Below are 43170 nucleotides of genomic sequence, written 5' to 3'. Positions count from 1 at the left end.
CATGACCCGCTCAGCATAATCCAAGGTGGGTCACTTCTCGATGGAAACCCCGGGTCAGTTCTGGGTGGAAATCAACAGGCCGATGTCTCGCGGTATGTCGATGACATGGCCCGTATCGACCGCCAGGAAGAGGGTGAAGCCCGGGCTGACAAGGTCGCCCATCTCGCCCGCCGCTACGGTCGCATCCGGCAGGAGATTGCCCGGCTGAAGGCAATGGAACAGGCCCTGACCGATACGCCCGACGGGCAGATCTCGCTGACGGATCCCGATGCCCGCGCCATGGCGACCAGCGCCCGGCACAGCGGCATGGTCGGTTACAAAGTCCAGACCGCGGTCGATACCGAGACGCATCTTCGACCGCGACCAACCAGCAGCCGATAACCCCTGTCGGCCAGTTTCCACACAGCCTCGGCCCTGACCTGCCTTTAGCACCCGAACTGGCCGCTGCGGTGCGGCTCCACTAGACCGGCCGTTCGTCCACCTTGCAGCATTATCCTAGGGTGAAGGTCGGCAGAGCGGACCTTATCTGCCCTCCGTGCTCGCCGCACTTCAATCCCGGCAGCGACACGTAGGGCGGGAAGCCGACGTTCGCTGCGTATTGGACGAGCGGCCGCTAAGTACATGACCGGACTTTGCCCCGCTTGGTGCGCGCCCCGGAACCCGCCATTATTACAAAACGCAGCGATTGATCCCCTAGAGCCCCTAGCTGCTTCTCATCTTGAACGCAGGGGTGACCAAGGACAGCCGGTTCGGACGTTCGCGCAGGCCGCAGCGCGTGTGATCGTTCGCCCTATACTGCAAATCAAGCGACGCTCGGCCTGATGCCTATAATCTACATCGAGTGGTTCTTGGCCGAAAATTTCACTGAGAGCTTTGAAATCAAAGAAGTAAACGTGCGACGTTTCTTGCGAGCAGACACGATATCTAAGAATGCTATGTGAGGCGTGAATGGGATTTATGAGTACTAGGCTGTGGCGGGAGGCCTTTGAGGTCCAACCTGGCGAACGAGATGAGGATGCGCGCAATCTCCTCAAGCAGCAACTGCTTAGCATGCGGGATAAGGTGGCTCAGCTCGTAGCCCACATCCCCGCTGACTGCAAAGGCCTCACAGTGCACGATGTCACCCATCTTGACGCACTCTGGGAGGCAGCGGACCTAATTTCTGGAGATAATTGGAAACTGAATCCAGCCGAAGCATTTGTATTCGGCGCTGCAGCGCTCGTGCACGATGCAGGTTTGACCACTCTTTCCTACGCGAATGGAAGAGCCGGATTGCGAGAGACGCTCTTATGGAAAGATGCGGCCTCAGGGCAAAGAGATGGTGAAAATGAAGACCATATACTTTTCGAGGTACTGCGCAATCTACATGCAGAGCAGGCGTCAACGCTTTGCCGTAGAGAGTGGGCGTCGCCTATATCAGGTACTATCTATCTTATTGAGGATAGCGAACTTCGACAATCGTTCGGTGAGGTTATTGGCCGGGTGGCGCACAGCCATCATTGGAGCGCATCTCGCGTTCAAGCAGACCTTCAGCAGCAAATCGGAGGCAGCCACAAGCTTCCACCTGACTGGACTTTAAACGAACGCAAACTGGCTTGCCTAATTAGGTGTGCAGATGCCGCCCAAGTTGACCGGACACGCGCACCGCTGATGACATATGCTGCCCTCGGACCTACAGGGTACTCTGATCTACATTGGAAGGCTCAAGCTAAGTTAAATCGCCTCACCCGCACCAAAGATGCAATTAATTTCACCTCGTCATCTCCATTCTCAATTCAAGAGGCCGATTCCTGGTGGATAGCCTATGATCTAGCTCTTGTTCTCGACGCAGAGCTAAAAGCATCGAATGCTATCCTTGGGGATATGGGAGAGCAGTTGTTCACGGCTGGACGAGTATCTGGCGTAACAACACCTGCGGACTTTTCGGAGCGAGTTAGAACCGACCATTGGCGACCTATTGACGCTAGCGTCCGAATATCTAACCCTCTGCTGATTGCGAAAACGCTAGGAGGCCGAAATCTTTACGGCATGGTTAAGGACGTCCCCTTTCGGGAATTAATACAAAACTCCGTCGACGCCATCCGAGCGAAGCGAGCAATTGTCGGTCAAAGCAGGGAGCTTGGGAAGGTCTCAATAACGATCGACCATTATGAGTCAGATGAGGAGCTCGCGCTCATTCAGATTGACGATGATGGGATCGGAATGAGCGAGAATGTGATAAGCACCGCTTTAGTGGATTTTGGTAAATCATTTTGGAACTCAGATCTCCTCAAAGAGGAATTTCCTGGCCTGAAGTCTAAGAAAGTTAAGGTTATAGGGAAATTTGGCATCGGGTTTTTCTCTGTCTTCGAGATGACCGAAAGGGTTAAAGTTGCCTCTAGGCGCTATGATCAGGGCCTTGAAGACATAAATGTCCTCGACTTTCGCGGTTTGGCAAGTCGTCCCCTCCTTATGAGAGGATCACGGGATGAGCTGCCCTACGGGATTAATACTAGAGTGACGTTAATCGTAGCCAAGTCAGCCGTGGATGACTTCAAGGATGATGAAGATGAGCCACATATTGGTTATTATCGCCCCACGAGACGCCGAAGAACTCATTCGGATCGCATGCAACTCTGGCGAAGGCTGCGTTATATGTGCGCCTTCCTAGATGTTTCTGTGTCTTTTAAAGATAATCGAAATGGGAGTGAATTCTCGCACTCCCCAAATCTATACAGTTCGAACGTGAAGGAACTTACTAGAGACTTAGAAATTTCTGAGCATGAGGCTACTCTTGGATACTTCGATCTAACAGCTTCACTGAAGCCAATTAAGGGGCCTGATGGAGATGCATACGGGATTGCTGCGCTGGATATAATAAGCATAATTCACGAAGAGTCTCCGAGCTTTGGGGTGGTATCTGTGGGTGGTATTATTTCATCAGAAAGCGCTCACACTCTTGAATCTCAATCCCAAGCAAGAATTCCATACATAGGTGTAGCGGAAGCGAGAACAGAGCGGGCCGCGCGAGACCAATCAACTATCATTGCGACGTACGAAGCAATAGATGCTTGGCTGGAAGATCAGTTCGCGATGATTGATACTTCAAAGTTGAAAAACTCCGACCAAATGCAACTTGCTTCATTTTATTACCAGGTGCTTGGTAAGTGCTCTGGGCTTCCATTCACTTTACATCAAGGAGAACCGAAGAGCATTTCAGATATACTCCCACATATAGAGCGCCTGACTTCCGTTTACCTTCCGGTATCGTTTAGGTACGATACTTACATAGAAGTTTTGGGCTACTCAGCACTGACAGCAGAGTTTTTCGAAGCTCAAACGGTAGATAAATTTTTCGTTACGGCTAGGGGCTCCAGACGTATATTCGACAACGAAGACGATTCAAAGCGGGTTAAAAATACTGGCTCCGGAGAGATATCTTTCGATAGGCTCTACAAAGTTTGGCCGGCAGGTCGTTCGATGCTTGAATTACTCTCCAGGAAATGGGGCAGCAAAATCGAATGCAGGTTTTCGCAAGAACCAATATTCTCAACCACAATTCCGAGTCTCTCTGGCAAGCGATGGGTATTGATTTTAAGTCGAGGAACTGGGTCGTAGTTTTTTTGAGCTTCGCGCAATCAATCGTCTGTCTGCATCGTCAAAGGCGGTTCAGAGGCGCTGTATGAGCATTGCGGGCCTCGACAAAGAAATAAACGGCTGAACATCTGATCGTCTTTTGTTGGTGCACGCACCTGTCCAACGAGATCAGGTAGCCTGATCGACCTTTTCCCGCGCCGCCCTGTCTAGTCAGGGCGGCGCGACGACCGTCAACTAACCGGCGCGTCTTTGCCGTTCGTGACAAGAGCAGCAAAGCTCCGCACTCCGCCCCTAGTGTCGATCGAGTGAGTTCCGGCCTTGGTTCTCGCTTGAATGTCCGCTTCCGCAGTGCGGCTGGAGTGCCTTCGCGACCGCGGCGAACGACCGCACCCCGCCCTTCGAGGCAGGTCAGTTCGCCTTCCTGCGCCGGACGTGAGCGGTGTCTACGGGCCGGTTGAAGCCATCACTCTGTTCCCAGAGCCGCGACGCTCAGCGTCTTCTTGGGTAGCGTTGTGTCAACTGGCCCAGGAAGCCCCCGCGAGGCGTCACTCAGGTCTGATCTCGCGCTGGTGGCGGCCAAGGAGGGCGACCAGTCTTCGGCCAGAAATTACCTTCTGACGCTTGAGGTGGATAAGGCCTCGTTCGACCGGGTCGAGGTCAACGCCTTCTCCACAGACGCGCGCAATGGTGTCGGCGTAGACATCGGTTGCCGTGATGGGCACCTGACAATTTCTCCGACGCTGATATCGGTTCAGGATCGTAGCGACAGTTTGCGTCTGCATCATAGTCTTCGTCAGAGCTTCCACCGTTTCAAAGCAACCTTGTGTTCAGGGTCTCACCATCGCGAGCGCCGCTGCGCCATGCCCAGGAGCGCATAGCGACGGCACGACGGCCCTCCGCGACGTCATTTCACGAACCGCACATCCCCTTCATACGCGAAAGGCGCCGGAGCGTCTGCTCCAGCACCTCTATCAACGCCCTTCAGAGAGCAGTCCAAAGACACGAGGCGATACGTTTCGCCCTTGACACCCCTTGCGCAGACTTATGCTTCCGTTTGCGCATTCATCTGCTTTCTCTGACTCTTTGACCCCTCAGCTCCTCAGCCGCACTTCGAGTGACCGCAGCTCGAGCAGGTCATGCAGCCTTCGACCATCATCATCGAGAACTGGCCGCAGGACGGGCAGGCCTTGCCTCGGGGTGCATCGAGGCCCACGACCTTCGCCGTCGGGTCGGCCTTCAGCCCCTTGCCCTCGCCCTCGAGGAAGCCGGTGGCGACGAGGTGCTTCTCGATCACCCCGCCGATCGCCGCGAGGATCGAGGGGATGTACTTGCCCTGCACCCAGGCGCCGCCACGCGGATCAAAGACCGCCTTGAGCTCCTCAACCACGAAGGAGACGTCGCCGCCGCGGCGGAAGACCGCCGAGATCATCCGCGTCAGCGCCACGGTCCAGGCGTAGTGTTCCATGTTCTTGGAATTGATGAAGACCTCGAACGGACGGCGGTGACCCCCGACGATGATATCGTTGATCGTGAGGTAGATGGCGTGCTCGCTGTCGGGCCACTTGAGCTTGTAGGTGTGCCCCTCGAGCGACTGCGGCCGGTCGAGCGGCTCGGACATATAGACCACCTCGGCGCCGCCACCTTCGCTCTCGGTGACCACGGCGGGCGTCTCTGCCGGGGTCTTCTCGGTCTTTTCCGAGACCGACAGGACCGAGCCGGTCACGTCGTTCGGGCGGTAGGTGGTGCAGCCCTTGCAGCCGGTCTCGTAGGCTTCCATGTAGACGTCCTTGAAGCCCTCGAAGGAAATGTCCTCCGGGCAGTTGATCGTCTTGGAAATCGAGCTGTCGATCCATTTCTGCGCCGCCGCCTGCATGCGCACATGCTCGAGCGGGGCCAGGGTCTGCGCGTTGACGAAATAGTCCGGCAGCTCGGCATCGCCGAACTTGTCGCGCCACATCTGCACGGCGTAATCGACCACCTCTTCCTCGGTGCGGGTGCCGTCTTTCTGCAGCACCTTGCGGGTGTAGGCATAGGCAAACACCGGCTCGATGCCCGAGGACACGTTGCCCGCGTAGAGCGAGATGGTGCCGGTGGGCGCGATCGAGGTCAGCAGCGCGTTGCGGATGCCATGGGTGCGGATCACCTCGCGCACGTCGTCATCCATCTGCAGCATGTTGCCCGAGGCAAGGAACTTTTCGGCGTCGAAGAGCGGGAAGGCGCCCTTTTCCTTGGCCAGTTCGACCGAAGCCAGATACGACGCACGCGCGATGCGCTTCAGCCAGCTCTCCGTCTGCGCGGCGGCCTCTTCCGTGCCGTAGCGCAGCCCCATCATCAGCAGCGCGTCGGCAAGCCCGGTGACGCCAAGGCCGATGCGGCGCTTGTTGCGGGCTTCCTCGGCCTGCTGCGGCAGCGGGAAGTTCGAGGCGTCGACGACGTTGTCCATCATCCGCACCGCCAGCGCGACCAGCTCGTCGAGCTTGGACTCGGGGATCTCCGCGCCGGGTTCAAAAGGCGTGTCCACCAGCCGCGCAAGGTTGATCGAGCCCAGCAGGCAGGCGCCATAGGGCGGCAGCGGCTGCTCGCCGCAGGGGTTGGTTGCGGCGATCTGCTCGATGTAGCTGAGGTTGTTCGCCTTGTTGATGCGATCGATGAAGATCACCCCCGGCTCGGCATAATCGTAGGTGGCCTTCATGATCTTGTTCCACAGGTCGCGCGCCTTGACCGTGTGGTAGACCTTGCCGTCGAACTGCAGGTCCCACGATCCGTCCGCCTTCACCGCTTCCATGAACGGGTCAGTGACCAGCACGGAAAGGTTGAACATGCGCAGCCGCGCGCTGTCGGCCTTGGCCGAGATGAACTGCTCCACGTCCGGGTGGTCGCAGCGCATGGTCGCCATCATAGCACCGCGCCGCGAGCCCGCCGACATGATCGTGCGGCACATTGCGTCCCAGACATCCATGAACGACAGCGGACCCGAGGCATCGGCGGCAACCCCCGCCACATGCGCGCCCTTGGGACGGATGGTCGAGAAGTCATAACCGATCCCCCCGCCCTGCTGCATGGTCAGCGCGGCCTCCTTGAGCATGTCGAAGATGCCGGACATGCTGTCGGGAATGGTGCCCATGACAAAGCAGTTGAACAAGGTGACCGAGCGCGCGGTGCCGGCGCCGGCGGTGATCCGGCCGGCGGGCAGGTACTGGAAGTCCTCGAGCGCGCCGTAGAACTTCTCTTCCCAGGCGTCCGCATCCGTCTCGACCGACGCGAGCGCGCGCGCGATGCGGCGCCAGCTGTCCTCGACGCTCTGGTCGATCGGGGTGCCGTCCGCCTCCTTGAAGCGGTATTTCATGTCCCAGATCTGTTCGGCGATGGGGGCGGCAAAGCGAGTCATGGCAGCAGACTTCCTTGTTGGCTCGTCAATTCGAGGGCGCGGCAGCAGCGCAGCGCAGCGGGTGGCAGGGCGGTGTGCCTACTCGCGACCGCCGCCCGATGCAAGAACGCGCGGTACGTAAGGGTACACGTTTTTCCGCGATCAGCCTACCACTGCTTGAAGCCGCTGTCGCAAAGACTACAATATCTGTCTCATCCTGTTGAGGACTCTGTGGAGCATTCCGTGGATAAGTTCACCCATCTGATCAAGCTCAGCGTCGGCACCGAAAGCGTCAAGACGCTGGCCGCCTGGCAATCTGGACGCGCTGCGCAGACCGCCGACCGCCTGCCCTGCCACATCACCCGCATGTGGCCGAAGCGCGAGGCAGAATTGCTCAACGGCGGCTCGATCTACTGGGTTTTCAAGGGGCTGATCCAATGCCGCCAGCGCGTGCTGCGGCTCGACGAGGTCACCGGACACGACGGCACGCGGCATTGCGCGCTGGTGCTCGACCCCGAGATTCACCGCGTCGCCACCAGCCCGCGCCGCCCCTTCCAGGGCTGGCGCTATCTCGATCCCAAGGACGCACCGCCCGATCTTTCGGCCGCCCGCGAGGACGATGACGAGCTGCCGCCCGAAATGGCTGGCGCCCTGGCCGAGATCGGCGTTCTCTAGCCTCCGCACCCCCTCCCCGCTCAGCCGCGCAGCCGCAGCGCGTACCACAGGTACGCGGGCACCTCCCGCAGCCCCACCTTCACCCGGTTTGCCGAAAGCGGCACGCGGGGCGAGTCGCTGCTGAGCGGCCCCAGCGCCGCCAGCCCCAGCCGCCGCGCCGCCAGCCGGGCGCGGGGCGCGTGGAACCCGTCGGTGACGATCACCACGCTTCCCGCCCCAACCTCCCGCAGCAGCGGCAGCGAGAACCGAAGGTTCTCCTCGGTGCTGGTTGAGCGCTCTTCCAACATCAGCACCGCCTCCGGCACGCCGGCCTCGCGGCAGAGCCGGGCGATCACCGCCGCCTCCGAGGGGGCGTGCCGCCCGACACCGCCCGAGGCGAGGATCGCAGACACCTCCCCCGACCGCCAGAGCCCCGCCGCATGAAGCGCCCGGCGCTCCAACGTCGGCGAGGCGCGCCCTCCGGCCCAGACCGCCGCGCCCAGCACCAGCGCCACCCGTTCCCCGCGCATTGCCCGCCCCTATTCTCTTCCCAAATTCGCAAATCCGGCGACGCCGCTCGCCTGCGCCGCCCGAAGCGAAGCACGCCCCGCGCCAAAAGAAAACGCCGCCGGGACATCCCGGCGGCGTTCCTCTCACCCGGCGATGCGGATCAGTTCGGGATCTCGGCGGTCAGCCCTTCGACGTAGAAGTCCATGCCAGCCAGCGTGCCGTCGTCGGCCACTTCGCCCTCGGCGAGCCAGGCCGAGCCGTCCTGCTTGTTGATCGGTCCGGTGAACGGATGGTAAGCGCCCGAGGAGATGTCGTCCTTCATCTTCAGCACGGTGGCCTTCACGTCCTCCGGCACCGGGCCGGTGATCTCGCCGATGCCGACCATGCCGTCACCGATGCCCTGCCAGACGTTCTGGCTCTCCCATGTGCCATCGATGATCGCCTGGACGCGGTCGATGTAATAGGGCGCCCATTCGTCGATGATCGAGCTGAGGCGCGGCTCGGGCGCATAGTCGTACATGTCGCCCGCCTGGCCGAAGCCGAAGCCGCCGGCCTTTTCCAGCACCGACAGCGGCGCGGTGCTATCGGTATGCGCCAGCACCACGTCGACGCCCTGGTCGAGCAGCGCCTGGGTCGCGTCAGCTTCCTTGGCCGGGTCGAACCATGTCGACAGCCAGACCACCGACATCTCGACGTCGGGGTTGGCCTTCTTGGCGTGCAGGTAGGACGAGTTGATGCCCCGGATCACTTCCGGGATCGGGAAGGAGCCGATGTAGCCGATCTTGTTCGACTTGGTCATCGCGCCGGCAAGGTAGCCGGTGATCGCGCGGCCCTCGTAGAAGCGCGCCGAATAGGCCGAGACGTTGTCGGCGGTCTTGTAGCCGGTCGCGTGCTCGAACTTCACGTCCGGGAACTTCGCCGCGACGTTGATCGTCGGGTCCATGTAGCCAAAGGAGGTCGTGAAGATCAGATCGGCGCCCGAGAGCGCCATCTGGGTCAGCACGCGCTCGGCGTCGGCCCCCTCGGGCACGCTCTCCTGCTCGATCATCTCGATGGAGTCGCCGAAGTGCTCCTTCATCTTCACCGCGGCCTCGTGATGGTGCTGCGACCAGCCGCCGTCGTTCACCGGGCCGACATAGACGAAGCCGATCTTCGGCACGTCCTGCGCGAAGGCCGGCGCGGCGGCAAGGGCGAGGCCGACGGCGGCCGAGGCGAGAAGCGTTCTGCGTTTCATTGTGGTTGGACTCCCTGTCTTCAACATTGTCCGGGTCCCCGGATTGGGTCTATGCCCCGCTCAGGCGGAGGCGTGGAAAGAGCGGCCCAGCGATCCGGGCGCGCCATGCACCCCGCGGGCCGAGATGATCACCAGCACGAGGATGGTGATCAGGTAAGGCGACATCGACAGCAGCTCGACGGGCACCTTGGCCCCCGCCGCCTGCAGGTTCAGCTGCAGCACGGTGACGCCGCCGAAGAGATAGGCGCCGATCAGCACGCCAAACGCGCGCCAGCTGGCGAAGACGACGATGGCCAGCGCGATCCAGCCCGCCCCCGCGGTCATCCCCTCGGTCCATTGCGGCACCCGCACGAGGCTGACGTATGCCCCGCCGAGCCCGGCGCAGGCCCCGCCAAAGAAGATCGCCGCCATACGCACCCGCACCACCTTGTAACCGAGCGCGTGCGCGCTCTCGTGGTCCTCGCCCACCGCCCGCAGGATCAGCCCGGCGCGGGTATACTTGAGAAAGCCCCAGACAGCCGCGACCAGCAGGAGGCTCACGTAGACCATGAAGTCATGGCGGAAGAACATCGGGCCGATCCCCGGGATCTCGGCGAGCCCGGGGATCCACAGCTTGCCCATGCCCGGTGCGCGCACGCCCTCGAAGCCCGCCCCGACCAGCGCCGACAGCCCCAGGCCCACCAGCGTCAGGCCAAGCCCCGTCGCCACCTGGTTCGACAGCAGCACCTGAGTCAGAAAGCCGAAACTCAGCGAGAGCACCGCCGATGCGAGCGCCGCCGCCAGGAACCCGACAACCGGCGAGCCGGTGCTCACCGCAGCCGCGAAGCCGACCACCGCGCCGGTGATCATCATGCCCTCGACCCCGAGGTTCAGCACCCCGGCCTTTTCCACCACCATCTCGCCGATGGCCGCCAGCAGGATCGGCGTCGCCGAGACCATGATCGAGGCGACAAGAAGTACGGGATCCATCAGGCCAGCTCCCTCTTGGCAAAGCGGATGCGGTAATTGGTGAAGACGTCGGTGGCCAGCAGGAAGAACAGCAGCATCCCCTGGAACAGCTGGATCGACGCCCCCGGCAGGCCGAGCATCAGCTGCGCCAACTCGCCGCCGATATAGGTCAGCGCCATCAGAAGCCCCGCCAGCAGGATGCCCACCGGGTGCAGCCGCCCGAGAAAGGCGACGATGATCGCGGTGAAGCCATACCCTGAGTTGAAGTCGATGGTGATCTGCCCCGCCGGGCCGGTGACCTCGAAGAGCCCCGCCATGCCCGCCAGCGCGCCCGAGATGCCAAGACAGAGAAAGACGATCCGCGCCGGGCTCACCCCCGAGAAACGCGCCGCCCGCGGCGCCTCGCCGGTGAGCCGGATGTTGAAGCCCTGGATGTGCCGCGCCATCAGCACGTAGGCACCGATCACCGCGATGAAGGCCGCGACCACGCCCCAATGCATGCCGGTGCCGGCGATCAGCTCGTCATTGTGGACCGCCGGCCATTGCTTGAAGTTGCGCGAGCCGGGAAAGCCCATGCCTTCGGGGCTGCGCAGCCAGCTCGCCGAGGCCGAGGCGAGGATGTTCTCGGCCACATAGACCAGCATCAGCGACACGAGGATCTCGTTGGTCCCGAGCTTGGTCTTGAGCACCGCCGGGATCATCGCCCAGGCCCAGCCACCAAGCGCGCCCGCGACCACCATCAGCGGGAAAAGCAGCACGCTTTCGGACGGATAGAAGGCCAGCCCCACGGCCGCGCCGGTCACGGCGCCCATGATGTACTGCCCCTCGGCGCCGATGTTCCAGATCCCCGCCTTGAAGCCGATCGAGAGGCCAATGGCGATGAGGATCAGCGGCCCCGCCTTCACCAGCAGCTGCGGCCGCGAGTAGCCGGCGAACTGCGGGTGGAACAGCGGGTCCCAGAAGATCGTGCGGATCGCCTCCAGCGGCGGCTTGCCGAGCAGCGCGAACATGATGCCGCCCACCACCATGGTCAGCACCACGGCCAGAAGCGGCGTCACGATGGTCCAGAGCCGCGACGGCTGCGGACGTTTCTCGAGGCGGATCATTGCGGGCCTCCCACCGGCGCCGCGCAGCTTGCACCGACGCACCGTGCGTATTTGAAAAGAGACGAAGCGCTGGTGAGGAAGAGGCCTACGGGCTTCTTCTCTTCACAAGTGCGCAATTCCGTCGCCAGCCAGGCGGCGCAGCGCCGGGGGTCAGCCATCGACATGGGCCACCTCCATATCATGCGCCCCGCCCATCATCAGGCCGATCTTCTCGATGTCGAGCTCGGCGACGGCGCGGGCGGGCGAGAGCCGCCCCTCGTTGAGCGCCGCGAAGCGGTCCGAGATCTCCATCAACTCGTCGAGATCCTGGCTGATGACGATGATCGCCGCGCCCTTGGCGGCCAGATCGAGCAGCGCCTGGCGGATCGCGGCGGCGGCAGCGGCGTCGACGCCCCAGGTCGGCTGGTTGACGATGAAGACGTCGGGGTTTTGCAGGATTTCCCGCCCGACGACGAACTTCTGCAGGTTGCCGCCCGAAAGCGCCCGCGCCGCGGTGCCCGGCCCGGGGGTGCGCACGTCGAAGCGCTCGATGACCTTCTCGGCGAAGCTCTTTGACTTGCCCCAGTCGATGAAGCCGCCCTGCACCAGCCCCTCGCGGCGCGCGCCAGTCAGCACGGCGTTCTCGGTCAGGCTCATGTTGGGCGCCGCGGCATGGCCGAGCCGTTCCTCGGGCCCCGACAGCAGACCGGCGTCGCGGCGCGCGACAGGGCCGAGGCGGCTCACGTCCTGCCCCTTGAAGAAGACCGTGCCCGCCGGCGCCAGCCGCTCGCCGGAAAGCGCCATCAAGAGCTCGTCCTGGCCGTTGCCGGCAACCCCGCCGATGCCCAGCACCTCACCGGCGCGAACCTCGAGCGAGACCTCGCGCAGCGGCGTGCCGAAGGCGCCCGGCGCGGGCAGCGAAAGCCCCTCGGTGCGCAGCAGCACCTCGCCCTTCTCGCCCGCCCGTGCCTCGGGGGCGTTGAAGCTCGAGCCGACCATCAGCTCGGCCATCTGCCGGGCGGTGACTTCGCGCGGGGTGCAGGTGCCGACGTTCTTGCCGAGCCGCAGGATCGTCGCCTCGTCGCAAAGCGCGCGGATCTCCTCGAGCTTGTGCGAGATGTACAGGATCGAGGTGCCCTCGGCGCGCAGCTTGTTCAGCGTCTGGAAGAGGATCTCCACCTCCTGCGGGGTCAGAACCGAGGTCGGCTCGTCCATGATCAGCAGGCGCGGGTTCTGCAGCAGACAGCGGATGATCTCGACGCGCTGGCGCTCGCCCGCCGAGAGCGTGCCGACGGTGCGCGTGGGATCGAGCGGCAGCCCATAGGTTTCCGAGACCTCGCGGATCTGCCGCGCAAGGTCGCGCGGCTTCGGCGGGTTCTCCATGCCGAGCGCCACGTTCTCGGCCACGTCCAGCGCCTCGAAGAGCGAGAAGTGCTGGAACACCATGGCCACGCCCGAACGGCGCGCGTCTGACGGCTTGCCGGGCGCATAGACCGCGCCATCGAGCACCATCTCGCCCGCGTCGGGCTTCACCAGCCCGAAGATCATCTTCACCAGCGTCGATTTGCCTGCGCCGTTCTCGCCGAGCAGCGCATGGATCTCGCCCTTGCCGATGTCGAAGGAGACATCGTCATTGGCCACGACGCCGGGGTAGGCCTTGGTCAGGCCCCGGATGCTGAGGAGTGTAGCCACGCCGTCCCGTCCCCTTTTTTCTGCCCCAATAGCTGTCCGGCCACGCCGATGGCAATCGCCTGCGGGTGACGCCCGTATGTTTTTTGACCAATAGGACAAGAAATGCGAGCTATTTGGGCATCTGCATGACCCAACGTCCTGAGCCGACTGCGGAAACGCGCCCATTTGGTCTCCGACCCGATCAGCCCGGCGAAGGCAAACCCATGGGTCAGCAGCGCATGGCAGAGCGCGAGGTCGATCTCGTGGCTGTAGGTGAGGATGAGATGCTCGGCCTCTTGCGGCGCATGGCGCACCGCGCGTGCCGGATCGGCGGCGGGCAGCAGGGTGACGCCCATCGGCACCGCCTCGGGGAAGCGCTCGAGGGCGGTGTCGATCCAGGTGATCGCCAGCTCTGGGAGTGGCGCCATGACCTGTACCATGGCCCGGCCGACATGGCCCGCGCCCCAGATCCAAAGCTGCCGGGCGGGCCGCGCCAACGGCTCGACCATCCAGCCCTGCACAAGCTGCGGCTCGGGCGCGCGACCCTGCGCGCGGGCGCGATCGATCAGCCGTTGCACCGCGAGCGGGCGCTCGCCCTGCCCGCGCGCAACGATCTCCTGCCCCTCCAGCGCCGCGACGCCAGCGGCGTCGAACACCTCGGTCCAGAGCACCACGGCACCGCCGCAGCATTGACCCAGCCCCGGCCCCAGCGGATGGCGGGTGAGCCCCGGGCCGCGCAGCGCCTGCTCCGCAGCCATGAGTTCCAGCGCGCCGCCGCCGATGGTGCCGCTCTGGCGCAGCTTGTCGGCCTCGTCCCAGACCAGCATGGCGCAACCGACCTCGCGCGGGGCCGAGCCCGAGACCTCGGCGATCACCACGCGGGCGACACGCCCATGCGCGGCGACAGCAGCCTTCAGCCCGGCAAGGTCAAACCCCATGGCGCAGCCTCCGTACTGCGGCCAGCAGGTTCTCCGGCGTCGCCGGGGCGATCAGGTCGGGATAGTCGTCGCCGCAGGAGGCCACCGCGTCCGACAGCGCGAGGAAGGCCGAGATGCCCAGCATGAAGGGCGGCTCGCCGACGGCCTTGGAGCGATAGATGGTCTCCTCGAGGTTGCGACCGTCCCAGAGCGCGACGTTGAACACCTCGGGCCGGTCCGAGCAGGCGGGGATCTTGTAGGTCGAGGGCGCATGGGTGCGCAGCGCGCCCTTGTCGTCCCAGACCAGTTCCTCGGTGGTCAGCCAGCCCGCGCCCTGCACGTAGCCGCCCTCGATCTGCCCGATGTCCAGCGCCGGGTTCAGCGAGGCCCCGCAGTCGTGCAGGATGTCGGCGCGCAGGATGCGGTTCTCGCCGGTCAGCGTGTCGAGCACCACCTCGGTCACCGCCACGCCATAGGCGAAGTAAAAGAACGGCCGCCCCTGCCCCCGGATGCGGTCCCAGTCGACCTTGGGCGTCTTGTAATAGCCCGTCGACGACAGCGACACGCGCCCCTGGTAGCAGAGCACCGCCGCCTCCTCGAAGGCAATGTCGGTGCCGCCGACATGCACCCTGCCGCCCTCGAAGCGGACGTTCCCGGGCAGGTCCTGGTGCAGCTCGGCCAAATGCGCGGCCATGCGGTCGCGGATCGTGTCACAGGCCGCCTTCACCGCCATGCCGTTGAGGTCCGAGCCCGAAGAGGCCGCCGTCGCCGAGGTGTTGGGCACCTTGCCGGTGTCGGTGGCGGTGATCTTCACCATCTCGAGCGGCACGCCGAAGCGCGCGGCGGCCACCTGCGCCACCTTCTGGAAGAGGCCCTGCCCCATCTCGGTACCGCCATGGTTGAGCTGGATCGAACCGTCCTGGTAGACGTGCACCAGCGCCCCGGCCTGGTTGAGATGGGTCAGCGTGAAGGAGATGCCGAACTTCACCGGCGAGATGGCAAGCCCTTTCTTGAGCGCCGGGTTCCTCTCGTTCCACGCATCCACCGCCTTGCGCCGCGCCGCGTAGTCGCTGGTCTCTGCCAGCTTCGCGGTCATCGCGCCGAGGATGAAATCCTCGACCGGCTGGCCATAGTGGGTCATCTGCGGTGCGTCCGGGACAGGCGGCGCCGAGGGCGCGGCCGGCGCGTCGCCTGCGCCGGCGAGCGCCCCGCGCGAGGCAAGATCGTCGCTGTCGTCATGCGCCAGCGGCTCTGTCCCCGCGGGGACACCCTTGGCCGACGTCCCCGCGGGGACGCTCTCCTCTGCCGTCCCCGCGGGGACAGTTTCCGCTGCCGCCCCTGCGGGGGCGAGGTCGGCATAATAGTTGCGGCGGCGCAGCTCCAGCGGGTCGATCTTCAAGTGGTGGGCAACGTGATCGATCACCCGTTCGATGCCGAAGAGCCCCTGCGGACCGCCGAAGCCGCGGTAGGCGGTGGCGCTTTGCATGTTGGTCTTCAGCCGGTGGCTCTCGACCCGCAGCGACGGGATGTCATAGGCGTTGTCGGCATGCAGCATGGCGCGGTCGGCCACGGCGAGCGAAAGGTCCTGTGCCCAACCGCAGCGTGTGTACTGTCGGAAGTCTACCGCCTGCAGGCGACCCGTCTCGTCGAAGCCGACGGTGTAGTCGATCCGGAAGTCGTGCCGCTTGCCGGTGATCATCATGTCGTCGTCGCGGTCGTAGCGCATTTTCGCCGGACGCCCGGTTTCCGACGCCGCGACGGCGCAGGCAATGGCCAGCGCATTGCCCTGGCTCTCCTTGCCGCCGAAGCCGCCGCCCATGCGCCGGGTCTCGACCCGCACGGCATGCATCGGCAGGTGCAGCGCATGGGCGACCTTGTGCTGGATCTCGGTGGGGTGCTGGGTGGAGCTGGCGACCACCAGATCACCGTTCTCCTGCGGCATCACCAGCGCCGCCTGCCCCTCGAGGTAGAAATGCTCCTGCCCGCCCATTTCGAGCGAGCCTTCAAGCGTGATCGGCGCGGCTTTCAGCGCTTCGGCAGCATCGCCCTTTTCCCATATGCGCGGGCCCTCCTCGAAGCGACTGTCCGCCGCCAGCGCTTGCTCGATGGTGAGGATCGGCTCGTGCTGCTCGTAGGTGATCCTAGCCAGCCGCGCCGCCTTGCGCGCGGCGAGGTGGCTGGTTGCGGCAACGAGGAAGATCTGCTGCCCGAGGTAGTGGATGGTCCCGTCCGAAAGCAGCGGTTCGTCGTGCAGCGAGGCCGAGCAGTCGCAGTCCGAGGGCAGGTCCTTGGCCTCCCAGACCTTCACCACGCCAGGGGCGGCGCGGACGGCGCCGAGGTCGATCTCGGTGATCCTGCCCGCCGCAATGGTCGAGAGGCCAAAGGCGAGATGCAGGCAGTCCGCCGGCACCGGGATGTCGTCGATGTAGCGGGCCTTGCCCGAGACATGCAGCGGGGCCGCGTCATGCGGCAGCGGTTTGGAGACGCTCATGCCCGCACCCCGCGCACATCGGTGGCCACGCCGAGATCGGCGATCAGGTAGCGGATCAGCATGTTGCGCGCGGCCTCCAGCCGGTAGCCGGCGCTGGCGCGCATGTCGCTCATCGGTTGATAGTCCGCGTCGAACTCCCTCGACGCCGCCATCACCGTGTCCTCGGTCCAGGGCTTGCCGATCAGCGCCTGCTCAACATGGGGCGCGCGCTTGGGTGTTCCGGCCATGCCGCCAAAGGCGATGCGGGCCTCGGCCACCCTGTCGCTCTCGACCTCGATCCAGAAGGCGCCGCAGGCGGCCGAGATGTCCTGATCGAAGCGCTTGGAGAGCTTGTAAACCCGGAGCCGGTCCGCCTTGCGCGGGATCGTCACCGCCTCGACGAACTCGCCGGGCTGGCGGTCCTGCTTGCCGTAGTCGAGGAAGAAGTCCTCGATCGGCATGTCGCGCCGCGTGCCTCCCTTGCGCAGGTGTAGCGTCGCGCCGAGCGCGATGAGCGCGGGCGGGTTGTCCCCGATGGGCGAGCCATTGGCGATATTACCGCCGATCGTCGCCGCCGCACGCACCTGCGCCGAGCCGTAGCGGCGCAGCATTTCGGCATAGCTGGGATAGTGGTCCTTCATCAGCGTGAGGACGCGGTCCATGGTGACCCCCGCGCCGATGCGGATCGCCTCCTGCGAGACGTCAATCTGCTGCAGGTCGGCGCAGCGATGGAGGAAGATCACCTTGTCCAGCTCGCGCAGTTGCTTGGTGACCCAGAGGCCGACGTCGGTGGCGCCCGCGACCAGCGTGGCGTCGGGGGTGGCCTCGTAAAGGCGCGCCAGCGCGTCGGCGGTTTCGGGCGCGGTCTCGGGAGCCGCCGCCAGAGGGGCGCTGTCCGCCAGCAGATTTCCTTCGGCGCTCATCCACTCGGGCACGGGCGCGCTTGCCGCGGCCTCGGCGGCGCGGACGATGGGCGCGTAGCCGGTGCAGCGGCAGAGGTTGCCCGCCAGCGCGTCGTCATGGCCGGTGTCGCCATTGAGATGCGCCGTGGCCATCGACACCACGAATCCGGGCGTGCAGAAGCCGCATTGCGAGCCGTGGTGATCGACCATTGCCTGCTGCACCGGGTGCGCCGTGCCGTCGGGGCCGGCGATGCCCTCGACCGTGCGCAGCGCCTTGCCTTGCAGCTGCGGCAGGAAGAGGATGCAGGCGTTGACCGCCCGGCTGCCGCGCGCATCGGTGACCATCACCGTGCAGGCGCCGCAGTCGCCCTCGTTGCAGCCCTCCTTGGTGCCCCGAAGCCCGCGCTCCTCGCGCAGCCAGTCGAGCGCCGTGCGCGTGGGAGACACGTCGCGCAGCACCACGCTTTCCCCGTTCAGAAGAAAGGAGATGTCCATTTTGATGACCCGCCGCCTTACCATTGATCATATCCCCGGTGCGCGCCCTCGATGCGGCGTAGAAGGCGCGCGGATTCTTGTCTCTTTGCCCTAACGCTAGGCGGCGGCTTTCCGGCTTGGCAAGAAAAATCTGCCCGTTTGGCAGGCAGACGCCACGACAGAGGCGCAAATTTGCGCATGACCGCGCGGGGTTGCCGCCCTGCGGCGATCAGCCCCCGGCAAGGAACTCCGCCAGCATCCGGCTCGCCGGGGCGTGGTTGAGGATGGTGTTGTGATCCCCCTCCTCGAAGACCTCGAGCCGCGCGCCGGGCATCGCCTCTGCCAGCGCACAAGCACCCGCGACGGGGGCCGCGTAGTCGTGCCGCGCGTGGACCACCAGCGTCTCGCCGCGCCGGGCCATGGCTGGCGGCCGCCAGTCGGTTCCGGGATCATAGGGTGCGCAGAGCCGCGCCACCCCCGCTTCGAACTGCCCTAGCGCCGCGCCCTCCAGTCCGTATTGCATACCGCCCAGCCGGATCAGCGCCGGCAGATCGACCGGTGTCGAGATCAGGGCGGCACGCGGGCAGGCGAGCCCCTCGCCCAGCGCGAAGAGCAGGCTGCGCGCGCCGACGCAATGGGCCCCGACGGCATCATAGGGACCGTGCTCGTCGAGGCAGAGGCGGATCGCGGGAACGATATCGGCAAGGCTGCAGAGCGTGCGGGCCGGGTGCAGGTGGCCCGGCAGGATCAGCAGGTCCACCGCTGCCCCGGCCCGGCGCAAGTCGCGCACCAGCCGGGAGAATTGCCGAACGTGACCGTCGTGACCGGGCACGAGCAACACGCGCGGTGCCCCGGCGCGCGGGGCCGCGTGCCGCAACAGGGCAGCCTCGGCGCCGAGCGGGACCAGTTCCGCCCCGTGGCGCGCGACATGGGCCGTGTCGAGATGCGAGGCGGGGCTGAGGTAGCGACGCGCAAGCAGCCGGCCGGTCAGCCTCGGTGCCAGCGCTGCGGCAAGATGCAGGGCCCGGCGACGGGTCGATAGGGCGCCCCGGGGCGCGAGACGCTCCTGTGCCCCGCCCGTATACCCTTCGCTCCGCCGTTCCATGCCGATCTTTCGCTCACTCGTACCGCGCTCCCGCCTTCAGGATTGCGCCATCAACGGCGCCGCGACAATTCACTTTCTCCGGGAATTTGCCTTGCTTTCTAAATGAGGTAAGCCTGCATCACCCTGGGCGCGCGCGCCGCCACGCGGGGGCTTTCGCCGCCCGCCGCCGCGCAATACTCTAAGCGCCATGAGCGATCCCCGATTCATCCACCTCCGCGTCCATACCGAATATTCCCTGCTCGAAGGCGCCGTGCGGCTGAAGAAGCTGCCCGGGCTCTGCGAGGCCATGGAGATGCCCGCCGTGGCGGTGACGGACACCAACAACCTCTTTGCCGCGCTGGAGTTCTCTGTGACCGCCAGCGGCGCGGGCGTGCAGCCGATCATCGGCTGCCAGGTCGATCTGCTCTACTTCGAGCCGGTGCCGGGAGAAAAGCCGAAGGCCCCCGCCCCCATCGTGCTCCTGGCGCAGAACGAGCAGGGCTACGAGAACCTGATGAAGCTCAACTCCTGCCTCTACCTGCGTGGTGACGGGCAGGAGCCGCATGTGACGCTGGACGATCTGCAGACCTATGGCGAAGGGCTGATCTGCCTTTCGGGCGGTCCCGACGGCCCCATCGGGCGGCACCTGCGCGAGAACCGCCGCGCCGCGGCGCAGACCCTGCTGACCCGATTGCACCAGATCTACGAGGACCGGCTCTACGTCGAGCTGCAGCGCCATCCCGGCGAGAACGGCCTGCCCCCCGAGGAGCGCATCGCCGAGCAGGGCCATGTGGAGATGGCCTACGAGATGGGCCTGCCGCTGGTCGCCACCAACGATGTCTATTTCCCCAAGGCCGAGATGTACGAGGCGCATGACGCGCTGATCTGCATCAGCGAAGGCGCCTATGTCGACCAGCAGGAACCGCGCCGCCGGCTGACCGCGCAGCACTACCTCAAGAGCCCGCAGGAGATGGCGACGCTCTTTGCCGACCTGCCCGAGGCGCTCGAGAACACCGTCGAGATCGCCCGGCGCTGCGCCTTCATGGCCTATCGCCGCGATCCGATCCTGCCGAAGTTCGCCGACGACGAGGTTGAGGAACTGCGGCGTCAGGCCAACGAGGGGCTTCAGGCACGGCTCGCGGTGATCCCGCACGCGGTCTCGGTCGAGGAGTACCAGAAGCGGCTCGACTTCGAGCTTGGCATCATCGAGGGCATGGGCTTTCCCGGCTACTTCCTGATCGTTGCCGACTTCATCAAGTGGTCCAAGGACAACGACATCCCCATCGGTCCGGGCCGGGGCTCGGGCGCGGGCAGCCTCGTCGCCTATGCGCTGACCATCACCGACCTCGACCCTTTGCGCTACTCGCTGCTGTTCGAGCGCTTCCTCAACCCCGAGCGTGTGTCGATGCCCGACTTCGACATCGACTTCTGCATGGACCGGCGCGAAGAGACGATCCGCTACGTGCAGGAGAAGTACGGACGCGACAAGGTCGGCCAGATCATCACCTTCGGCGCGTTGCTCTCGAAGGCCGCCGTGCGCGACGTGGGCCGGGTGCTGCAGATGCCCTACGGCCAGGTCGACCGGCTGTCGAAGATGATCCCCGTGGAGGGGGTCAAGCCCGTCTCCATCGAGAAGGCGCTGCAGGACGAGCCGCGGCTGCGCGAGGAGGCGCGCAACGAGGAGGTGGTGGACCGGCTGCTGACCTACGGCCAGCAGGTCGAGGGGCTGCTCAGGAACGCCTCGACCCACGCCGCGGGCGTGGTGATCGGCGACCGGCCGCTCGACCAGCTGGTGCCGCTCTACCAGGACCCGCGCTCGGATATGCCCGCCACCCAGTTCAACATGAAGTGGGTCGAGCAGGCGGGGCTGGTGAAATTCGACTTCCTCGGCCTGAAGACGCTGACCGTCATCCAGAACGCGGTGAACCTGATCCTGAAGTCGGGCCGCCCGATCCATGTCGCCGCCGATGGCACCGAGCTCTACGCCCCTCCCGAGGGCGCCGAGAACCAGATGAACCTCATCCCGCTGGATGACGAAAAGACCTACGAGCTCTATTCCGCCGCCAAGACGGTGGCGGTGTTCCAGGTGGAAAGCTCGGGCATGATGGATGCCCTGAAGCGGATGAAACCGACCTGCATCGAGGACATCGTGGCGCTGGTGGCGCTCTATCGTCCCGGCCCGATGGAGAACATCCCGGTCTATTGCGAGGTCAAGAACGGCCTGCGCGAGATCACCTCGGTGCACCCGCTGATCGATCATATCCTCGAGGAGACGCAGGGCATCATCGTCTACCAGGAACAGGTGATGCAGATCGCGCAGGAGATGGCGGGCTACTCGCTCGGCGGCGCCGACCTGCTGCGCCGCGCCATGGGCAAGAAGATCAAGGAGGCGATGGACGCCGAGCGTCCGAAGTTCGAGAAGGGCGCGGCCGAGAACGGCGTCGACAAGAAGAAGGCCTCGGAGGTCTTCGACCTTCTGGAGAAATTCGCCAACTACGGCTTCAACAAGTCGCACGCGGCGGCCTATGCGGTGGTGTCCTACCAGACCGCCTGGCTGAAGGCGAACCACCCGGTGGAGTTCATGGCTGGTGTCATGAACTGCGATATCCACCTGACGGACAAGCTCGCGGTCTATTTCGACGAGATGAAGAACGGGCTGAAGCTGCCCTACGTGCCGCCCTGCATCAACCGCTCGCAGGCGAGCTTTGACGTGGTCAATGGCGAGCTGGTCTACGCTCTGGGGGCATTGAAGAACGTCGGACTGGATGCCATGCGGCTGGTGGTCGAGGGACGGGGCGACACGCCCTTCACCACGCTCTTCGACGTGGCCCGCCGGGTCGATCTCAAGCGCGTCGGCAAGCGCCCGATGGAGATGATGGCCCGCGCGGGTGTCTTCGACCAGCTCGACAAGAACCGCCGCCGGGTGTTCGACAGCCTCGACGCGCTGGTCGCCTATTCCGCCGCGATCCACGAGCAGAAGGCCTCGGCGCAGGTCTCGCTCTTCGGCGAGGCCGGGGACGATCTGCCTGAGCCGCGGCTTTCGCCTGTGCCCGACTGGCTGCCCGCCGAGCGGCTGTCGGAAGAGTTCAAGGCGATCGGCTTCTACCTCTCGGGCCACCCGCTCGACGACTACATGCCGGCGCTGAAGCGGCGCGACGTGATGACGCTTGAAGAGGCGACGAACAAGGCGCGGGGCGGTCCGTGCATCGCGAAACTCGCGGGCGTCGTCGCCGGGCGGCAGGAGCGCAAGTCGGCCAAGGGCAACCGTTTCGCCTTTGCCCAGCTTTCCGATCCCACCGGCGCTTATGAGGTCACGCTCTTCTCCGAGACGCTGGAGAAAAGCCGCGAGTTCCTCGAGACCGGCTCGAAGGTGGTGATCACCGTCGAGGCCACCATGGAGAGCGACCAGCTCAAGCTGCTGGCACGCTCGGTGGGGCCGGTCGAGCAGGTGGTCGCGGGCGCGGGCGCCACGGGGCTGAAGATCTGGATCGAGGGGGCGAGCGCGATCAACCAGATCGCCTCGGTGCTGTCGCGTGCCGCCGAGCAGATGCCCAAGGCCGGGCGCGGCCCGGTGCGGCTCTGCCTTGCCGACCACGGGCTGCCGGGCGAGGTCGAGATGGACCTGCAGCAGGACTTCCCGGTGACGCCGGAGATCAAGGGCGCGGTGAAATCGCTGGGCGGGGTGCTGGCGGTCGAGGACTTCTGAGCGGTCCGCCGCCGGTTTTCCAAGCCTCGACAAGGGCTTGTGGATCCGTGCTCGAAAAAGGGTTACACGAAGGTTGAACATTCTGGCCCGCGCGCTGGTTCGCGCAGGCCACCACTGCCGACGGTCCCTTTTCTGGAGAGCCCTCGTGGCACCCACCGCCCCGCCCCTCCGCGCTTTGGCGCAGATCCTCCCGGCCCTGGTCGCGACGCTGGCCCTGGCCGCCTGCGAAACACCGGGCGAAGTGCCGCGGCTGTCGGAGGTCGAGCTGGATGAGAGCGCCGGTCAGAGCGCCGCCCTGCCCTCCGAGGCCGAGCTCTCGGATGAGGGAGGATTGCGCGCCGCCCCCGAGACCCCCGTGCCGCGAACAGCGCCGCCGCAGGGCGGGCTGCTGGGCTGGCTCGGAGGGCAGGCCGCGGCGGCCAAAGGCACGGGTCCTGACGCGCGGCAGGTCCCCTTCGGCACCGCCCTGCCCCATGGCGAGATCGCCCGGGTCTGCGGCGTTCCCGAGAGGCGGCTGGGCGTGCCGGTGGCGCAATATCCCGAGACCCGGCGCGGCTACGTTCTCTATGACAGCCGCCCCGGCACGACAGCGCCGCGCGCGCTCTACATCACCGGCTTCGACGATGGCTGCGCCCGGCAGGTGACCGGGGCTCTGGCGCTCTTCGGCGATCCCGAGCTGCATGAGCAGCTGCGCTACGGGCTGGCGGGGGGCAGCCTGCCGAAGGGGCCGGTGGACGGGGCCTACGAGACGGTGAAGGCCGAGGTTTGCGGCGTCGCTCCGGGCCGTCCCTGCGGCCGGGCGATGCGGAGGCTTGCGCGGGACACCGCCTTTGTCAGCGTCTACCCGGCCTTCGGCAGCGCATCCTACGTGAACCTGCTGCTGCACGACGGGCAGGTCGTCGCGCTCGAGCAGCACTGACGCGCGGCGAAACTCTCAGTAATGCGGCGGGCGCTCGTCGCCGAGGACCACCCCGCCGCCGCCGTCGCTCTCGCGCGCGGCCTCGCGCTCCATCAGCAACTGAACGCGGTACTGGAGCAGGGCGATGTCCTTGTCCTGCCGGGCAACGGTCTCGGACAGATCGTCCACCGCGCGCTGCAGATGCGCGATGCGTTCCTGCAGGTCTTCTAGCTGCTGCGGCATGCGGGGCTCCTTCCCTCGCGGCGAGGGGTTGGGGGACGTCTGCCCCGCAGATAGGCGGCGCGGCGCGGCTTGTCCATGGGGCCGAGGTCGGGACTCTGCCCCCCCCCCGCCCCGACGCTGCCTGCGTGTCCCCCGGGACAAATCCCCGTTGACGCGAGGTCACGCCGCGCGGCGGCAAGCGCCGGTTTCCAGCGCGGGCCAGAGACTTTGCGCCGCGGAGCGCATGCCGAGGAGCGTGAGCTCCGACGCGGAGGGGCGCAGGGCGAAAGATGGTCGTGCCGGTTTCGGGGATCGCCTTGCCGGTCAGTTCCGCCATTACCGCGAGCGCGGTGACTTTGGCGGTCTTGTTCTGATCCGCCGCCATGCCGAGGGTCGCCCAGCATCTCAGGGGCTCGACCGGGCGCATGTTCTCCTTGTGCGCCAGCGCGACGTCCTTGCAAAACCCCTCTGGCGCGCCCGTCCCGCCTACACCCCCCGGAGACAATCGCTGGGCCGCGGCCCAATATGCCTCCGATGCCAAGGCCTTTGCTTGCTCCTTGGTGGTCAAGCGGCTATGGGATGCGCGCAATCTGGACAGCCGGAGCGAGGCCATGGCCAAGGAAAAGAAAGCCCCCCGCCCCCGGGCACAAACGCCCAAGGGGTTCCGCGACTATTTCGGCACAGAAGTGACCGAGCGTGCGCATATGCTGCATACCATCGCCGGGGTCTACCATCGCTACGGCTTCGAGGCGCTGGAAAGCTCCGCCGTGGAGACCGTCGAGGCGCTTGGCAAGTTCCTTCCGGACGTGGACCGTCCGAACGAAGGTGTCTTTGCTTGGGAAGACGATGACGACGGCTGGGTGGCGCTGCGCTACGACCTGACCGCGCCGCTGGCGCGGGTCTATGCCCAGCACCGCAACGACCTGCCGACCCCCTATCGGCGCTACGCCATGGGGCCGGTCTGGCGCAACGAAAAGCCCGGCCCGGGCCGCTTCCGCCAGTTCTACCAGTGCGATGCGGATACCGTGGGCGCGCCCTCGGTGGCCGCCGATGCCGAGATCTGCGCGATGCTCTCGGACACGCTGGAAGAGGTCGGCATCCCGCGCGGCGACTACCTTGTGCGGGTCAACAACCGCAAGGTGCTGAACGGCGTGCTCGAGACCATGGGCCTGTCCGATGATGCCCAGCAACAGGCGGTTCTGCGCACCATCGACAAGTTCGACAAGGTCGGCGAGAACGGCGTGCGCGAGCTCTTGGGCAAGGGGCGTCTCGACGCCTCGGGCGCCTATATCGACGGCGTGGGCCTTTCCGACGATCAGGCGGCGCCGGTGCTGGCCTTCCTGACCTCGAAAGGGGCCGATGCAAGCGCGACGCTGGCCAACCTGCGCGCCGCCATCGGCGGCTCGGCAGTGGGTGCCGAGGGCGTGGACGAGCTTGAACAGATCGCCACCCTGCTCGACGCGGGCGGATATGGCTCCAGCCGCATCGAGATCGACCCTTCGGTGGTGCGCGGCCTCGGCTATTACACCGGCCCGGTGTTCGAGGCAGAGCTGACCTTCGAGATCCTCGACGAGAAAGGCCGCAAGCGGCAGTTCGGCTCGGTCTCGGGTGGCGGGCGCTACGACGATCTGGTCAAGCGCTTCACCGGCCAGTCGGTGCCCGCGACCGGCGTGTCGATCGGTGTCGACCGGCTGCTCGCCGCGCTGCGCGCCAAGGGCCGCATCGGCGGCGCGGCGCAGGGCCCGGTCGTGGTGACGGTCATGGATAAGGCGCGCATGGCCGACTATCAGGCGATGGTCGCCGAGCTGCGCAACGCCGGCATCCGCGCCGAGGTCTACCTCGGCAACCCGAAGAACTTCGGCAACCAGCTCAAGTACGCCGACAAGCGCGAGTCTCCCGTGGCCGTCATCGAGGGCGGTGACGAGAAAGAGCGCGGCGTGGTGCAGATCAAGGATCTCATCCTCGGCGCCAAACTGGCGCAGAACGCCAGCCTTGAAGAGTGGAAGGAGCGCCCCTCGCAATACGAGGTGCCACGCGACCAGCTGGTCGCCAAGGTGCGCGAGATCCTGAGCCAATGGGCGTGAGTTTCGCTGCCGAGAAGGCCGAGGCGGAACGGCTGAGGGCGGTCTTTGCCGAGGCCGGGGCGCAGCCGCTCGACTGCGCGATCATGCAGTCGGCGGAAACGCTGCTGGATTTGTATGGCGAGGACATCCGTGCCCGCGCCTATGTCACCCACGACCCGTCGCGCGGCGAGATGATGCTGCGTCCCGATTTCACCGTGCCGGTGGTCGAGATGCATATGTCCGACGGCGCCGAGCCCGCCCGCTACACTTATGCCGGTGAGGTCTTCCGCCGCCAGGAAGAGCACCCCGAGCGCCCCTCGGAATACTACCAGGTGGGCTACGAGGTGTTCGACCGGGGCGACCAGGCGCAGCTCGACGCCGAGGTCTTCGGCCTCTTTGCCGAGGTGCTGAAGCCGGTGAACCTGCGCCCGGTGACCGGCGATATCGGCATCCTGACCGCCGCCGTCGCGGGACTGCAGACCTCGCAGGAGCGCCGCGACGCGCTCTTGCGGCACATCTGGCGCCCGCGCCGCTTCCGCGCCCTGCTCGACCGCTTCTCTGGCAAGACGCCGGTGCCCGCCCCGCGCGCCGCCATGCTGGCACAGGACGACCCGATGGCCAAGGCCGGGCGGGTGATCGGCCTGCGCTCCGAGCGCGAGATCGAGGCACGCATCGCCGCGCTGCGCGCCGATGCCGCCGAGCCGCCACTGTCCCGCGCCCAGGTCGACATGATCGACGCCGTCCTTGCGGTGCGCGAGACCTGTTCGTTTGCGCTCGAGCACCTGCGCGACATCGCCGTGGATATGCCCGCCCTGCTGCCCGCGCTCGAGACCTTCGAGCGCCGCTGCGAGGCACTCGCGGCGCGCGGCGTCGACGTGGCGGAACTGGACTTCGAAGCCAGCTACGGCCGCAGCTCGATGGAATATTACGACGGCTTCGCCTTCGGCTTCGTCTGCGAGAGCCGCCCGGACCTTCCCCCCATCGCCACCGGCGGGCGCTACGATGCGCTGACCCGGCGGCTCGGCGGCGGGCAGGAGATTCCGGCGGTGGGCGGCGTGATCCGACCGGGCATCCTTCTGGAGGTGGCGAAATGACCATCAAGCTCGGTGTGCCCTCCAAGGGCCGTCTGATGGAGAAGACCTTCGACTGGTTCGGCGCGCGCGGCGTCACGCTCTCTCGCACCGGATCGGACCGTGAATATGCGGGCGCGGTCGAGGGCGTGGACGGCGTGTCGCTGGTGCTGCTGTCGGCGGGGGAAATCCCGCGCGAGCTGGCGTCGGGGCGCATCCATCTCGGCGTCACCGGCACCGACCTCATCCGCGAGAAGCTGGTGCAATGGGACCAGAAGGTCGAGCCGCTGGCCGAGCTGGGCTTTGGGCAGGCGGACCTCATCGTCGCCGTGCCCGCCGCCTGGGTCGACGTGGACACGCTCGACGATCTCGACGGGGCCGCCGCCGCCTTCCGCGCGCGCCACGGCTTCCGCATGCGCATCGCGACCAAATATCACCGGCTGGTGCGCGACTACCTGCGCATGGGCGGTGTGGCCGACTACCAGCTCGTGGACAGCCAGGGCGCGACCGAAGGCACGGTGAAGAACCTCACCGCCGAGGCCATCGCCGACATCACCTCGACCGGCGAGACGCTGCGCGCCAACCACCTCAAGGTGCTGGCCGAGGAGCCGGTGCTGCGCAGCCAGGCGACGCTCTTCCGCTCGCGGGCGGCAAAGATGAACGATGCCGACCGCGAGGCGCTTCGGGTGCTCTGCGAGATGCTGCACGTCTGATCAAGAAAAGGCCCCCGCCAGTGCGGGGGCCTTTTCTCTTCGAAGGGAGGTGCAACGCCCTTGGGACGTAGCCACCCCGCTCACGCTTCCAGCTTGTCCTGCGTGCGGGTCTCGAAATCCGAGGCATCGTGGCGCTCGTGCAGCTGCTCTTCGAGCGGGCCGCTGGCCTTGTTGACCATGCGCCCACGCTTCACCGCCGGGCGCGCGTCGATCTCCTTGGCCCACCGCTGGACGTTCTCGTAGCTTGCCACGTCGAGGAACTCGGCGGCCTCGTAGGCACGGCCAAGCGCGAGGTTGCCGTACCAGCACCAGATCGCGATGTCGGCGATGGTGTAGTCGTCGCCGGTCATGAACCTGCGGTCCGCGAGGTTGCGGTCCAGCACGTCGAGCTGGCGCTTTGCTTCCATGGCGAAGCGGTTGATCGGATATTCCATCTTCTCGGGCGCATAGGCGTAGAAATGCCCGAAGCCGCCGCCGAGATAGGGCGCACTGCCCATCTGCCAGAACAGCCAGCTCAGCATCTCGGCCCGGTCCTCGGGCTTGCCGAGGAAGGCGCCGAACTTCTCGGCGAGGTGCAGCAGGATGGCGCCGGATTCGAAGATGCGCACGGGGGTGTCGCCCGAGCGGTCCATCAGCGCCGGGATCTTCGAGTTGGGGTTCACCTCGACGAAGCCCGAGCCGAACTGGTCGCCGTCGCCGATCTTGATCAGCCAGGCGTCGTATTCGGCGTCATGGCCGGCGGCGAGCAGCTCCTCGAACATCACCCCGACCTTCTGGCCGTTGGGCGTGGCGAGGCTGTAGAGTTGGAACGGGTGCTTGCCGACCGGCAGCTCCTTGTCATGGGTGGCCCCGGCGATGGGGCGGTTGATCGAGGCGAACTGGCCGCCGCTCTCGGCGTCCCATGTCCAGACCTTGGGGGGGGTGTATTCGGCAGTCATGAGAGGGCTCCATTGTCTGATTGCGCCGAACGGTAGCGGTTTGCGTCCGAAAGGCCAGAGCCAGCCCTGTGCGTGGCGGCACATGTGGGTGTGAGGCGGTGGGGTGCGAGGCGGTCGCCATGCGACCCCCGGCGGCGGGTCTGGTTCTGCCGCGGCGGGGGATTGCGGAGTTTGCCCGCGCCCGCACCAGGCGCGTTTTCCCGCGGGATATTCCCCCCACAAGAAAGCACATGCGGCGCGCTTTTCCTTGGCCGGCGCGCGCCTATCTTGGGGGGATGTCCGCCTTGCCCGCTTCCCTCGACCAATGGTTCTCCGCGCGTGGCTGGAGCCTGCACCCGCACCAGCGCGCGATGCTGGCGCGCGCCGGCGCTCCGGCGCTGCTGCTCATCGCGCCCACCGGCGGCGGCAAAACGCTGGCCGGCTTCCTGCCGACGCTGGCCGAGCTGACCGAGGCGCCGAGGGCCGGGCTCCATACGCTCTACGTCTCGCCGCTGAAGGCCCTGGCAGCCGACATCCGGCGCAACCTGCTCATCCCCATCGAGGAGGCCGGCCTGCCGATCCGCGTCGAGGACCGCACCGGCGACACCTCGTCCTCGCGCAAGCGGCGGCAGCGGGCCGACCCGCCGCATATCCTGCTGACCACGCCCGAGAGCCTTGCGCTGCTGACCTCCTACGAGGATGCGCCGCGCATCTTCGCGGGGCTGCAAAGGGTGGTGGTCGACGAGATCCACGCCCTCGCCGAGAGCAAGCGCGGGGATCAGCTGATGCTGGCGCTGGCGCGGCTGCAGACGCTTTGCCCGGGGCTGCGGCGGGTCGGGCTCTCGGCGACGGTCGAGGATCCGCAGGCCATCGCCCGGCTGCTGGCCCGGCACCCGGACCCCTGCGAGATCCTCGAGGCCGACCCGGGGCCGGAGCCGGATATCTCGATGCTCGAGACCGAGGCCGCCCCGCCCTGGTCCGGCGGCGGCGCGGCCTATGCGATCCCGGCGGTGCTGGAGCAGGTGAAGCGGCACCGCACCACGCTGATCTTCCACAACACCCGGGCGCAGGCCGAGATCTTCTTTCACAAGCTCTGGCTGGCCAATGAGGACGCGCTGCCGATCGGCATCCACCACGGCTCGCTCGACCGCGGCCAGCGCGAGAAGGTCGAGGCCGCCATGGTGCGCGGTGATCTGCGCGCCATCGTCTGCACCGGCTCGCTCGATCTTGGCATCGACTGGGGCGATGTCGACCTGGTGATCCAGATCGGCGCGCCGAAGAACGTGAAACGCCTCGTGCAGCGCATCGGCCGGGCCAACCACCGATATAATGCGCCCTCCAAGGCGCTGCTTGTGCCCGCCAACCGCTTCGAGGTGGTGGAATGCCTCGCGGCGCTCGAGGCGGTTCGGGCGCGCGATCTTGATGGCGAGAGCCGGGGCCCCGGCCCGCGCGACGTGCTCTGCCAGCACATCCTCATCGCCGCGTGCGCCGGGCCGTTCGAGGCAGAGGCGCTTTACGCCGAGATGATCACGGCGGGGGCCTATGCCGGGCTGAGCCGGGCCGAGTTCGACGATTGCCTGCAGTTCTGCGCCACCGGCGGTTACGCGCTGCGGGCCTATGACCAGTGGCAGCGGCTGAAGCAGCGCGAGGACGGGCTCTGGCAGCTGCGCGATCCGCGTTCGGCGGCGCGCATCCGGCAGAACATCGGCACCATCCAGGACACCGATACGCTCAAGGTGCGCTACCGCGGGCGCGGCGGCGCGCCCTTGGGAGAGATCGAGGAGGGCTTTGCCGCACAGCTGACCCGTGGCGACACCTTCCTCATTGGCGGGCAGATCGTGCGCTACGAGGGGCTGCGCGAGATGGTGGTGCAGGTCAGCCGCGACGCCCACAGCAAGCCGAAGATCGCCACCTTCATGGGCACCAAGTTCGCCACCTCCACCCAGCTTTCCGAGCGCATCCTGCGGATGTTCCAGCAGGAGGACTGGCCGGGCCTGCCGGAGCACACCGCCGACTGGCTGCGCCTGCAGCGCGAGGTCTCGCGCCTGCCGCAGCCCGGGCGGCTGCTGATCGAGAGCTTTGCGCATGACGGGCGCGAGCAGCTGGTGGTCTACGGCTTTGCCGGGCGCAACGCGATGCAGACCCTGGGCCTTCTGCTGACCAAGCGGATGGAGGAGGAAGGGCTGGCGCCCATGGGGTTCGTCGCCACCGATTACGCGGTGCTGATCTGGGGGCTCGATGCGGTGATCGACCCGGGCCCGCTTTTCGATCTCGCGGCGCTGGAGGCGGGGCTTGAGGGCTGGCTGGCGGGCAACGCGGTGATGAAGCGGACCTTCCGGGCGTCGGCCACCATCGCCGGGCTCATCGAGCGCAACATCGGCGGCCAGCGGAAGACCGGGAAGCAGGCGACCATGTCCTCGGACATCCTTTACGATACGCTGGTGAAATACGACCCCGGGCACCTGCTGCTGCAAATCACCCGCGAAGAGGCCATGCGCGGGCTGGTGGATTTCGCCCGCATCCGCGAGATGTGCCAGCGGGTCGAGGGGCGGATCGATCTTGTCCGGCTCGAGCGGCTCTCGCCGCTCTCGGCGCCGCTCTTCCTCGAGCCGGGCCGGGTGCCGATCCGCGGCAGCGCCGAGGCGCGGCTGCTGGAAGAGCAAGTCGGGGCGCTCCTTCGCGAAGCGGGGCTGGCGCAGATCGGCGCATGACGGACCATGCCGCGGACCGCGTTTGGCGGGCAGAGCAGCACAGAGCGGGCTTGGCCCCCGGCCGCAGCGCGGCCTCCCCCGGGGTATTTGGGCCTAGAAGCAGGGCGCGGGCTCTGGCATTGCAGCCCGCATGACACGCGTGAAGATCGATTTTTGCGGGGCGGCGCTGGAGGCGCTCGGATCCGGGGCGCTGTTCTGGCCTGCCGAGCGGCTGCTGGTGGTCTCGGACCTGCACCTTGGCAAGTCGGCCCGGCTCGCGGCGCAGGGCGGCGCGCTGCTGCCGCCTTACGAGGGGCGCGAGACGCTGATGCGGCTGGAGCGCGACCTCGAGGCCACCGGCGCGCGGCGCGTGGTCTGCCTCGGCGACAGTTTCGACGCGGCGGGGATCGACCTCCTGCTCCCCGAGGAGGAGCGGCTGTGGATCGCCCGGCTGCAGGCCGGGCGCGACTGGATGTGGATCGAGGGCAACCACGACCCGGGTCCGGTGTCGCTCGGCGGTGCGCATCTGGCCGAGCTCGATCTGGGCGGGCTGGTGCTGCGGCATATCGCCGAGCCGGACGCGCGCGGCGAGATCTCGGGGCATTACCACCCCAAGGCGCGGCTGGTGCTGCGCGGCGGGCGGGTGGTCTCGCGGGCCTGTTTTCTGGTGGACGGGGCGCGGCTGCTGATGCCCGCCTATGGCGCCTATACCGGCGGGCTGCGCACCGACAGCGCGGTGCTGGCCGGGCTGATGGAGCCGGGAGCGCGGGCAATCCTCACCGGCGAGGTGCCGCTGGCGATCCCGATGCCGCGCTGAGGGTGCCGGGCGGGGTGCCGCCCGGCGTTATCATGCTCAGGCCGTCAGCCCCTCGGGCTCGGCAAGGCCATTGGCGCGGCAGCACGCCGTCACCGTGTTGGCCAGCAGGCAGGCGATGGTCATCGGGCCGACGCCGCCCGGCACGGGGGTGATCGCCCCCGCGACCTCGGCAGCCGAGGCAAACTCGACATCGCCAACCAGCCGGTGCTTGCCCTCGCCCTTTTCCGGCGCGGGGATGCGGTTGATGCCCACGTCGATCACCGTGGCGCCCGGCTTCACCCAATCGCCGGGGATCATCTCGGCGCGGCCCACGGCGGCGACGAGAATGTCGGCGCGGCGGCAGACCTCGGCCAGATCCTTGGTGCGCGAATGCGCGATGGTCACCGTGCAGCTGTCGCCGAGCAGCAGCTGTGCCATCGGCTTGCCGACGATGTTCGAGCGGCCCACCACCACGGCATTCAGCCCCGACAGCGCGCCGAGGTGGTCGCGCAGCATCATCAGGCATCCGAGCGGCGTGCAGGGCACCATGCTCTTCTGCCCGGTGCCCAGAAGCCCGACGTTGGAGATGTGGAAGCCGTCGACGTCCTTGGCCGGGTCGATGGAATTGATCACCAGGTCGGAATTCAGGTGCCCCGGCAGCGGCAGCTGCACGAGGATGCCATGCACGGCGGGGTCGTTGTTGAGCCGGTCGATCAGCGCCAGCAGGTCCGCTTCGGAGGTCTCGGCGGGCAGCTTGTGCTCGAAGCTGTTCATCCCCGCCTCGAGCGTCTGCTTGCCCTTGTTGCGGACGTAGACTTCCGAGGCCGGGTCCTCGCCCACCAGCACCACGGCGAGACCCGGGGTGATGCCGTGCTCGTCCTTCAGTCGGGTCACATGGGCGGCGACCTGCGTCCGCACCTTTTCGGCAAAGGCCTTGCCGTCGATGATCGTTGCGCTCATGCGCCTCACTCCTGTCCCAGTACCGTTTCTTCGCGGCGGATCGACCAGTCCACCAACGCACGCCAGAGCGTCTCGCTCAGCTCGGGGTCGATCCCCTCGGCCTCGGCATTGCGCCGGGCGTTGGCGATGACCTCGTCGACGCGGGCCTCGATCCGGGCGGGCAGACCCGCGCCGGTCTTGATCTCGGCGGCACGGTCGATGAGGCTCTGGCGGTGCGCCAGCAGCGCCGTCAGCGCCTTGTCGGTGGCATCGATCTCGGCGCGCAGCGCCGTCATGTCGCCAAGGGTTGCGGGATCGCGCATGGGTGTCTCCTTGCAGGCTGACCGTGGACCGCTGCGCCCCCTATGCCGCGATGCGGCGCGATGATCAACGCACCAGTGCGGCAAAGCCCAGTACAAAGACGACACTCGGCGCGCGGATCGGAAACCGCGGGCACCTTCCGGAGACGGCGCCCGCGCTCGCGGCGGGGAAGCCGGCCTCAGAACAGCCCCTCGACCTCTCCGGCGTCGTTGAGACGGATGGTCTCGGCCGCGGGGACCCGCGGCAGTCCGGGCATGGTCATGATGTCGCCGCAGATCGCCACGACGAACCCTGCCCCGGCCGAGAGCCGCACCTCGCGCACCGGCACCATGTGGCCCGTCGGGGCGCCGAGCTTCTTGGGGTCGGTCGAGAAGGAATACTGGGTCTTGGCCATGCAGACCGGCAAGCTGCCGAAGCCCTGCTCTTCCCATTCGGCAAGCTGCGCGAGGATGCGCGGATCGGCGGTCACCTCCTCGGCGTGGTAGATGCGCTTGGCGACGGTCTCGATCTTTTCCCAGAGCGGCATCTCGTCGGGGTAGATCGGTGCGAATTGCGCGGCATCTCCGTCAGCAATATGCGCGACGCGCTCGGCGAGCTTGGTGATGCCCTTCGAGCCCTCGGCCCAGTGGCGGCAGAGATGCGCCTCGGCGCCGCGCGCCTCGGCATAGGCCTTGACCGCGGCCACCTCGGCCTCGCTGTCGCCGGCGAAATGGTTGATCGCCACCACCACCGGTACGCCGAACTGGCGCAGGTTCTCGATGTGGCGGCCAAGGTTGGCGCAGCCCTTCTTCACCGCGGCCACATCCTCGGCGCCAAGGTCGGCCCGGGCGACCCCACCGTTCATCTTCAGCGCCCGCACCGTCGCCACCAGCACCACGCAATCGGGGTGCAGCCCCGCCTTGCGGCACTTGATGTCAAAGAACTTCTCGGCCCCGAGATCCGCCCCGAAACCCGCCTCGGTCACCACGTAATCGGCAAGGCTCAGCGCGGTCTGTGTGGCCATGACCGAGTTGCAGCCATGGGCGATATTGGCAAACGGCCCGCCGTGCACGAAGGCCGGGGTGTGCTCGAGCGTCTGCACGAGGTTCGGCTGCAGCGCATCCTTGAGCAGAACGGTCATCGCGCCGTCGGCCTTGAGGTCGCGCGCGTGCACCGGGGTCTTGTCGCGGCGATAGGCGACGATCATGTCGCCGAGCCGCTGCTGCAGGTCGGTCAGATCGTCGGCGAGGCAGAGGCAGGCCATAACCTCGGAGGCAACGGTGATGTCGAAACCGCCCTGCCGCGGGAAGCCGTTCGGCACGCCGCCGAGCCCTGTCACCACGTCGCGCAGAGCGCGGTCGTTAACGTCGAGCACCCGCCGCCAGACGATGCGCCTCAGGTCGATGTCGAGCGCGTTGCCCCAGTGGATATGGTTGTCGATCATCGCCGACAGCAGGTTGTGCGCCGCGGTGATCGCGTGGAAGTCGCCGGTGAAATGAAGGTTCATCTCCTCCATCGGCACCACCTGCGCGTGCCCGCCGCCCGCCGCCCCGCCCTTCATCCCGAAGTTCGGCCCGAGCGAGGCCTCGCGGATGCAGATCGCCGCCTTCTTGCCGATCGCCGCCAGCCCGTCGCCAAGGCCGACGGTGGTGGTGGTCTTGCCCTCGCCCGCCGGGGTCGGGTTGATCGCGGTGACGAGGATCAGCCGGCCCTGCTTGCGGCCCTTGAGCCCGGCGATGAAACTCGCGGAGACTTTCGCCTTGTCATGGCCGTAAGGGATGAGGTCCGTACCGGTGATGCCGAGTTTCTCGCCGATCTCCTGGATCGGGCGCTTTTCGGCGGCGCGGGCGATTTCGATGTCGGTGGTCATCTTGCTGCTCATGGGCGGGGGCCTCCTTCCCGTCTGGTCGTCTGCCGCCCTCCATAGCCGCTCGCCGCGCGCCGGTCACGCGCGAAGCGCTCAGCCCTTGCGGACGGCCTTGAGGTGTGCCCAGACACGCTGGTCGGGGATGTGCAGCCGCATCTCGTCGCCAAGCGCCAGCCGTCCCGGGCGCTCGACCCAGGCGGTGACGCCGCGCCTGCCCTTGGCCGCGGCCTTGAAGGCCTTGCCGTGGCCTTCGTGCTCTGCCTCGATCTCGCGGGCGGGCAGGTTGCAGGGGCGGTTCTGCATGTCGATGATCAGCGTCACCCCATCCGGCCCCTGCAGCCGCGACGAGGGCGGCAGGTGGCTGAAATCGGGAATCCCCTCGAGCACCAGCGTCGCCCCGGCGAGCTGCGGGTCAAGCTCGTCCAGCTTCACACGCTCGGCGATCTCGGCCAATTCCTCGGCGGACATCAGGCACATCTGGCGGACGTTGGCGATCTCGGTGCCGCGCTTGTGCTGCGAGGTCACCCGCGAGCAGGACGGCCGCGTGCGCCCGGCGTGGCGCTCGCCTTCCGGCCCGCCCCAGCCGATCTCCAGCGACTCGACCGCCCGCGAACGGATGTCGTCTCCCTCCGGCGGGACCTGCCCCAGCCAGGTGATGCGGGCGGAGAACTCGGTGGGGATGAGCGCGGGCATGAGAGGATCCTTGAACGACTGATACGGCGCTTAGTTGGGCCACAGATGCCCGGCGAGGTCGAGAGGAGATCCGCGCGGATCGCCTTTCAAAAGGCCGGATGCCAGCACTCGGCAAAAGAAAGACCCCGGGGCCGTTTCGGGCTCCGGGGTCTGCATCTTTTCAAGATCGAGGCGCTCAGGCCGAAGGCTCGGGCTCAAGGCCGCCCTCGTCGGCGGGCTTGGGCTTGGGCTTGGTCTTGGGGATCGCGGTCAGGCTCGGCGTATCGTCGGCGTCATCGTCGTCGCCGCCCGAGGCGTTCGGCGGCTCGCCCTTCATCACGCGCTTGATCTCGTCGCCGGTCAGCGTCTCGTATTCGAGCAGCCCCTGCGCCAGGCGCTCCCATTCCTCGTTGTTGTCGGTGAGGATCTGGTAGGCGCGCTCATAGGCGGTCTGGATAAAGGTACGGACCTCTTCCTCGATCAGCTCCTTGGTGTGCGCCGAGACCGACAGGCCCGCGGTGTTGCCCTGGTAGCCCTCATGCGCTTCGGAGTAGTCGATGTTGCCGATCTTGTCCGACATGCCCCACCGCAGAACCATCGCGCGCGCAAGCGCCGAGGCCTGCTGAATGTCGCCGGCCGGGCCGTTCGAAACATTGGGCTCGCCGTACTTGATGATCTCGGCCGCTTTGCCCGCCATGGTCATCGCGAGCTTTTCCTCGCATTCCGACTTGTGCCAGTTCAGACGGTCGATCTCGGGGAGCGAGACCACCATGCCGAGCGCACCACCGCGCGGGATGATCGTCGCCTTGTAGACCGGATCGCACTGCGGCAGCATCAGGCCCACGACGGCGTGACCGGCCTCGTGGTAGGCGGTCTTTTCCTTCTGCTCGGCGGTCAGGACCATCGATCGGCGCTCGGCGCCCATCATGACCTTGTCCTTGGCGTTCTCGAAATCTTCCATGGTCACGAAGCGGCGGCCGACGCGGGCGGCCATCAGCGCCGCCTCGTTCACGAGGTTCGCCAGATCCGCGCCCGAGAAACCGGGGGTGCCGCGCGCGATGATGCGCAGGTCGACATCCGGGCCGAGCGGGGTCTTGCGGGCGTGCACGCCGAGGATCTTCTCGCGGCCCTTGATGTCGGGGTTGCCGACCATGACCTGACGGTCGAAGCGGCCCGGACGCAGCAGCGCGGGGTCGAGAACGTCGCGGCGGTTGGTGGCGGCAATGATGATCACGCCCTCGTTCGCCTCGAAACCATCCATCTCGACCAGCAGCTGGTTGAGGGTCTGCTCGCGCTCGTCGTTGCCCCCGCCATAGCCCGAGCCACGGTTGCGGCCGACCGCATCGATCTCGTCGATGAAGACGATGCAGGGGGCGTTCTTCTTGGCCTGCTCGAACATGTCGCGCACGCGGGACGCACCGACACCGACGAACATCTCGACGAAGTCCGAGCCCGAGATGGTGAAGAAGGGCACGCCCGCCTCGCCCGCGATGGCGCGTGCCAGCAGCGTCTTACCGGTGCCCGGAGGGCCAACCAGCAGCGCACCCTTGGGGATCTTGCCGCCGAGGCGCGAGAACTTCTGCGGGTTGCGCAGGAATTCCACGATCTCCTCGAGCTCTTCCTTCGCCTCGTCGATGCCCGCCACGTCGTCGAAGGTGACGCGGCCGTGCTTTTCGGTCAGCAGCTTGGCCTTGGACTTGCCGAAGCCCATGGCCCCGCCCTTTCCGCCGCCCTGCATGCGGTTCATGAAGTAAATCCACACACCGATCAGCAGCAGGAAGGGAAGAAGGCTGAGCAGGAAGGCCTGGAAGCCGGATTGCTGCTGCGCCTCGGCCCGGACGGTGACACCCTTGTCGATCAGCGTGTCGGTGACCTGGGCATCCTCGGGCTTGACGGTGACGTAGTCCTGACCGTCATTGCCGCGATAGCGGATCTGCTCGCCGTCGATGGTGACGGAGCTGACGGATTGCGAATCCACCGCCTCCATGAAGTCCGAGTAGCTGATTTCCCGGCTCTGCAGCGTGCTTCCGCCTCCGGAGAAGAGGTTGAAGAGCGCCAGAATCAACAGGAAAAGAACGACCCAGAAGGCGATATTTCGTGCGTTGCCCAAGGACGGCCTCCTAAAATGACGTATCTCGCGGACCTCTCGGTTCCGCGATCTGTGCCTAACATAAGGGCTGTGCCCGCCGGTTCAATGCGATTTCACCCCGAAGCCGGGCCCGACCTCAGGAATACCGCGAAGTCAGAGGGCAAGCGCCCGAAGGGGCAGAGCTGGAAAACCGGGTCTTCTCCTGCAGGTTGCAGCGCGTCGCAGGCAACCAGCCGGTCGCCCTCGAAAATTGCCGGGGCGCTGCGCGCGGCATGGAAAGGAACCGGCGGCTCGGCCTTTCTGTCACGCTGCGCCCAGCCGTCCTCGCCGAGCGCGCGCAGGGTGAGCCCCGCAGGAACGGCGCGCGCAAGGCGCCAGCGCCCGTCCCAGAGCGCGCCCGGCTGAGCCGCGCACGACAGATCCTGCACCGCTGCGTACTCGCGGAAAAGGGCGATCTGTCCGCGTTCGATCCGCGCCTCGCAGCCGTGCAGCGTGCCCCCCCCGCCGCCGAGCAGCCGGTCGAGCAGCGCCTCCAGAGGCCCCTCGCGGGGCGGGTATTCCGCGCCGGACACGAACCGCAGCGCCGCCGACAAAAGCCGCAGCTGGGTGTCGCGCTCGATTGTCTGAAATGCGGTCTGATCGAAGATGAGGTCGCCGCAGCGCTGCGGAGGCACCTCGGCCGAGATCTCGCCCCAGACCTGCGCCGCCCGCGCCCGCAGCGCCTCGGAGGCGCGCGCCATGCGGGTGGCGGCCGCGGCGAGATCAGCGCCGGTCAGCGACCCCGCCGCCTCGAGACGGGCGACGAGCTTGCGGGCCCGCACCCGCTCATAGCCCTCGTCATCGTTGGATGGATCATCGACCCATTGGCCCTGCAGCACCCGCAGGTAATGGCGCAGCTCGGCCCGGCGCATGGTCAGGCAGGGTCGGACGACACGCATCGGTGCGCCCTCCCCGAGCTGCACCTCGCGCAGCGGCCGCATCGCCGACAGCCCCTCGACCCCGGCCCCGCGCGACAGGCGCATGACGAAGCTTTCCGCAACGTCATCGGCGGTATGGGCAAGCAGCACGTCGCGGGTTTCGCCCCGCCAGCCGTCGATGAGGGAAAGCCGGGCCCGGCGGGCGGCATCCATCAGGTTGCCTTGCCCGTCCCAGTGCCAGCGCAGGGTCTGGTGCTCCCAGCCGAGTTCGGCGCAGGTCTCGGCGACCATCTCCGCCTCGGCGGCGGCCTCGGGGCGCAGCCCGTGGTCAACCGTCACCACCCGCAGCCGCACGCCCCAGACATGGGTCCAATTGTGCGCCAGCGTCAGCATCGCCATGCTGTCGCCCCCGCCGGAGACGGCGAGGGCAATGCTCTCGGGGAAATCGGGGCCAAGCGCCGCGCCCATGGCCTCGGCGAAGCGCTGGTCGAGCGAGGCGCTCACCGGGATGCCGCCCGTCGGCCTCACTGGCAGCCGAGGCGACCCATCTCCTCCGCCGCCTTCGCCACCTCTTCGGTGCCCGGGTAGCGGGTTGCCACCTCGCCCAGCGTCACGCAGGCTTCGGTCGTGCTGCCCAGCTCGCCAAGCGCCGTGCCGAGCTGCCAGAGCGCCGCAGGGGCGACCTCGCTCTCGGGGTAGTTGGCATAGGCCCCAAGGAAGCGGCGCGCCGCCTCCCGGGTGTCGCCCGCCTTTTTCAGCGCCTGGCCCTCGGCCAGGAAGCTCGCCGCCTCTAGCGGAGAGCCCGGGTAGGTCTGGCGGAAGGCCGCAAACTTTTCCGCGGCGGATTGAAAGTCACCATTGGCGAGCGCCTCCTGCGCCCGCCGGAAGTCCGTCTCTTCGCCGACGGCAAGCTGCGCACCGCCCGCGAGGGGCGTTTCAGCGGTCTGCGCCGGGGTCGGCGCGGGCGCGGGCGTGCCGCCCGTTGCGGGTTGCTGCCCGCCGAGCGGCTTGGTCTGGCCGATGGCGCCGATGTCGCAACCGGGCTCCAGCTCGCAGATGCGGAACTCCAGATCGCCGATGCGGTTGGTGCCATCCGCCACGACGCTGTCGATGCGGTGGCCCAGTTCCTCGGTCTTGGCGGTCACCCGCGACAGCTCGGCCTCGATCGCGTTGACGCGGTCGAGCGTGCTGGCGGGCACGTTCATCGAGCCGATGCCGGTGGTGTTGAGCTCTTGCTTGAGCTTCAGAAGTTCACCGTTCAACAGCGCGAGGTCCTGGCGGAGGTCCGCCAGGGTCTCGGTTTGCTGGGCCTGCGCGCCGGACGCGATCAGGCCCAGGCACAGGGCGATGCCGGTCAGACGCATCCGCCCGGCCTCAGCTCGTCATGCCCATGGAGATCACCGTCACCGCGCGACGGTTCTTGGCGTAGCACGCTTCCTGCGAGCAGACCTCGATCGGGCGTTCCTTGCCATAGGAGATCTGGCGCAGGCGGCTCGAAGCGACGCCCTTGGAGATCAGGTATTCCATCACCGCGTTGGCGCGGCGTGCGCCGAGCGCGATGTTGTATTCGCGGGTGCCCTGCTCGTCGGCGTGTCCTTCGATCACCGCGAGGTAATCGGAGTTGGTCATCAGCCATTGCGCCTGCGCGTCCAGCGTCGCCTGCGCGTCGGCGGAAAGCGTCGACTGGTCGACGGCAAAGAGAACGCGGTCGCCGATCGCCTGGTTGAAATAGGCGGGCGAACGCGGGTCGCTGGCGGAGCCGTCGAGGTAGCCGCCGTTCACGCCGCTGCCATTGCCGTAGCCTGCGCCGCCGGCACCGGTGCCATCGCCCGCGCCGAAGCGGTCCGGGTTGGTACAGGCGGCAAGGCCAAGGCCAGCCACCAGCATCAGAACCTTCGGAAGATATGTCATTGGATCACTGTCCTGCTCGTGTGTTTGCCGCAACGCTAGCACAGCGTGAAAGCCTTGGGAACGTGGCGCATTGAAGCCGAGATAACCCTTTTGAGAGGATTGTTTCCAAGGCAACAGGGCCAAGGAGCCCCGCCCCTTGGCCCGGCGTGCCCGCCCGGCTGTGCGTTTATTGCAGCGGGCCCCAGCTCGGGTCCGACGCGCCGTCCGGCGTGCGCACCCGCTTGAGGTTCCGCCCCGAGACATCGACCGTGTAGAGCGAGCTCGCCCCGGTGGCGCCCTGCGTCTCGCGCGCAAACATCAGCACGCGGCCATTCGGCGCCCAGGTCGGGCCCTCGTCGAGGAAGGAGGCAGTCAGCAGCCGCTCCTCCGAGCCGTCGGTGCGCATCACCCCGATATGGAAGCGGCCCGCGTTCTGCTTGGTGAAGGCGATGAGATCGCCGCGCGGCGACCAGACCGGCGTGCCGTAGCGGCCCTGGCCAAAGCTGATCCGCGTCGGCTCGCCGCCGCCCACCGGCATGACGTAGAGCTGCTGGCTGCCCGAGCGGTCGCTCTCGAAGACGATCTTGCTGCCGTCGGGCGAGAAGCTGGCGCCGGTCTCGATCGAGGGCGCGGTGGTCAGCTGCCGGGTCTGGCCGGAGTTGATGTCCATCGCGTAGATGTCGGTGTTGGAGCCGCGGGTCATCGAGTAAAGCAGCTGCGAGCCGTCCGGCGAGAAGCGCGGCGCAAAGCTCATCACGCCATCGGTCGTCGGCAGCATGCGGCTCTGCACCGAGCCGACGTCGAGCACATGGATGCGCGGCTCGCCCGTCTCGTAGCTGGTATAAAGCACGCGGCTGCCGTTCGGCGAGAAGCGCGGCGCGATGACGATGGAATTGCTCGAGGTGAGGAACTGCACGTTGGCGCCGTCGTAATCCATGACCGCAAGCCGCTTGGCACGCTCGTCCTTGGGCCCGGTTTCCGAGACGTAGACCACGCGGCTGTCGAAATAGCCGCCCTCGCCGGTGATCCGCGAATAAACCTGGTCGGCGACCTTGTGGGCCAGCCGGCGCCAGCCGTCGGCGGTGGCCGAGAACTGCATCCCCTGCCCCAGCTCGGTGCCGGCAAAGACGTCCCAGACGCGGAACTTCGCGGTGAGCTTGCCCGCCCCGTCCGACGACACCGCGCCGGTGATCAGCGCCTGCGCATTGATCGCCTTCCAGTCCGAGAACTGGATCGGGCTCGAGAAGTTCGACACGCGCGAGATATGCGCGTCGCGCGGGATCTCGCGGAAAAGGCCAGTGCCGGTCAAATCGTCGGCGATCACCCGGCTGATCTGCTGCGCGTATTGCGCCGCGTCATCGCTTTCGGCGACGAAGTCGGGCACCGCATAGGGCAGCGGTTCGACCACGCCTTCGGTGATCTCGATGCGCAGCGGGCCATCCTGGGCCAGCGCCGGCGCGGCCAGCCCCGCCACTGCCAGCGCAGGTGCAAGGATGAGGGCCAGTAGTCTAGTCATGCTCGTGTTCTCCTTCCCGGTCGCGCCGACGCGCTTGTGTGCCGCAGGAATGACTGCCTCGGGGCCAACATAGCGCGGGGAGGTGCCCCGGACAAAGCGCCGCAACGCGCGGCCTGCGCAAATCCTTGCCTGAGGGGCGGTCACCGCAGCCTCATCTGCTCGGGGTTGAAGGTCATTTCGATGGTCTTCCACTGGTCGTACTTGTCCGCCGGAAGCGGGTAGCCGTCGGCCTGGCAGCGCAGGATCGCCCGGCGCGCGTTCTGGAAGGCGGTCTCTGCCGCCGAGGCATCGCCGCCGGACGAGCCGATCATCCGCAGCGAGGACGAGACGACCCGACCACCGGGCTCCATGTCCATGCTGACGGTGACCGTCACGTTGGCGGCCTGGCTGCCGACGTCGACCACCCAGCACTTCTGCACCGCAACGCGCAGCGACTCGCGCTCGCCCTGCGTGAGCGGCGGCCCCGCGGGCCCGCGTTCCTCGGCAGCACCGCCAGCAGCCAGCGCCTGCGCGATGGCATCGGCGACGGCATCCTCTGCGGGCTCCGGCGCGGCGGGCTCCGGCGTTTCGGTCTGCGCGGTCTCGGTCCTCGGTGTTTCAGCCGGTTTTTCGGCAGGAGTCTCCGCGGGTGTCGGCGCTTCCGGCTCGGGTTCCGGCTCGGGGCGCTGCGCGAGCTGGGTCGGACGGGTGAGCGGCCGGCGCGAGGCATCCGGCGCGAGGGTCGGCGCGGGCGGCGCGGGCTCCTCGGCGGCGGCGGGCTCCTCGGCCTCAGTGACGATCTCGGTCGCCACTTCCTCCGGCGCGGTCGCCTCCTGCTCTTCCTCGACCACCTCGGCGGCCTCCGACTCCGCCTCCGCGGCCTGCTGCACCTCCTCGGCGACAGTGGTGTCGGGCTCAGGCGGAGCCACAGGCTCTGGCGCCACGCGCGGCGCGGGGCGCGGCACCGGGCGCTCGGCGCGCTCGGGAGCGAGCACCGGCGGCGGGGCCGACGTTTCGGGGGTCGGCGGCGCCTC

31 protein-coding genes and 2 pseudogenes are annotated in these 43170 nt (G+C 66.9%); 10 read left to right on the top strand and 23 right to left on the bottom strand.

The window, feature by feature from the left end; all coding sequences use genetic code 11:
• Positions 1–75: 75 nt before the first annotated feature.
• Both G0Q01_RS16055 and G0Q01_RS16050 read left to right on the top strand, forming a co-directional pair.
• Positions 76–354: pseudogene (locus G0Q01_RS16055) on the top strand (IS5/IS1182 family transposase); the annotation flags it as partial.
• A gap of 594 nt (positions 355–948) precedes the next feature.
• Positions 949–3597, top strand: a complete 2649-nt coding sequence (locus G0Q01_RS16050) for an ATP-binding protein (RefSeq protein ID WP_164213617.1) — start codon at positions 949–951, stop codon at positions 3595–3597.
• Positions 3598–4675: 1078 nt separating this feature from the next.
• Here the strand turns inward: G0Q01_RS16050 and G0Q01_RS16045 are convergent.
• Entirely contained in the window at positions 4676–6964 is a 2289-nt protein-coding gene (locus tag G0Q01_RS16045) for an adenosylcobalamin-dependent ribonucleoside-diphosphate reductase (RefSeq protein ID WP_164196710.1), read from the bottom strand.
• A gap of 222 nt (positions 6965–7186) precedes the next feature.
• On the opposite strand from G0Q01_RS16045, the gene G0Q01_RS16040 reads away from it, so the two are divergent.
• Complete coding sequence (locus tag G0Q01_RS16040; protein WP_164196709.1) at positions 7187–7618, top strand: DUF1489 domain-containing protein; 432 nt, start codon at positions 7187–7189, stop codon at positions 7616–7618.
• A 20-nt stretch (positions 7619–7638) separates the two neighbouring features.
• Here G0Q01_RS16040 and G0Q01_RS16035 read toward each other — a convergent pair whose 3' ends face one another.
• The 9 genes from G0Q01_RS16035 to G0Q01_RS15995 form a co-directional block, all read right to left on the bottom strand.
• On the bottom strand, positions 7639–8127 hold the full coding sequence (locus G0Q01_RS16035) for a YdcF family protein (RefSeq protein ID WP_203595048.1): 489 nt from the start codon (positions 8125–8127) through the stop codon (positions 7639–7641).
• Between the two features lie 140 nt (positions 8128–8267).
• Positions 8268–9341 carry a BMP family ABC transporter substrate-binding protein gene (locus tag G0Q01_RS16030; RefSeq protein ID WP_108967875.1) on the bottom strand — a complete coding sequence of 358 codons (1074 nt, stop codon included), beginning with the start codon at positions 9339–9341 and terminating at the stop codon, positions 8268–8270.
• A gap of 60 nt (positions 9342–9401) precedes the next feature.
• A complete protein-coding gene (locus G0Q01_RS16025; RefSeq protein ID WP_164196708.1) occupies positions 9402–10310 on the bottom strand; it encodes an ABC transporter permease in 909 nt (302 codons plus the stop codon).
• Positions 10310–11395, bottom strand: a complete 1086-nt coding sequence (locus G0Q01_RS16020) for an ABC transporter permease (RefSeq protein ID WP_164196707.1) — start codon at positions 11393–11395, stop codon at positions 10310–10312. The genes G0Q01_RS16025 and G0Q01_RS16020 overlap by 1 nt, the downstream gene beginning before the upstream one ends.
• A 150-nt stretch (positions 11396–11545) precedes the next feature.
• The gene (locus G0Q01_RS16015; protein ID WP_164196706.1) at positions 11546–13066 is read right to left on the bottom strand and encodes an ABC transporter ATP-binding protein; all 1521 of its coding nucleotides are present in this window, start codon (positions 13064–13066) and stop codon (positions 11546–11548) included.
• The gene (xdhC, locus tag G0Q01_RS16010; RefSeq protein WP_164196705.1) at positions 13036–13983 is read right to left on the bottom strand and encodes a xanthine dehydrogenase accessory protein XdhC; all 948 of its coding nucleotides are present in this window, start codon (positions 13981–13983) and stop codon (positions 13036–13038) included. Before xdhC ends, G0Q01_RS16015 begins: the two co-directional genes overlap by 31 nt.
• Positions 13973–16453, bottom strand: a complete 2481-nt coding sequence (locus G0Q01_RS16005; RefSeq protein ID WP_164196704.1) for a xanthine dehydrogenase molybdopterin binding subunit — start codon at positions 16451–16453, stop codon at positions 13973–13975. Before G0Q01_RS16005 ends, xdhC begins: the two co-directional genes overlap by 11 nt.
• On the bottom strand, positions 16450–17829 hold the full coding sequence (xdhA, locus tag G0Q01_RS16000; protein WP_164196703.1) for a xanthine dehydrogenase small subunit: 1380 nt from the start codon (positions 17827–17829) through the stop codon (positions 16450–16452). Before xdhA ends, G0Q01_RS16005 begins: the two co-directional genes overlap by 4 nt.
• A 208-nt stretch (positions 17830–18037) precedes the next feature.
• Entirely contained in the window at positions 18038–18913 is an 876-nt protein-coding gene (locus G0Q01_RS15995; RefSeq protein WP_164196702.1) for an alpha/beta hydrolase, read from the bottom strand.
• Positions 18914–19100: 187 nt separating this feature from the next.
• Between G0Q01_RS15995 and dnaE the strand changes: the two genes are divergently transcribed.
• Both dnaE and G0Q01_RS15985 read left to right on the top strand, forming a co-directional pair.
• Positions 19101–22598, top strand: coding sequence for a DNA polymerase III subunit alpha (dnaE, locus tag G0Q01_RS15990; protein WP_164196701.1), 3498 nt, complete (start codon positions 19101–19103; stop codon positions 22596–22598).
• Between the two features lie 145 nt (positions 22599–22743).
• Positions 22744–23517: a hypothetical protein gene (locus G0Q01_RS15985; protein ID WP_164196700.1), complete on the top strand. Its 774-nt coding sequence runs from the start codon at positions 22744–22746 to the stop codon at positions 23515–23517.
• Between the two features lie 15 nt (positions 23518–23532).
• On the opposite strand, the gene G0Q01_RS15980 is transcribed toward G0Q01_RS15985, so the two are convergent.
• Together G0Q01_RS15980 and G0Q01_RS27365 are read right to left on the bottom strand one after the other, a co-directional pair.
• On the bottom strand, positions 23533–23739 hold the full coding sequence (locus tag G0Q01_RS15980; RefSeq protein ID WP_108967894.1) for a SlyX family protein: 207 nt from the start codon (positions 23737–23739) through the stop codon (positions 23533–23535).
• A 310-nt stretch (positions 23740–24049) separates the two neighbouring features.
• Positions 24050–24145 (bottom strand): annotated as a pseudogene (locus G0Q01_RS27365) (hypothetical protein); the annotation flags it as partial.
• 184 nt (positions 24146–24329) lie between these two features.
• Here G0Q01_RS27365 and hisS point away from each other — a divergent pair.
• The 3 genes from hisS to hisG are packed head-to-tail and all read left to right on the top strand — an operon-like array spanning position 24330 to position 27564.
• Positions 24330–25802: a histidine--tRNA ligase gene (hisS, locus tag G0Q01_RS15970; protein ID WP_164213616.1), complete on the top strand. Its 1473-nt coding sequence runs from the start codon at positions 24330–24332 to the stop codon at positions 25800–25802.
• Positions 25793–26875, top strand: coding sequence for an ATP phosphoribosyltransferase regulatory subunit (locus tag G0Q01_RS15965; RefSeq protein ID WP_164196698.1), 1083 nt, complete (start codon positions 25793–25795; stop codon positions 26873–26875). Before hisS ends, G0Q01_RS15965 begins: the two co-directional genes overlap by 10 nt.
• Positions 26872–27564 (top strand): ATP phosphoribosyltransferase, encoded by a 693-nt coding sequence (gene hisG / locus G0Q01_RS15960; protein ID WP_164196697.1) that lies wholly within the window; start codon positions 26872–26874, stop codon positions 27562–27564. Before G0Q01_RS15965 ends, hisG begins: the two co-directional genes overlap by 4 nt.
• Positions 27565–27644: 80 nt before the next feature.
• Here hisG and yghU read toward each other — a convergent pair whose 3' ends face one another.
• Positions 27645–28502: a glutathione-dependent disulfide-bond oxidoreductase gene (yghU, locus tag G0Q01_RS15955; RefSeq protein ID WP_164196696.1), complete on the bottom strand. Its 858-nt coding sequence runs from the start codon at positions 28500–28502 to the stop codon at positions 27645–27647.
• Positions 28503–28777: 275 nt separating this feature from the next.
• On the opposite strand from yghU, the gene G0Q01_RS15950 reads away from it, so the two are divergent.
• Both G0Q01_RS15950 and pdeM read left to right on the top strand, forming a co-directional pair.
• Positions 28778–31192 carry a ligase-associated DNA damage response DEXH box helicase gene (locus G0Q01_RS15950; RefSeq protein ID WP_164196712.1) on the top strand — a complete coding sequence of 805 codons (2415 nt, stop codon included), beginning with the start codon at positions 28778–28780 and terminating at the stop codon, positions 31190–31192.
• 130 nt (positions 31193–31322) lie between these two features.
• Positions 31323–31988: a ligase-associated DNA damage response endonuclease PdeM gene (pdeM, locus tag G0Q01_RS15945; RefSeq protein ID WP_164196695.1), complete on the top strand. Its 666-nt coding sequence runs from the start codon at positions 31323–31325 to the stop codon at positions 31986–31988.
• A gap of 36 nt (positions 31989–32024) precedes the next feature.
• On the opposite strand, the gene folD is transcribed toward pdeM, so the two are convergent.
• The 10 genes from folD to G0Q01_RS15895 all read right to left on the bottom strand — a co-directional run.
• Positions 32025–32927, bottom strand: a complete 903-nt coding sequence (gene folD / locus G0Q01_RS15940; RefSeq protein WP_164196694.1) for a bifunctional methylenetetrahydrofolate dehydrogenase/methenyltetrahydrofolate cyclohydrolase FolD — start codon at positions 32925–32927, stop codon at positions 32025–32027.
• Between the two features lie 5 nt (positions 32928–32932).
• Positions 32933–33229, bottom strand: a complete 297-nt coding sequence (locus tag G0Q01_RS15935) for a chorismate mutase (RefSeq protein WP_108967909.1) — start codon at positions 33227–33229, stop codon at positions 32933–32935.
• A gap of 176 nt (positions 33230–33405) precedes the next feature.
• Positions 33406–35088, bottom strand: coding sequence for a formate--tetrahydrofolate ligase (locus tag G0Q01_RS15930; protein ID WP_164213615.1), 1683 nt, complete (start codon positions 35086–35088; stop codon positions 33406–33408).
• A gap of 78 nt (positions 35089–35166) precedes the next feature.
• Positions 35167–35766, bottom strand: coding sequence for an MOSC domain-containing protein (locus G0Q01_RS15925; protein WP_108967912.1), 600 nt, complete (start codon positions 35764–35766; stop codon positions 35167–35169).
• A 175-nt stretch (positions 35767–35941) separates the two neighbouring features.
• The gene (gene ftsH / locus G0Q01_RS15920; RefSeq protein WP_164196692.1) at positions 35942–37855 is read right to left on the bottom strand and encodes an ATP-dependent zinc metalloprotease FtsH; all 1914 of its coding nucleotides are present in this window, start codon (positions 37853–37855) and stop codon (positions 35942–35944) included.
• Positions 37856–37947: 92 nt separating this feature from the next.
• Positions 37948–39255 carry a tRNA lysidine(34) synthetase TilS gene (gene tilS, locus G0Q01_RS15915; protein ID WP_164196691.1) on the bottom strand — a complete coding sequence of 436 codons (1308 nt, stop codon included), beginning with the start codon at positions 39253–39255 and terminating at the stop codon, positions 37948–37950.
• A 20-nt stretch (positions 39256–39275) separates the two neighbouring features.
• Positions 39276–40115 (bottom strand): tol-pal system protein YbgF, encoded by an 840-nt coding sequence (gene ybgF / locus G0Q01_RS15910; RefSeq protein ID WP_164196690.1) that lies wholly within the window; start codon positions 40113–40115, stop codon positions 39276–39278.
• A gap of 10 nt (positions 40116–40125) precedes the next feature.
• Positions 40126–40662, bottom strand: a complete 537-nt coding sequence (pal, locus tag G0Q01_RS15905) for a peptidoglycan-associated lipoprotein Pal (protein ID WP_108967918.1) — start codon at positions 40660–40662, stop codon at positions 40126–40128.
• A gap of 166 nt (positions 40663–40828) precedes the next feature.
• Positions 40829–42157: a Tol-Pal system beta propeller repeat protein TolB gene (gene tolB / locus G0Q01_RS15900; RefSeq protein ID WP_164196689.1), complete on the bottom strand. Its 1329-nt coding sequence runs from the start codon at positions 42155–42157 to the stop codon at positions 40829–40831.
• A gap of 140 nt (positions 42158–42297) precedes the next feature.
• Positions 42298–43170 (bottom strand): cell envelope biogenesis protein TolA (locus G0Q01_RS15895; RefSeq protein ID WP_164213614.1); only part of this gene is annotated, 873 nt, incomplete at its 5' end.

Origin of the sequence: Salipiger sp. PrR007, assembly GCF_010499845.1 — a bacterium.
In the GTDB taxonomy this organism is placed as follows: domain Bacteria; phylum Pseudomonadota; class Alphaproteobacteria; order Rhodobacterales; family Rhodobacteraceae; genus Salipiger; species Salipiger pacificus_A.
This window is presented reverse-complemented; position numbering and strand designations above follow the sequence as displayed.

Bases quoted from the DNA above. Each gene is read 5' to 3' on its own strand.
- G0Q01_RS16030 (WP_108967875.1), bottom strand. From the start codon at position 9,341: ATGAAACGCAGAACGCTTCTCGCCTCGGCCGCCGTCGGCCTCGCCCTT.
- G0Q01_RS16025 (WP_164196708.1), bottom strand. From the start codon at position 10,310: ATGGATCCCGTACTTCTTGTCGCCTCGATCATGGTCTCGGCGACGCCG.
- yghU (WP_164196696.1), bottom strand. From the start codon at position 28,502: ATGACTGCCGAATACACCCCCCCCAAGGTCTGGACATGGGACGCCGAG.
- pdeM (WP_164196695.1), top strand. From the start codon at position 31,323: ATGACACGCGTGAAGATCGATTTTTGCGGGGCGGCGCTGGAGGCGCTC.
- G0Q01_RS16050 (WP_164213617.1), top strand. From the start codon at position 949: ATGGGATTTATGAGTACTAGGCTGTGGCGGGAGGCCTTTGAGGTCCAA.
- hisG (WP_164196697.1), top strand. From the start codon at position 26,872: ATGACCATCAAGCTCGGTGTGCCCTCCAAGGGCCGTCTGATGGAGAAG.
- G0Q01_RS16005 (WP_164196704.1), bottom strand. From the start codon at position 16,453: ATGAGCGTCTCCAAACCGCTGCCGCATGACGCGGCCCCGCTGCATGTC.
- G0Q01_RS15925 (WP_108967912.1), bottom strand. From the start codon at position 35,766: ATGCCCGCGCTCATCCCCACCGAGTTCTCCGCCCGCATCACCTGGCTG.
- G0Q01_RS15980 (WP_108967894.1), bottom strand. From the start codon at position 23,739: ATGCCGCAGCAGCTAGAAGACCTGCAGGAACGCATCGCGCATCTGCAG.
- folD (WP_164196694.1), bottom strand. From the start codon at position 32,927: ATGAGCGCAACGATCATCGACGGCAAGGCCTTTGCCGAAAAGGTGCGG.
- pal (WP_108967918.1), bottom strand. From the start codon at position 40,662: ATGACATATCTTCCGAAGGTTCTGATGCTGGTGGCTGGCCTTGGCCTT.
- dnaE (WP_164196701.1), top strand. From the start codon at position 19,101: ATGAGCGATCCCCGATTCATCCACCTCCGCGTCCATACCGAATATTCC.
- G0Q01_RS15950 (WP_164196712.1), top strand. From the start codon at position 28,778: ATGTCCGCCTTGCCCGCTTCCCTCGACCAATGGTTCTCCGCGCGTGGC.
- G0Q01_RS16045 (WP_164196710.1), bottom strand. From the start codon at position 6,964: ATGACTCGCTTTGCCGCCCCCATCGCCGAACAGATCTGGGACATGAAA.
- G0Q01_RS16035 (WP_203595048.1), bottom strand. From the start codon at position 8,127: ATGCGCGGGGAACGGGTGGCGCTGGTGCTGGGCGCGGCGGTCTGGGCC.
- xdhC (WP_164196705.1), bottom strand. From the start codon at position 13,983: ATGGGGTTTGACCTTGCCGGGCTGAAGGCTGCTGTCGCCGCGCATGGG.
- G0Q01_RS15930 (WP_164213615.1), bottom strand. From the start codon at position 35,088: ATGAGCAGCAAGATGACCACCGACATCGAAATCGCCCGCGCCGCCGAA.
- ybgF (WP_164196690.1), bottom strand. From the start codon at position 40,115: ATGCGTCTGACCGGCATCGCCCTGTGCCTGGGCCTGATCGCGTCCGGC.
- hisS (WP_164213616.1), top strand. From the start codon at position 24,330: ATGGCCAAGGAAAAGAAAGCCCCCCGCCCCCGGGCACAAACGCCCAAG.
- tolB (WP_164196689.1), bottom strand. From the start codon at position 42,157: ATGACTAGACTACTGGCCCTCATCCTTGCACCTGCGCTGGCAGTGGCG.
- xdhA (WP_164196703.1), bottom strand. From the start codon at position 17,829: ATGGACATCTCCTTTCTTCTGAACGGGGAAAGCGTGGTGCTGCGCGAC.
- G0Q01_RS16020 (WP_164196707.1), bottom strand. From the start codon at position 11,395: ATGATCCGCCTCGAGAAACGTCCGCAGCCGTCGCGGCTCTGGACCATC.
- G0Q01_RS15935 (WP_108967909.1), bottom strand. From the start codon at position 33,229: ATGCGCGATCCCGCAACCCTTGGCGACATGACGGCGCTGCGCGCCGAG.
- G0Q01_RS15965 (WP_164196698.1), top strand. From the start codon at position 25,793: ATGGGCGTGAGTTTCGCTGCCGAGAAGGCCGAGGCGGAACGGCTGAGG.
- G0Q01_RS15995 (WP_164196702.1), bottom strand. From the start codon at position 18,913: ATGGAACGGCGGAGCGAAGGGTATACGGGCGGGGCACAGGAGCGTCTC.